The sequence below is a fragment of the Shewanella sp. SM55 genome, assembly GCF_025654025.1.
Classification (GTDB): Bacteria; Pseudomonadota; Gammaproteobacteria; order Enterobacterales; family Shewanellaceae; genus Shewanella; species Shewanella oncorhynchi.
On sequence record NZ_JAKKRS010000001.1, the window covers coordinates 634,385 to 692,055 of the forward strand.

Annotated in this window: 44 protein-coding genes (1 of these 44 cut by a window edge); 21 read left to right on the forward strand and 23 right to left on the reverse strand. The window is 44.7% G+C overall.

All coding sequences use genetic code 11. The features are described from left to right. Nucleotides 1–2,699 carry the 3' portion of an NAD(P)-binding protein gene (locus L5L91_RS02760; protein WP_263235627.1) on the forward strand. 424 nt of this gene lie to the left of the window's left edge, so the window shows 2,699 of its 3,123 coding nt (coding positions 425–3,123); its start codon lies off the left edge, out of view; it ends in the stop codon at nucleotides 2,697–2,699. Nucleotides 2,700–2,741: 42 nt separating this feature from the next. On the opposite strand, the gene L5L91_RS02765 is transcribed toward L5L91_RS02760, so the two are convergent. Then, nucleotides 2,742–2,960 carry a hypothetical protein gene (locus L5L91_RS02765; protein ID WP_263172322.1) on the reverse strand — a complete coding sequence of 73 codons (219 nt, stop codon included), beginning with the start codon at nucleotides 2,958–2,960 and terminating at the stop codon, nucleotides 2,742–2,744. Between the two features lie 182 nt (nucleotides 2,961–3,142). Beyond that, the gene (locus tag L5L91_RS02770) at nucleotides 3,143–4,816 is read right to left on the reverse strand and encodes a diguanylate cyclase (protein WP_263235629.1); all 1,674 of its coding nucleotides are present in this window, start codon (nucleotides 4,814–4,816) and stop codon (nucleotides 3,143–3,145) included. Between the two features lie 245 nt (nucleotides 4,817–5,061). On the opposite strand from L5L91_RS02770, the gene L5L91_RS02775 reads away from it, so the two are divergent. Continuing rightward, nucleotides 5,062–5,913 carry a DMT family transporter gene (locus L5L91_RS02775; RefSeq protein WP_168823280.1) on the forward strand — a complete coding sequence of 284 codons (852 nt, stop codon included), beginning with the start codon at nucleotides 5,062–5,064 and terminating at the stop codon, nucleotides 5,911–5,913. Nucleotides 5,914–5,973: 60 nt separating this feature from the next. On the opposite strand, the gene L5L91_RS02780 is transcribed toward L5L91_RS02775, so the two are convergent. From L5L91_RS02780 to L5L91_RS02790, 3 genes are all read right to left on the reverse strand, one after another. Then, on the reverse strand, nucleotides 5,974–6,513 hold the full coding sequence (locus L5L91_RS02780) for a YfaZ family outer membrane protein (RefSeq protein ID WP_028760670.1): 540 nt from the start codon (nucleotides 6,511–6,513) through the stop codon (nucleotides 5,974–5,976). A gap of 166 nt (nucleotides 6,514–6,679) precedes the next feature. Further along, nucleotides 6,680–7,198 carry a GNAT family N-acetyltransferase gene (locus L5L91_RS02785; protein WP_263235631.1) on the reverse strand — a complete coding sequence of 173 codons (519 nt, stop codon included), beginning with the start codon at nucleotides 7,196–7,198 and terminating at the stop codon, nucleotides 6,680–6,682. A gap of 91 nt (nucleotides 7,199–7,289) precedes the next feature. Continuing rightward, nucleotides 7,290–8,660 carry a magnesium transporter gene (locus L5L91_RS02790; protein ID WP_028760672.1) on the reverse strand — a complete coding sequence of 457 codons (1,371 nt, stop codon included), beginning with the start codon at nucleotides 8,658–8,660 and terminating at the stop codon, nucleotides 7,290–7,292. Between the two features lie 151 nt (nucleotides 8,661–8,811). Here L5L91_RS02790 and L5L91_RS02795 point away from each other — a divergent pair, with 151 nt between their 5' ends. Beyond that, a complete protein-coding gene (locus tag L5L91_RS02795) occupies nucleotides 8,812–9,297 on the forward strand; it encodes a glutathione peroxidase (protein WP_263180919.1) in 486 nt (161 codons plus the stop codon). A gap of 1,016 nt (nucleotides 9,298–10,313) precedes the next feature. Here L5L91_RS02795 and L5L91_RS02800 read toward each other — a convergent pair. The 5 genes from L5L91_RS02800 to L5L91_RS02820 all read right to left on the reverse strand — a co-directional run bounded on the left by L5L91_RS02800 (nucleotide 10,314) and on the right by L5L91_RS02820 (nucleotide 17,472). Beyond that, entirely contained in the window at nucleotides 10,314–12,167 is a 1,854-nt protein-coding gene (locus L5L91_RS02800) for a M1 family metallopeptidase (protein ID WP_263235632.1), read from the reverse strand. Nucleotides 12,168–12,781: 614 nt separating this feature from the next. After that, nucleotides 12,782–13,753 carry a PstS family phosphate ABC transporter substrate-binding protein gene (locus L5L91_RS02805; protein WP_131522972.1) on the reverse strand — a complete coding sequence of 324 codons (972 nt, stop codon included), beginning with the start codon at nucleotides 13,751–13,753 and terminating at the stop codon, nucleotides 12,782–12,784. Nucleotides 13,754–14,248: 495 nt separating this feature from the next. Further along, nucleotides 14,249–15,547 carry a phosphate regulon sensor histidine kinase PhoR gene (phoR, locus tag L5L91_RS02810; protein WP_105249762.1) on the reverse strand — a complete coding sequence of 433 codons (1,299 nt, stop codon included), beginning with the start codon at nucleotides 15,545–15,547 and terminating at the stop codon, nucleotides 14,249–14,251. Between the two features lie 80 nt (nucleotides 15,548–15,627). Then, a complete protein-coding gene (gene phoB, locus L5L91_RS02815) occupies nucleotides 15,628–16,317 on the reverse strand; it encodes a phosphate regulon transcriptional regulator PhoB (protein ID WP_006085167.1) in 690 nt (229 codons plus the stop codon). A 186-nt stretch (nucleotides 16,318–16,503) separates the two neighbouring features. After that, complete coding sequence (locus L5L91_RS02820) at nucleotides 16,504–17,472, reverse strand: porin (protein ID WP_263184744.1); 969 nt, start codon at nucleotides 17,470–17,472, stop codon at nucleotides 16,504–16,506. Nucleotides 17,473–17,763: 291 nt separating this feature from the next. Here L5L91_RS02820 and rdgC point away from each other — a divergent pair, with 291 nt between their 5' ends. Next, nucleotides 17,764–18,678, forward strand: coding sequence for a recombination-associated protein RdgC (gene rdgC / locus L5L91_RS02825; protein WP_113941038.1), 915 nt, complete (start codon nucleotides 17,764–17,766; stop codon nucleotides 18,676–18,678). 171 nt (nucleotides 18,679–18,849) lie between these two features. Here the strand turns inward: rdgC and L5L91_RS02830 are convergent, their stop codons facing one another. Next, the gene (locus tag L5L91_RS02830; RefSeq protein WP_263184745.1) at nucleotides 18,850–20,661 is read right to left on the reverse strand and encodes a M61 family metallopeptidase; all 1,812 of its coding nucleotides are present in this window, start codon (nucleotides 20,659–20,661) and stop codon (nucleotides 18,850–18,852) included. A 134-nt stretch (nucleotides 20,662–20,795) separates the two neighbouring features. Here L5L91_RS02830 and L5L91_RS02835 point away from each other — a divergent pair, with 134 nt between their 5' ends. The 5 genes from L5L91_RS02835 to L5L91_RS02855 all read left to right on the forward strand — a co-directional run bounded on the left by L5L91_RS02835 (nucleotide 20,796) and on the right by L5L91_RS02855 (nucleotide 27,439). Continuing rightward, a complete protein-coding gene (locus tag L5L91_RS02835) occupies nucleotides 20,796–22,958 on the forward strand; it encodes a tetratricopeptide repeat protein (RefSeq protein ID WP_263235634.1) in 2,163 nt (720 codons plus the stop codon). 151 nt (nucleotides 22,959–23,109) lie between these two features. Then, complete coding sequence (locus L5L91_RS02840) at nucleotides 23,110–24,666, forward strand: GGDEF domain-containing protein (protein WP_113941035.1); 1,557 nt, start codon at nucleotides 23,110–23,112, stop codon at nucleotides 24,664–24,666. 56 nt (nucleotides 24,667–24,722) lie between these two features. Then, complete coding sequence (gene ppnN, locus L5L91_RS02845; protein ID WP_028760679.1) at nucleotides 24,723–26,078, forward strand: nucleotide 5'-monophosphate nucleosidase PpnN; 1,356 nt, start codon at nucleotides 24,723–24,725, stop codon at nucleotides 26,076–26,078. A 21-nt stretch (nucleotides 26,079–26,099) separates the two neighbouring features. Next, the gene (gene xni / locus L5L91_RS02850) at nucleotides 26,100–26,906 is read left to right on the forward strand and encodes a flap endonuclease Xni (RefSeq protein WP_263160739.1); all 807 of its coding nucleotides are present in this window, start codon (nucleotides 26,100–26,102) and stop codon (nucleotides 26,904–26,906) included. A gap of 110 nt (nucleotides 26,907–27,016) precedes the next feature. Then, on the forward strand, nucleotides 27,017–27,439 hold the full coding sequence (locus L5L91_RS02855) for a DUF3192 domain-containing protein (RefSeq protein WP_113941033.1): 423 nt from the start codon (nucleotides 27,017–27,019) through the stop codon (nucleotides 27,437–27,439). 99 nt (nucleotides 27,440–27,538) lie between these two features. Here the strand turns inward: L5L91_RS02855 and L5L91_RS02860 are convergent, their stop codons facing one another. Then, nucleotides 27,539–30,373 (reverse strand): prolyl oligopeptidase family serine peptidase, encoded by a 2,835-nt coding sequence (locus L5L91_RS02860; protein WP_263160743.1) that lies wholly within the window; start codon nucleotides 30,371–30,373, stop codon nucleotides 27,539–27,541. A gap of 254 nt (nucleotides 30,374–30,627) precedes the next feature. Here L5L91_RS02860 and L5L91_RS02865 point away from each other — a divergent pair, with 254 nt between their 5' ends. Then, nucleotides 30,628–31,635, forward strand: a complete 1,008-nt coding sequence (locus L5L91_RS02865; RefSeq protein WP_113941031.1) for an isocitrate dehydrogenase — start codon at nucleotides 30,628–30,630, stop codon at nucleotides 31,633–31,635. A 220-nt stretch (nucleotides 31,636–31,855) separates the two neighbouring features. On the opposite strand, the gene rlmM is transcribed toward L5L91_RS02865, so the two are convergent. From rlmM to L5L91_RS02885, 4 genes are all read right to left on the reverse strand, one after another. Then, a complete protein-coding gene (gene rlmM, locus L5L91_RS02870) occupies nucleotides 31,856–32,941 on the reverse strand; it encodes a 23S rRNA (cytidine(2498)-2'-O)-methyltransferase RlmM (protein ID WP_011846285.1) in 1,086 nt (361 codons plus the stop codon). 177 nt (nucleotides 32,942–33,118) lie between these two features. Further along, entirely contained in the window at nucleotides 33,119–33,511 is a 393-nt protein-coding gene (locus L5L91_RS02875; protein WP_011918954.1) for a DUF423 domain-containing protein, read from the reverse strand. A 28-nt stretch (nucleotides 33,512–33,539) separates the two neighbouring features. Beyond that, nucleotides 33,540–34,214, reverse strand: a complete 675-nt coding sequence (locus L5L91_RS02880; protein WP_212600334.1) for an alpha/beta family hydrolase — start codon at nucleotides 34,212–34,214, stop codon at nucleotides 33,540–33,542. Then, nucleotides 34,195–35,106 (reverse strand): transcriptional regulator GcvA, encoded by a 912-nt coding sequence (locus L5L91_RS02885; RefSeq protein WP_105249769.1) that lies wholly within the window; start codon nucleotides 35,104–35,106, stop codon nucleotides 34,195–34,197. The genes L5L91_RS02880 and L5L91_RS02885 overlap by 20 nt, the downstream gene beginning before the upstream one ends. Before the next feature lie 227 nt (nucleotides 35,107–35,333). On the opposite strand from L5L91_RS02885, the gene L5L91_RS02890 reads away from it, so the two are divergent. Next, nucleotides 35,334–35,570, forward strand: a complete 237-nt coding sequence (locus L5L91_RS02890; RefSeq protein WP_028760686.1) for a hypothetical protein — start codon at nucleotides 35,334–35,336, stop codon at nucleotides 35,568–35,570. A gap of 135 nt (nucleotides 35,571–35,705) precedes the next feature. Here L5L91_RS02890 and thiI read toward each other — a convergent pair whose 3' ends face one another. From thiI to pomA, 3 genes are all read right to left on the reverse strand, one after another. After that, entirely contained in the window at nucleotides 35,706–37,160 is a 1,455-nt protein-coding gene (gene thiI, locus L5L91_RS02895; RefSeq protein ID WP_028760687.1) for a tRNA uracil 4-sulfurtransferase ThiI, read from the reverse strand. Nucleotides 37,161–37,610: 450 nt separating this feature from the next. Beyond that, entirely contained in the window at nucleotides 37,611–38,537 is a 927-nt protein-coding gene (locus L5L91_RS02900; protein ID WP_113941028.1) for a flagellar motor protein MotB, read from the reverse strand. Nucleotides 38,538–38,540: 3 nt separating this feature from the next. Then, a complete protein-coding gene (pomA, locus tag L5L91_RS02905; RefSeq protein ID WP_173497062.1) occupies nucleotides 38,541–39,308 on the reverse strand; it encodes a flagellar motor protein PomA in 768 nt (255 codons plus the stop codon). Between the two features lie 314 nt (nucleotides 39,309–39,622). On the opposite strand from pomA, the gene xseB reads away from it, so the two are divergent. The 3 genes from xseB to dxs are packed head-to-tail and all read left to right on the forward strand — an operon-like array spanning nucleotide 39,623 to nucleotide 42,636. Continuing rightward, a complete protein-coding gene (gene xseB / locus L5L91_RS02910) occupies nucleotides 39,623–39,862 on the forward strand; it encodes an exodeoxyribonuclease VII small subunit (RefSeq protein WP_006080884.1) in 240 nt (79 codons plus the stop codon). A 2-nt stretch (nucleotides 39,863–39,864) separates the two neighbouring features. Next, on the forward strand, nucleotides 39,865–40,746 hold the full coding sequence (gene ispA / locus L5L91_RS02915; protein WP_113941026.1) for a (2E,6E)-farnesyl diphosphate synthase: 882 nt from the start codon (nucleotides 39,865–39,867) through the stop codon (nucleotides 40,744–40,746). A 21-nt stretch (nucleotides 40,747–40,767) separates the two neighbouring features. Continuing rightward, nucleotides 40,768–42,636, forward strand: a complete 1,869-nt coding sequence (gene dxs / locus L5L91_RS02920) for a 1-deoxy-D-xylulose-5-phosphate synthase (RefSeq protein WP_105249771.1) — start codon at nucleotides 40,768–40,770, stop codon at nucleotides 42,634–42,636. Between the two features lie 127 nt (nucleotides 42,637–42,763). On the opposite strand, the gene grpE is transcribed toward dxs, so the two are convergent. After that, entirely contained in the window at nucleotides 42,764–43,384 is a 621-nt protein-coding gene (gene grpE / locus L5L91_RS02925) for a nucleotide exchange factor GrpE (protein ID WP_113941025.1), read from the reverse strand. A 100-nt stretch (nucleotides 43,385–43,484) separates the two neighbouring features. Between grpE and nadK the strand changes: the two genes are divergently transcribed. The 7 genes from nadK (at nucleotide 43,485) to L5L91_RS02960 (ending at nucleotide 54,747) form a co-directional block, all read left to right on the forward strand. After that, entirely contained in the window at nucleotides 43,485–44,363 is an 879-nt protein-coding gene (nadK, locus tag L5L91_RS02930) for an NAD(+) kinase (protein ID WP_081729057.1), read from the forward strand. 1,016 nt (nucleotides 44,364–45,379) lie between these two features. Then, nucleotides 45,380–47,023: an L-lactate permease gene (locus L5L91_RS02935; protein ID WP_049821741.1), complete on the forward strand. Its 1,644-nt coding sequence runs from the start codon at nucleotides 45,380–45,382 to the stop codon at nucleotides 47,021–47,023. A gap of 77 nt (nucleotides 47,024–47,100) precedes the next feature. Continuing rightward, on the forward strand, nucleotides 47,101–49,905 hold the full coding sequence (locus tag L5L91_RS02940) for an FAD-binding and (Fe-S)-binding domain-containing protein (RefSeq protein ID WP_219250131.1): 2,805 nt from the start codon (nucleotides 47,101–47,103) through the stop codon (nucleotides 49,903–49,905). A 311-nt stretch (nucleotides 49,906–50,216) separates the two neighbouring features. Then, entirely contained in the window at nucleotides 50,217–50,960 is a 744-nt protein-coding gene (locus L5L91_RS02945) for a (Fe-S)-binding protein (RefSeq protein ID WP_006085148.1), read from the forward strand. A 10-nt stretch (nucleotides 50,961–50,970) separates the two neighbouring features. Continuing rightward, a complete protein-coding gene (locus L5L91_RS02950) occupies nucleotides 50,971–52,365 on the forward strand; it encodes a lactate utilization protein B (protein ID WP_219253105.1) in 1,395 nt (464 codons plus the stop codon). 1 nt (nucleotide 52,366) lies between these two features. Then, nucleotides 52,367–52,936, forward strand: coding sequence for a lactate utilization protein C (locus L5L91_RS02955; RefSeq protein ID WP_219253103.1), 570 nt, complete (start codon nucleotides 52,367–52,369; stop codon nucleotides 52,934–52,936). 632 nt (nucleotides 52,937–53,568) lie between these two features. Next, the gene (locus tag L5L91_RS02960) at nucleotides 53,569–54,747 is read left to right on the forward strand and encodes an AAA family ATPase (protein WP_219253101.1); all 1,179 of its coding nucleotides are present in this window, start codon (nucleotides 53,569–53,571) and stop codon (nucleotides 54,745–54,747) included. 11 nt (nucleotides 54,748–54,758) lie between these two features. Here L5L91_RS02960 and L5L91_RS02965 read toward each other — a convergent pair whose 3' ends face one another. The 3 genes from L5L91_RS02965 to L5L91_RS02975 form a co-directional block, all read right to left on the reverse strand. Further along, nucleotides 54,759–55,109, reverse strand: coding sequence for a hypothetical protein (locus L5L91_RS02965; protein ID WP_254451413.1), 351 nt, complete (start codon nucleotides 55,107–55,109; stop codon nucleotides 54,759–54,761). A 112-nt stretch (nucleotides 55,110–55,221) separates the two neighbouring features. Further along, the gene (locus tag L5L91_RS02970; protein WP_251071031.1) at nucleotides 55,222–55,689 is read right to left on the reverse strand and encodes a DUF6386 family protein; all 468 of its coding nucleotides are present in this window, start codon (nucleotides 55,687–55,689) and stop codon (nucleotides 55,222–55,224) included. 121 nt (nucleotides 55,690–55,810) lie between these two features. After that, entirely contained in the window at nucleotides 55,811–57,322 is a 1,512-nt protein-coding gene (locus L5L91_RS02975; RefSeq protein ID WP_113941018.1) for a hypothetical protein, read from the reverse strand. Between the last annotated feature and the right edge of the window lie 349 nt (nucleotides 57,323–57,671).

The window sequence follows — 57,671 nt, forward strand, 5'->3', positions numbered from 1 at the left end:
GTGAATACACTATGCCAGCGGTTGGCGAGCCTCTGACGCGATTATCCCTTGAGACCAAAAGTTTTTTACATTTCTCACCCGAAACCGAACTTGCCCTGCATCCATTAATTGAAGTGAATTGCGATGCCAAACCCGAGGCACAGCTTTCAACCCTTGAAGCGATAGCTCAAACTTGGCAACTCTTTAAAGAACAAACCGATTTTATTCCAGAACTTGACCAGCTTGGCGAAGAGCAGCTATTTCATCTGTTATTTAAACCCGCTATCGATCAAGTATTTCTAAAACAGTTCCCCGACTCGTCAGGGCAAAAAGCCATTTATCAAGCCATCGTTGCCGCGCCAGCCCAAGTGAATAAAGTGCACAGTGTTGCCCTGCTAAAAAATGATTTTGTCGCGACCATTTTTGATAATGCCAGCTTCCCGTTAAAAGATACGCTCGGGGTCGAGATTGGTGAGCAGCACGTTTTACTCCCTTACCATGTGAACTTCGATTTTGAAGTGCCGCCCGGCGAAGTATTAGTCGATAACTCCGAAATCAAAAAACAGAAAATAGCCATTCTCGGTGGCGGTGTCGCGGCAATGACCGCAGCCTGTTATCTAACCGACAAACCCGGCTGGCAGAATCAATATGAGATTGATGTCTATCAACTCGGCTGGCGTATCGGTGGTAAAGGGGCAAGTGGCCGCAATGCCGCTATGGGGCAACGCATCGAAGAACATGGTTTACACATCTGGTTTGGTTTCTATCAAAACGCGTTTGCCTTAATGCGTAAAGCGTATGAGGAATTGGATAGGCCAGCAAACGCGCCGCTTGCGACTTTTTTTGATGCCTTTAAACCCCATAACTTCATCGTCTTACAGGAAGAAGTTGATGGCCGTTCTGTGAGTTGGCCAATCACTTTCCCAATGCTACCAGGCATCCCAGGTGATGGCACCGAAACCCTCACCTTCTGGAAAGTCGTTAAAGTCGCCTTTGCGTGGATAAAGGAATGGCTCAAAGACATGGATGACCTGCTCGATGCAGATGAAAAAGCCATGGGAACACCTAAAAACTGGCTCGATAGCAGCTGGTTTGAACGTTTAAAAGATAAGTTAGAGGATTCAGTCGAAGATGCCAAAGAATCACTCGACACGCTCAGTGATAAGCTTGAATGCCATTTCAATCAAATGATTGGCCGCGAGTGCGATGAGCATGTACACAGTGAAAGTGACGATGGTCTTGTAGAATCAGCTGTCGATGCCCTGCATCAAAGACTCGTGAAACGTTTTAGCGGACATTTAGATAATAATGACGAACTGCGCCACTTATATATAGCCGCCGATCTGGGGCTCACGATCCTCAAGGGCATGTTTGCCGACGATGTGTTTGAAAAAGGCTTTGACGCCATCAATGGCTATGATTATCGCGAATGGTTAACCAAACACGGCGCCAGCCTTAAGTACACAGTCGACAGTGCGCCAGTGCGCGGTTTTTACGACTTAGTGTTTGCCTATGAGAAAGGCAACTTCGACAAACCTAATGTCGAAGCGGGCACAATTATCCGCGCTATGTTGCGTATTGCCCTGTGCTATCAAGGTGGCGTGATGTGGAAAATGCAGGCGGGCATGGGTGATGTTGTGTTTACACCTTTTTACGAAGTGCTCAAACGCCGCGGAGTCAATTTCCACTACTTCAATCGAGTTGATAATCTCGAATGCCGTAATCAAAGTATTCAAGCGATTGAGATCACTGAGCAAGTAGCTCTGGCGCCGACTGTCACAAACTACGATCCTTTAGTCGATGTGAAAGGTCTCGCTTGCTGGCCGAGTACGCCCAATTATGAGCAGCTTGAGCCTGAGCAATCGGCACTGCTTAAAGCCCATAATATCAATCTTGAACACTTCTGGAGCGATTGGGACAGCGTGTATGAAACTCACTTTGGCAAAGCCCTGCCGAAAAAGCGTTTAGTCAAAGGCGTAGATTTCGACAAAGTGATCTTCGGTCTATCCATAGGTTCTGTGCCCCACGTGGCGAGTGAAGTCATGGCACAAAGCCCAGCCCTCAAGCTTTGCGTTGATAAGGTGCAAACTGTCGCCACTCAAGCCTATCAACTGTGGATGAACCAAGATCTGAATGGGATAGGCTGGCCTAATTACTCTGAAGATAGCGAGGAGCCCGTATTATCGGGCTTCACCGACCCCTTCGATACTTGGGCATCGATGAACCAACTGCTAGACAAAGAAGATTGGCGCGGCTTAGAACCTAAAAATGCCAGTTACTTTTGCTCGGCATTGCCTGTCGAGGCCTATCCACCAAGCTCGGATGTAGATTTCCAACAACAGAAAACCTTAGAAGCTAAAGCGGGTGCTATCCATCAACTCAATACCGAAATCCATAAACTTTGGCAAAATGTCGGTGATAGCTTCCCTTGGGAATGGTTACACGATGAACAAGGCCGTCAAGGAGTTGCCCGCTTCGATAGCCAATATTGGCGCGCAAATGTAGACCCATCCGAGCGTTATGTCTTATCGGTTAAAGACAGCTCGCAGTATCGCATCACGACAGATGGCACAGGGATAGATAACCTGTATATGACGGGCGATTGGATAAAGACAGGCCTTAATGCGGGCTGCGTCGAAGCGGCGACGATGGCGGGAATGCACACATCAAAAGCGATATCAGGTCATCCTGCGGTGATTAAGGGCGAAAAAGACTTCTAAGCTCGTCCTTAAATCTAGCTAAGTCGCAAACTTGGACACTGCTCAGTCCAAGCAAAATGAAGCTAATAAATCTAAGATAAATACATAAACGGCGCAGATAAATTCTGCGCCATTTATGTTTTCTAATGTTCTAATAATACCAATCGTATTAAATATCAGTTCATTCAGCGGGAGTTCAACGCGCTTTAGACAAGGCGAAGGCTTGAAGGCATAGTGGTGCTCTGTCGAAAGCCTTAAACGCAGTATAAAGGGCGTTGCCATGTAGTAAACATCAGCAGCCCTTGGGGAGCCTCACAGGTATCCCACTCCCGTGTTGTATTGACTTAAAAGGGAATAACCATTTCTGCGTCAATGCGCCTTGGATTGAGATGCCTGTGAGGCTCTGAACTGATTAGCTATTTAATGTGATTGGTATAAAACGATTATTTTAACTTTTTCAATAGCTAGCTTAAATGTAGCCTCACATCGACACCGCGAGTATCTGCATACTCTTGACGACGCTTATCCATACGCGATTGATATAAGTGAGTGTCAGCAGAACGCAACCACTCATGGGGATCTGCGACCTCAGTGTTTAACGACATCCCAAAACTACACTGACAATCTTTAAAACCATGGCTTGCTAATTCTTCACCTAAGCCACTCAAAGCACTCTGTAATAACTGGATACCAGCAGAAGGCGTCACAATCACAAACTCGTCACCACTAATACGATAAACCTTCATGTGCGCTAAGTCTGTTGCTTGCAATAACTGCACTATCAACAGCAATAATCTATCGCCTTCTTGATGGCCGAGTGTTTCATTGACACTTTTCAGACTATCGATATTCAATAGTGCTAACGCCATCGGTTGCACGACTTTATCGGCAAATCCTAATTGTGAGTTCATATATTCGTCAAAGGCATAACGATTACCGACTCGCGTTAATCCATCTAAACGTGCCTTTTCCCATGCAATCGCTAACTCTTCAATATGCGCCTTACGTTCCTCAGCAAGTAATTTCAGCTTATTCGCTAACGCTAAGGACAGTAATAACGCATCAGCCGTACCGCCCATCAGAGTCGCAAGCTCTGCATGTTCAATGAAATCGGGAGTGAGCCCCATATTTCCGGGTAAAATAATCACCGCAGGCAACAGCAAGCAAGTAAAGGCAAGAATAAAATAACGCGCAGGAGCAAAGCCTTTCATCAAACACACATTACCGCAGGTAATTGCTAAAGCAATCCATAGCATGATCAGTACAGAGGCAATAATTGCCGTATAGGACAACAACCAAATACTGGTCGGCAGAGCCACAATACAGGCAAACATTAAATACTGACTAAGACGCCACAGCCGCGGTGAGTAACTAGGCAACTGCAGGAAGTGCTTGTAAAACATGATATTAAAAATGGGCAAACTGATGAAAAACAGATGATGCAACTCAAGGTAATGAAAATTAAATAAGTGTGCGGGCAAATGGAAAGTCAGTGCCCAGCCACCAAAATAAGCAAATACGTAAAGGCCATAGTAGAGAAAGGCTTTATCAAGAATAGAGATATAAATCAAAATATTATATAAGGCGATAAACAATAAGCCGCCTAAACATAGCAGCACTGCCATTGCGAGACGGTCAGACATAAGTTGATGATCCGCCACACTTTGCAAAGCTATCTCAGGGGGAGATGAGTAATAACGACTACTCAGCTTCACCACCAGCCAATAATCCGTGCCCATATTCAAGGTGACCTTACGGCCATAATCGAATAAAAACTGGTATGGAGCACTGTAGCCACTGTGGGCATGTTGTACGCTGCCGTCACTGCCGAGTATCCAATAATCTACGGATTCAATAATCGAATTACTTGCATCCACTACCCAGTTTGATTGACGTTGATTGACCATCACAGGTGTAATCATCCAATAATCGCCACCGGTTAAGCTGACCGAACTAGCTTCGTCGAGTTGTCCCATCCAATGGGGCACGGTTTCAAACCGATCAGGAGGCTGTTGATCCGCTTTAGCATGGAACAAATACGGGGAGTCCAACGCAATTTCAGCGCTTAATACAGAGGGACTTAATGTCCACAATAAAAGTAAAAAACACCCAAATAGAGTTTGTTTAAGTTTGTTCATCGGCTTATTTAGTTAAAGGGCCATAGATCATTTTTACAGCTATGAAGAAAATGCTAATGCTGTCAATCTTAGTCGATAGTTGGATTTGTAGATTAACTTTATGGCTACATTTAGTTTTTTACAATCAGTTAGGCTAAATTAGTCGGATATACCATGCCTTATGATGCTATTTTAGTCTCAAAGTCCAAACTGCGGCATGAAATTCAAGATACACCTTAATACTGACTTATTTTTGCTGGGATCCTATGCAGCCTCTATTGATGATTTTAGCCGCACAACTACTGATTGCCAGCGGTAACCTATTGGTTAAGTTGCTTGAAACCAATGTGCCTGTTTTTCAACTGGTGCTCTACAGGCAATTATTTGCCACTCTGCTTGTACTGCCTTTTGTGTGGCACTTACAGGGTAATCTTAAACTGAGTCCTTTTTACAAAGTGCATCTCGCCCGCGCACTATTGATTGGACTGGGCAACGCCATTTTTATGCTTGCTATTCTGCATCTTCCGCTCGCAACAGTAACAGCAGTGATTTATACCTCACCCTTGTTACTGCTAGTACTATCGGCCATTTTTTTAAATGAACGTATTGGTTATCGACGCACGGTCGCAGGTCTTATCGGCTTTAGCGGCATTTTGCTTATCAGCCAACCAACAGAATTTAACCTGTACATAGGTTTAGCCTTTTTCGGTGCCATGACATCAGCGTTGAATAGTTTGATTTTAAAGGCCTATTCGACCCATGAACATCCTTTTTCCATGCTCTTTTGGTCTAATGCCTTTGCGATGATATTTCTGATACCTGCGACCTTATACGAAGGCGCCGAATTTAGTTTACCAGTGGCGCAAGTGGGGCTGACTTTGGGACTATTTTACATTGCCATGACCTATCTCATCATCCATGCCTATCGACGTGCCGATGCGAGCCAAATGGCACCAGTAGAATATACAGGATTGATTTTTGCAGCCTTGTTAGGCTGGTGGATACTCGATGAAGAACTCAGCCTAGTGATTTTAATCGGGATTGGATTGGTCATTTTCTCATCCATATTACCAAGCTACAGTGAGCTAAAGGCGAAATGGAAAAGCCGGCGAAGTTAACCTCGGCCGGCTCTTTACATCGACTGCTAAGTTAACGCAGCGAGATCAAAACGATTTGTTTTAGAAACGGAATTTACCGCCAATATACACACCATCTTCGAAAGTAAAATTGCGGGCATCATCATATTCGAAGGCAATCTTGCGGTAACCAACATAAAGTGCCATGTTTGGCGTTATACGGTATTGCACTTTTGAGTCTAATTCATAATGACCATCAACATTGCCAAATGACAATACAGACGGTGCATAGTAAGCCGCGGCGTGCAGTGAAATATTGGGTCCCATTGATAGTGCATAACGACCGCCAACAGAAACGGCACTGCCATTGGGTGAATAGTCAGACCAAAGCTGGCTTAACTGAGCACCGACCTCAAAGTGATGCACACCCGCATCATGGGTCATGTGCATTGCACCTTGAGCGATATGGCCGCCTTCATCCGCATAGATATAACCCAAAACTGCGTTAGTATCTTTGTTCAATTGCAGTTCTAACTCAGTTGAAACCACATCGTTGTTCAACCCAAGATTAAATTCTGACGCATTCACTTGCAGCGCTGCTGCACTCAATAATAAGACACTTGCTACTCTGAACTTAGCCATAAAAAAACACCTCAATAATGACTGTGGGTAATAGCCGCGGATCATACCGAATAAATAAAGAAAATCAGCCTATTTGCGTATAATGAGGGATTATTTGCGAGTAATATACAAATGTAAAACAAGATGAAAACACATTAAGATCTAAGTCTTTTCACTTACAACACAATTAGACCGCCGGGGTACGATCGTCAACTAAAGACTGCATTATCGCTTCAGCATCGACATTAACGCTTAAAGCTAAGTAATACCAACCCACAGTATTTCCCGTGCCACGGATACTCAAATAATTACGCCAAAACTGAAAACCAGCCTTCAATAAATTAGCTTGACTCGACGTGTTCTCGGCGCGAATAGTGGCGTATAAAATCAAGATCCCCAAAGCCTTAGCCACTTCGATACGTTTTTGCGTTAAACCTTGTGCTATGCCTTGACGCCGATAATGGGGCGACACCACCAGATAACCCAGTTCACCGACAGTGCCTTTATCGACAGTGCCTTTACCAGCTTTTATCGCAGCACAACCCACTATCTCACCCTCGATAGTTTTCGCTAAGATCACCGCACGGGAATGGAAAAAGACCTGATGATCCAACGGATGAGCATTATCATCACGCCCATCAATTAATTGTGCCGCCAGCGCTAATTCTTCCGGCTTTTCACCTATAACAAACTGAATGTTATTCATATCCAGATTAAACCGTTAATGTTCCCAACATACGCTGAATGCACACCAAATTGCCGTGCATTCATCTTCCAAACTCACCCAAGAGCCCACGCTACAGATATAACAACGTCGCCATACCTAAGAAAGTAAAGAACCCCACCACATCGGTCACAGTCGTTAAGATCACTGAACCCGATAACGCCGCATCTTGATTAAACTTCTGCAACACCATAGGCACTATCACCCCAGCAATAGCGGCAACGGCCATATTAATCAATATCGCACAGCCAATCACTATACCTATCGTCGCTTCACCGAACCACCAGCCAGAGACTAAACCTATCACTATCGCCCACAAAAATCCGTTAACTATGCCAATGCCGAGTTCGTTTTTCATTAGCGAAAACAAGTTACCCGCCGAAATCTGTCCCATGGCCATGCCGCGGATCATTAGCGTTAGAGATTGGCTCCCCGCGATGCCGCCCATAGAAGCAACAATCGGCATCAACACAGCTAATGCAACCACTTGCGATAGGACATTTTCAAATAAACCAATGGTCGCTGAGGCAAGGAAAGCCGTCAGTAAATTGATCCCAAGCCATACAGCACGGCGCTGAGCACCTTTCATAATCGGGGCGAACAAGTCGTCGGATTCATCCATACCCGCTGTTGCCATCAACTGCGCCTCATAATGCTCACGCACTAATGCCGTTGCGGTTCTTAGCGTCACACGACCGATTAACTCTCCGGACTCATCAATCACAGGCAATTCAATTTCGCGGCTGTGCTCTATCGCTTCGGCCGCTTCCAAAAGACTCGTATCGGCGGATAACGCACGGCAGTCCTCAGACAAAAGTGAAATCAATAACTCATCGGGATTATGTTTAAAAATATCATAACGACGAACAGTACCTTGATACTTATCCAGATCATCAACGATAAACAAATTGTCGTTACAATCGAGCTCTATACGGCGAAAGAAGCGCTGCGCTTGAGCAACTGTCGCCTTATCACTGAGCACCAACATTTGATGATCGGTATAACGGCCGATTTCATTCTCAGAGTATTGATCATAAAGTTCGAATCGTTGTCGCTGACGCTCTCCCATCTGAGCCAAGGCACGATCGGTAAAACTTTCAGGAAGATAATCACTCCACTCAATTAAATCTTCTGGGCTTAATTGCGCAAATAACAGATCCACTTCATTGTCAGGCATCCGCTTCAGGATCCCCATACGTGGATCGGCACGCATTAGGCTCAGCACAGTCACTCTGTCAGCAAATTCAACTTGCTGCCAACGCTCATAACGCTCATCCAAGGGCAAGGACTCAAGCGCTAAGGCTATGGTTCCAGGTTCTGAGTCATTCAGAATTTCACTAAACACTTCAGCCTGTTCTTCGCCTTCAACTTCAGTGAGTTGTTGAACTACTTGCCCCACATCAGCTTGCATGTTTGTTTCGTATTCTGCGTCATTTTCTATCACACAGATGCCCTTTTCTTTAGCCACAAAATTGCTGTAACTATATTGATAATTAAGTAAATTAGCAAACCCACAAAATAAATTGCGCGCAATTATATTGCTGAAAATTATTTTAAGGTTTATGCTGTTTGGCTAAGATCCTACGGAGGTGAACATGACTACGAATATATACAGCCAATCAGCAACAGACATTCAAGGCAACGCGGTAAGTTTAGAGCAGTATCGAGGCAAAGTACTCTTAATCGTCAACACCGCCAGTGAATGTGGATTTACACCGCAATACAAAGGATTAGAAACGCTATATCAAAAATACAAAGATCAAGGATTAGTGATTTTGGGCTTTCCTTGCAATCAATTTGGCGCCCAAGAAAAAGCCGATGAACAAGGCATTCAAGCCTTTTGCGAATTGAATTTTGGCGTGACGTTTCCGCTATTTTCTAAAATAGAAGTGAATGGCGAACATACCCATCCACTTTATCAATACCTTAAGAAAGCCGCTCCCGGCGTATTAGGCACTCAAGGTATCAAATGGAATTTCACTAAATTTTTAGTTAATCGCCAAGGCGAAGCAATCGAAAGATTTGCATCAACGACCAAACCCGAAGCATTAGAAAGTAAAATTGCTGCTTTGCTAAAATAATTTAATCACTATCTATTTGAAATCTTGCAGTTTATAAAAATTTAGATTTATTTTAAATTTTTTATGGAACTTTAACCGTACAAGGCCCCTCAAATGTATTGAACAGTGAATGTCTTTTTCATGTTCATCATCTCCCTGGGGCTTCTAGCGCAGTCCCCTTGACCTAGGAATAGGTCATTAGGCAACCATTAGGTTGCCTTTTTTTATCCCTTTATTTATATGTAAAATAAATGTAACAACTAAGTATGGGCACTCAATATCTCTCAAAAACTTTTTTTGTCTTTTTTCTGATATCGGTGAACTTAATTAAAAATGGCGACTCTGAGTATAGGTAAGGATTAACGGATAAGATTAAATGCACCTTGAGAATGAAATATGTAAAGTCGCAGTTTCATGCACTCAAATGACACAGTTTCTGTTTTATCGCATTGAGTCGAATTGGTTGGTCGTTCATCATCATCTCCCTTTTGGGACACAATAGAAAACACGCTAGCGCACTGAATTCTATTTGTATCCCGCACTGATTTCCTTGTGGCAACCTTAGGTTGCCATTTTTTTTGCTCAAATTTCAACAAGCGCTAACGCTAGCTCATAGATTAATAAATCTGGCACGCATTTAATTTTTTATCCCCATGATTTTAATGTAAAACAAATGTAACACTTAAGTGCGAGTACTCAGTATTCCCCAGAAAAATGTCCCAGAAAATCTTTTTGAAACTTTTTGAGATTTTTTTCTGATATCAGTGAACTTAATTAAAAATGGCGACTCTGAGTATAGGTAAGGATTAACGGATAAGATTAAATGCACCTTGAGAATGAAATATGTGAAGTCGCAGTTTCATGCACTCAAATGACACAGTTTCTGTTTTATCGCATTGAGTCGAATTGGTTGGTCGTTCATCATCATCTCCCTTTTGGGACACAATAGAAAACACGCTAGCGCATTGAATTCTATTTGTATCCCACACTGATTTCTTTGTGGCAACCCATAGGTTGCCATTTTTTTACCTAAATTTCTATAAGCTGAGTGATTTGTCCAATTGAACTTGAATCGAAGGATGGTAGCCTGCACGCGCCTTTGTATAGATGTCTTTTAATTCAGAGTGATATCCCGCAATTTGTAACTCAGCATAGAGTGGCCGCACAAATTTACCGCGTCCAATACGCACTAAATAGGCACTTAATGCCGGCAACACAGGATCATAATGATTACGAATCGCGACTCGAAACCAATCACAGGCAATTTCTGCATTAGTCGATTGGGTTAATTGGAAGGTTTCATCCAGATCCATCAATTGAACTTGACTAACAACTTCAGGTAATTGGGTCAGAAAATATTGCCAATGGTGCACTCGCCAATCTTTAACGCTTAACCGACCCGCTGCTGTTCCCTGTAGAAAACACGCCAGCGCATCATCGACTTTATCTAAACTCATAGATGTTGGTCCGCAATAGCCCTTAGGTAAGCCTTCACCATAAATCCACGTTAATAGTTCAGCTTCAGTGATTTTATCTGCGTGTAATTGCAATAAAGTTTGTTTTGCGTACTCGACAAACACTTCGGTGGTAATGGCTTTAAACGCAAAATGATTCACATAAGTGAGTAAAAATTTATCAAACTCTACTCGCCCTAGCCTACGCTCTAAATCATGGACAAACATCGAAGCCTTATCATAAGTAAAACGATTAAAGGCAAGATTAGGATCGTCCTGCTGCACATTAGCGGGTAAAGTTTGCTTACCCGTAGGCAAAAACGCTATTTCTTCTTTTAAGCGACCAAACTCTATTACCCATTCTAATTCTGCCTGTTCTTTGCCGTAGACAGCCTCGACAATACGGTTAGTAAAATAGGTCGTGAAACCTTCGTTTAACCAGAGATCACGCCAAGTCGCATTACTGACCAGATTACCCGTCCAAGAATGCGCTAACTCATGGGCAACGGTTGACACTAAGCTTTTATCACCAGCAATGAGTGTGGGCGTTAAAAAGGCTAAACGCGGATTTTCCATTCCACCGAATGGGAAACTCGGCGGCAAGATAATCATGTCATAGCGGCCCCATACGTAAGGACCTAACAATGACTCGGCAACGTCGAGCATGTGCTCAGTATCTTCAAACTCTTTTGTGGCGGCCACTAACATGCTCGGCTCGGTATACACGCCGCATCTTGGACCTATCGCTTGAAAGGCAATATCACCCACAGCCAAGGCCATTAAATGGGTCGGAATAGGCTGTTCCATCTCAAAGTGAAACACACCATTAAGTGGCGTATCGGGATGATTCATCGCGCTCATAACGGCGCGCATGCCTTTGGGCACTTGCACCTTAGCATCAAAAGTGATCCGCGCCTTAGGCGTATCTTGTAATGGGATCCAACTGCGGGCATTGATCGGTTGCGATTGACTAAAGAGGTAAGGTAACTGTTTACCCGCGGTTTGCTCAGGCGCTTGCCACTGTAATCCTTGGGCGGACGGCGAGGTTTGATAGTGAATACAAACCTGCTTGCATGGAGATTCTGGTAACGTGATACACAATTTTTGCCCGAGTATGGGGTCAGCTTCATTAAGCACAAAGTCGAGCGGTTCTTCATCCATTTCTGTTAATGCATTCACCCCCTCTGTAGCATTAAAACAAGTCACAGCGAGTATGGTTAGATCTCGACTATCAAGCCAAAGCTCTGTTACATCACACTCAAGAAAATCCAAGGACAGCGTCGCTTTAGCGAAAAGACGCTGCGCGTCAAAATCCACCATGACATCCAAAGAGACATGGGTCACTTGCACTTGTTCGGTATTCGCAAAAGAATGGTAATCTCGGGTTAAATCCCAAGGGGCTACATCAGCTAATGTACTCTTAGTTGGTTGCAACACTGTCGCCTCGATATTCAAGTTTTGAGCGGTATGTTCTAAATAGTGAGTTATGAGTTACCTTGCGGTGGTGACGGGCTTGATAACTTATCACTAATCATTAGAAGGTATTATCGACTGCAAATTTACTCAGAGGCAAATCGTAACTGAGCTCTAGAGCTCCTTAGGAACAAGTTTTTTTGTAACAGTTCATCTTTAGGTGTAGATACCGAGTTTGCAATAGGCTATCTCTAGCTTGCTGGATTTATCGGTAGTCACAGTAGAAGCAGCTAAAATTGAGACGTGCAAACTTGGCAAAAATCGAGTCAGCCTCTTTTTATAAAAACAAAATGCAAAATTATTTAAAATATTTCGCACTTTCCCTGAACTAATTTGATGATGCTGAGTCAGATATTATGAACCGAATCTTTGTAATGAGTTTCTTCGTTCATCATCATTCTCCTTTAGATGGTTTCTAGCGCGACCGTCCCAAGATTCCGAATTGGAATTTACAGCAACCTACTTAGGTTGCTTTTTTTATGTCTTTAATTTGGTATAAACCCGACATCATTACACATTTAAAACCACAAAAACAAAAAGGACCTCCTGGGAGGTCCTTGATTAACAAGCCATTTGACTTACAAACGAATACCTACTTGCTCTAAATCTTTAGCAACTACGCTATTAGGCACTGGCACATAGCCATCTTTCTCTACCACTTGCTGACCTTGCTTAGACAATACATAACGCAGGAATTCTTTTTCCATTGGTGCTAAGTCTTTGTTTGGTTGCTTGTTCACGTAAACGTATAAGTAACGTGATAGTGGGTAAGTACCATTAGCCGCGTTTTCAGCTGTAGCTTCGATAAACTCATTGCCTTTCTTAGCGATGGCAACAGCTTTAACACCTGCAGTTTTGTAACCGATACCTGAGTAGCCAATCGCATTCAGAGATTGAGAAACAGATTGCACAACAGAAGCTGAACCAGGTTGCTCGTTTACGTTAGCTTTAAAGTCACCTTTACAAAGCGCGTGCTCTTTAAAGTAACCGTAAGTGCCCGATACTGAGTTGCGACCGTAAAGTTGAACGTCTTTGGCAGACCAGTTACCGTCTAAGCCTAAATCGCCCCAACGTTGGATGTCACTGCTACCACATTTGTGAGTTGAAGAAAAAATGCCATCAACTTGCTCAACGTTTAAACCTTTGATTGGGTTATCTTTATGTACGAATACGGCTAAAGCATCGATAGCTACACGAATCGCAGTTGGCTTATAACCAAAATGCTTTTCGAACGCTTCAACTTCATTAGGCTTCATCTTACGGCTCATAGGACCGAACTGTGAAGTGCCTTCAGTCAACGCTGGTGGCGCAGTAGAAGAACCCGCCGCTTGGATCTGAATGTTGACGTTAGGGTACATTTGTTTAAATTCTTCTGCCCAAAGTGTCATCATGTTGGCTAAGGTATCTGACCCTACAGATGATAAGTTGCCAGATACACCGCTCGCTTTTTCATAAGTAGGCAGAGATGGATCAATCGATGCCATCGCAGTGGCAGAGAATACACCAGCGGCTGTTAGAGTAATCGCGCCGACAAGCTTTTTCAGTTTCATTATGTGCTCCAGTAGTAAGCTAACTAATTTGTAACTTAAGTTTCTTCAGACGCAGCCAGTATCAATCGCTACAATGACAATTCTATGTCCGTGATATGACACTTAAATGACAATGCACTATTTATCGCTTTTTTCTGTCATTAATACCAATCACATTAAATATCTAATCAGTTCAGAGCCTCACAGGCATTTCAATCCAAGGCGCATTGACGCAGAAATAGTCATTCATGCAACACCGGAGTGGGATGCCTGTGTGGCTCCCGAAGGGCGGGTGATGTTAACGGCATGGCAACGCGCTTTATACTGCGTTAAAGGCTTTCGACAGAGCACCACTATGCCTTCAAGCCTTCGCCTTGTCTAAAGCGTGTTGAATCCCCGCTGAATGAACAGATATTTAATACGATTGGTATAATAAAGACTCAATAAACCTAGAAATAAAAACAGGCCCTAATGGCCTGTTTTTATTATTTATTGTAAATATTTCACTCACACATACTATTTCTTACGTTCGATAAGATGCAAAGGGATAATAAAGCTAAAAGTACTGCCTTTACCGACTTCACTGCTGATTTTAAGCTTACTGTGATGGTGGTTAAGCGCATGTTTTACTATCGCTAAACCTAAACCACTACCACCAGTTTGCCTTGAGCGCGCACTGTCTACCCGATAAAAGCGTTCCGTTAATCGACCAATATGCTGAGCCGCAATACCTTCACCCGTATCCGTTACGCTAAAGATGGCACCCGTAGCCACACTGCACCACTGCACTGTAATTTTCCCGCCAGGTTCTGTGTAACGAATCGCATTAGAAATCAAGTTAGAACAGGCACTTCTCAGCTGCAATTCATTGCCGTGAGAATCAAGTCCAGGCTCACAATAGAAACTCAATTCATACTTATCTTGTGCCAGCGCCTTAGCTTCCTCCTTGAGCACCTCCATCAACTGCGTCATATTCACAGTGTTTTCGAGGTTAATATCCGCCGCATCTTCAATTCGCGATAACATCAATAGCTGTTCGACCATAGATTGCATTCGTCGTGTCTGCTGCTGCATCAATGCTAACGGCTTGACGTTCATCGAATCAGGCTCAGCCATGCTTTGCATCATTTCGAGGTAACCCTGTAGCACAGTGAGCGGCGTTTTTAATTCATGCGACACATTCGCGACAAACTCTTTTCGCATTCCCTCAAGCTGACGTATACGAGTGATATCCCGCGCAATTAACAGTAACTGCCTGTCACCGTAAGCCATTATACGGATTTCAAGCAAACGCCTATCCGATACCGGCGAAGGTAACTCCAGCGGCTCTTTGTATTGTGCGGATTTAATGTAAGCAGAAAAATCAGGATGACGGATTAAATTATCGATTCGTTGACCATTATCCTGTGGCCACACAAAACCGAGAATGAGTTGCGCTAACTTGTTGCACCATAAAATATTATGCTCTGAATCAAGCACGACAGCGGCATCGGGTAACGCCTCAGCACCTTGACGAAATCGTGCCAGCAGTGCGGCCAGTTGACCGACACGTCGACGATTCTTCCCTTGAAGGCGATAAATACCGTTAAATACACCTTCCCAGCTCCCACTGCCCTGCGGCGGCGTAAGTTTCCTATCCCGCCATAACCAAAAGTTAAGCCGTGATAATTGTCGGTAATGCCAGCAAACTAACCCTAGCGTGCCGATAAAGAGTATCCAGAGAAGTTTCCCTACCAATAAACCTATTAGCGCGCAAAGCAGTAGATATAAACCTAAGCGCGTAAACAACCGATACCCTGAATAAGAGTCAGACATAAATAAACCCAAACATCAGGCTAAATAAGAGGAGCACAAGATAGCGTAAAAGCTAACTTGTGCCTAACAGTTATTCAGCACTAAATGCGTGTAGAGAAACGATAACCAGCGCCACGAACCGTTTGGATCAAGCGGTCATGACCAGACTCTTCAACGGCTTTACGAAGGCGTCTGATATGCACGTCAACGGTTCTGTCTTCAACATACACATTGGTGCCCCACACATTATCGAGCAGCTGTTCACGGCTGTAAACACGCTCAGGATGGGTCATGAAAAAGTGTAATAAACGAAATTCGGTTGGGCCCATATCTAATACAGTTTCACCCACACTCACCCTGTGACTCACAGGATCGAGCATTAAGCCCTGTACATCAATGGTTTCTTCTAAACGAGTCGGTGCACTACGACGCAATACGGCTTTAATACGTGCGACCAGCTCTTTAGGGGAAAAAGGTTTAGTGATGTAATCATCGGCGCCAACTTCGAGGCCTTTGACTTTATCTTCCTCTTCACCGCGGGCGGTTAACATAATGATCGGAATTTGGCGCGTAAACTCATCTTGCTTTAAGCGTTTCGCCAATTGAATACCACTTCCGCCAGGAAACATCCAATCCAATAAAATCAGATCGGGGTAAGGCTCCTTTAGCAGCGCAATGGCCGAATCAAAATCTTCCGCCGCAGAGGTTGTAAACCCATGCTGTTCCATTACAAAAGTCAGCATCTCGCGGATGGCCAACTCGTCTTCTACTATCAATATCCTTGCAGTCATAAGTGATTTTCTGTCAGTGAATGTCAACACGGCTATTATTAGTCATTTTTATTACAGATTTATGAATAAGTGCGCCGCTTGAGCCATATAGTAGTAATATTTGTCATAATAAGTTTATATAACTGTTTGTTTATAGCAATAAAAAAGGAGGCTATATGCCTCCTTAATTGAGCTTTAATGCTAGATTTAGAATTTGTGTTCTAAGCCAACACCAATGTATTTGTCATCATCTGTAGACGCTTCTAACGAACGGTTCGTGTAGAAAGCGAATAGTTTAGTTGGCTTACCTAAGCTGTAGTCTGCACCTACCGACCATGAATCACCAAGTTCTTCCATATCTTGGAACTGAGCTTTTAAAGTAACAGCATCGATATCATAGGCAGCGCTTAATAGATAGCCGTTAGCACTTTCTGCAGTGACTTCAACTGGCATCGACGTTGCAGAATCAAATTTATAGGTTTGCTCTTGTTGCTGGTACATACCACCCAGTTTAATACTGGCTAACTTAGCTTGTAAGCTGGCACGAACAATCTCATATCCAGACACATCTGAGTCATAGGCAAGAGATGCATAAACTGGCGTTTTCTTCAGTTTCGCATCACCATACATGGCCGCTAAGCTAAAACCATCTTGAGCAAATTGACCTTTTACATCATTTCCTTCGGCAATATAGGTAACACCGAATACAAAATCACCAAAGGAAGGCGTAAGGTAAGTCGCCGTTTGAGCAGCGCGAACTTCACCCTTGAACAGCTTACCTAAGTCACCTGAAAGGTCGTTAAACTGATCAACATCACCTTGAGAAATTTTCAACAAGGTATCATTACGACCCACAGAGAACGAACCAAATGCGCCTTTCAAACCAACAAATTGGTTACGTGCAGTAAAGTTATCGCTTGATGCTGCACCTGTATCAACTTGATATTCCACTGTGTAGAAAGCTTCCAGCGAGCTAGACAGTGCAAAATCACCCTTCACACCAAAACGAGAAGCATTACTTTGAATAGTTGTTGTAGCATCACCTTTCTCATCATTTGATTGAGCAGTGACATTCAACTTACCATAAACAGTCAGTGGCTCAGCGGCATTAGCTGAAGCCAGAGTTGCAGAAGCTAGCGCAGAAGCAAGTAGAGTTTTACAAAAAACGTTCATCATTTAATCCTTTCGACGTTATGTTCGTCTTGGTTATTGGTTTGGAACGACCGAAAGTTTGCAATGAATGTGTTTCAATTTTATTTCAATTGTGACCATTAACGTTGGCGTGCAAAAAAGCTGACGCGAAGCCAGGCATAAAACCCAGTAAAAATGCAGGCTGCAGCTAAGCTAATTATTATGTTACAGTTTAATGAATTCTGATCTTCCGTTAAAAATCAGCTATTGAACACAGGTTTACCCCGTCCAAACTATGCCGTAAACTGCCACTTTAATTTTCAATGAGCGCCTCTTATGTGGTTTAAAAATCTTACTCTTTATCGTTTCAATAAACCTTTTGCCGTCGAAACCGAAGCGCTAGAAACTGCGTTGGCCGATTTCACTTTCTCCCCCTGCTCAAGCCAAGATGTCAGTAAATTTGGTTTCTCAAATGCGTTAGGCAAAAAAGGCAGTTCTTTGGTCCATAGCGCTGACAATCGCCATCTGATCTGCGTGACTAAAGAAGAGAAAATTCTGCCAGGCCAAGTCATCAAAGAAGCCTTAGAAGAAAAAGTGGCTCTCATTGAAGATGAAGAAAATCGTAAACTGGCGAAAAAAGAAAAAGATGCGCTAAAAGATGAAATCATCACTAGCCTACTGCCACGCGCTTTTTCGCGTCGAAGCCAAACCCACGCCTTGATTTTGCCTGAGCTAGAAATGATCCTCGTTGATAGTTCAAGTGCCACTAAGGCCGAAGAATTATTAGCGTTATTACGTAAAGCTCTCGGCAGTTTACCTGTGATCCCACTGAGCTTTAAAGCGCCAGTCGAATCCAATTTAACTGAATGGTTAAAACTTGGCAGCGCGCCATTACCCTTTGAAATGCAAGACGAAGCCGAGCTCAAATCTGAAGCTGATGAAGGCGGAATTGTGCGCTTTAAGCAGCAGGATTTGAAAGAAGACGAAGTGTTAGCTCACTTAGCAACAGGTAAGCAAGTACACAAGTTAGCGCTGCATTTCGGCCAATCGATTGCACTATTATTGCAATCAGATGCCAGCGTGAAGCGCCTTAAATTCTCTGAAGAATTTAGAGCAGGGAACGATGAAGTAGGCACTGACGATCCTATGGCTCGTTTAGATGCAGACTTTGCCCTAATGGGCAGCGAGTTAGTCGCCTTGATGCATGCACTCGTGGCCGCCCTTGGTGGACTCGAAGACGCACAAGTTTAAGCAAAACTCGTTAAGCAGACGAGATCTGCAACTCGCTTGTTAGACTGAGCCGTACAAGATAAGAAAAGGCGCCCCCATCAAAATAATGGTTGCGCCTTTTTTATGACGATTTTACTTTAGGTGGCTTTAAGACAAAGGCATTTAGATGCTAAATATGAAGCCCTAACCACATTAAGCTTTAGTCGCTAACTCGCCTTTATTGTCAAACGGCCAATCAATACCTAACCAAGTCTTGAAGAAAGCTTTTTGCTGTTTAGTCGCTTTTGCATCCCCCTTGAGCACTAGCTTACCGCTTTGTTGCTCGCCAAGGGTGAGCTGTACTTGCTTGATTTTATCGTTGCTAAATAATGTCACCTCTACACTATCGCCAACCTTAAAGTCTTTGATGCGCTTATAGAAACCCGCAGCAGTCACCTTGAGACCATTAATCGCTAATACTTCATCCCCCGCAACTATGCCCGCTTGCCAAGCAGGACCATTACGCAACACTTGGTCTAACACTAAAGAGCCATGGGTACTGCTAAAGGTCATTCCCGCAAATGCCTCAGCTTTTGAATCTTTACCATAGGACAGATTTAACCCTGCCTGTGATAATAATTCTGGGAAATCTAAACTCATGGGACTATTCACATTGGCTTGCCACCAAGACGCATAATCTTTGCCGGATAAGTCTTTAAGAATGTACTGAACATCACTAACACCATAGCCTTTTGGTACGCGATGATCTTGATATAAACGACGGTGCACATCGCGATATGAATACTTAAGCTCGGAGTCTTGCAGCAATGAAAAATCTAAGGCTAAAGAGGTTAAGTAGCCCTCTGAGTAAATATTTACACTGTGGTTAATGGCATAATCGCCACCGATACTGCTCCACTCCCCTGCACTCGCCTCTGCCACAGATTGAGTTTCACGACCCGGATTGAGTTGGTTTTTCTCGACGCGCTTGGCTAAATCTTCGAGGAACTCTTTAACTGTTATCACTCCAGCCCGCAACAGCAACTGATCTTGAAAATAACTGGTAGAACCTTCAGCCATCCACAGTAATTCCGTCATGTTTTCATGTTGATAATCGTAGGGAACTAATCCCTCGGGGCGATAAGCCTTCACGTTCCAGGTATGGATAAACTCATGGGATGCCGTGCTAATAAAGCGCAGGTAGTCCTTGCGTTCACGGAAACTAAAGCGCGGCAGCTGAATGACAGTAGAATTTAAATGCTCTGTCGCGCCACTGGCACCACTCGTTGCATGCACCATATAAACGTAACGATCAAAAGGATAATCATCCCAAATCACCTTAGCTTGACCGCTTAAGGCTTTAAGATCTTTTACTATTTTATCCGTGTCATAGTTACCTTCACCCCAAAACACCAATTCATAGTTTTTACCATTAGCACTAAATTGTTTATGGGTACTCACACCAGTTTCAATCGGGGAGTCGATCAACACATCATAATTAGGGGCAATAAAGGAATGAGCGGCCTTACCCGATGACATCCCAGAGTAACTTTGCCAATTTTTAGGTACTTTTAATTCTACGGATATTGGTTCAGAGCGAAATTGCGGACTGTACATGAACACACCGCTAGCATCTAAATAGGCATGGCTCGCGTCAATATGGCGCACCCTTTGGCCTAATTCATTAGCATACAATTGATAACTGACGGTAACACGGGTTGGCTGCGTGAGCGCCACTTGCCATTCACCGCTCGCGGTGCGCTTCCATTGCAGTTCATGACCTTGACTATCTTTAGCACTAAATAAGCGCACACCATCGGCCAAAGGCAATACTTGATATTTGCCCGTCCGCCACACAGGGAGATTCACCGTAAAATCGTTCGTCTTCACTTCAGGAAAAGTGACACTCACTTGGGCAATATGGTGTTCGGGTTTAATAAGGTCGATTTGGTATTTCACATCGGCCAATACTTGACCCGAAAATAATGCGCTCAATATCAAGATTGATAGTCTGTTGGGTTTCACTCTTGCTTCCTTCTGTTATTATGCTTCTTATGATTTTTCCAAGTATAACAAGTCGATGTAGCATCCTCATTAGGCGCTAACAAAAGCTAACAAAATAAGTTCCTTGACTAAAGGAATGAGGAATCACAGTTCAAATGCAAAAACTCACGGTTATTTTATTTACTCTGTTGCTGTCACTGCCTTTTACAGTCCAAAGCCGAGATCTCGAAGCGGATGAGGTTGAGTTAAGAGAATCACCGCAGCAAATGTATGATGCGCTCAACAAAACAATTTCCTTTCCCCTCGCTTTTCAAAACCGTGACCAATTTGAGCGCGCAGCCCAAGAGCAAGGCTACAATCCACTCGAATTTGAACAGATTTTGTATTTACTGGCCCGCCTCAATATGGAGCCAAACGTTAAAACCAAGGTCGATTTTCAAAACGCAAAAAGCTTGATTGAACTCCTATCGACTGCGGCGCAATCGCCCTACGAACTTGCAATGGTCGCCATGTTAAATGGCCGTTACCTTGGCCGTACGGAACAGAAATATCAAGAAGCGATAGGTCTTTATAATGAAGCGCTCACCCGCATCAACGACAGCTATGACATCGAAGCATTAATTCTTAAACACAATATTCATGAACATCTAGGTGGCTTACATTTATTGATCCGCCAGGAAGTGCCTGCACTGATGCACTTCCACACATACCGCGACATTGCCTATAAACTCAGAAACGATTACTTAATCGCGGCGGCTGAAGCGAGGCTTGGCTTTTATTACAATTTTAATCAGCAGCTTACAAAATCACTACAGCATTATAGTGAAGCGATTCGGATCTCCAATCGTTCTAATTACCCTTCAATGAAAACCAATCTGCAATTGCAACTTTCTAAGGTATACCGTGACTTAAAGCAGTGGGATGAAGCGCTTAAAAACGCTCATGAAGCCGCGGCTGGCTTTAAAAAGATGGGCAATGACACTTATCTTTCAAGTTGTATGACAGTGATCGCTATGGTCTATGGCGAACAAGGGGATTGGCATAAAGCGATTGATTACTACCTAAATGCCCAGCAATTAGATGCAAAACGCGGTAACTACATCGCACAGGGGCTTAATTTCCATAATTTAGGACAAGCCTACTCAAATATTAAAGACAATGTTAACGCCCTAAAATATTTACTGATGGCCAATCAAATATTCAAAGAAAAACAAAGCCATCACTATCAAGTTTATAACGAACTCTTAATTGGTGAAATCGCCCAAACCAACCAAGATTGGCCGCTGATGATGGCCCATGCCGATATCGCATTAGCACTCGCGGTCGATTTAAAACTGGTCGATGAACAAAAATCCGCACTCACCCTTATCGCCTCGGCGGCGCAAAAATTAGGTGAATTATCAAAAACCATCGATGCCCAAGCCCGTATCATTGAGCTAGGTAAAAAGCCAGCTGAGACAGATAAAGACTCCCCAGTGTCGGCCTCTGCCCTTGCAGAGCAACAACTTAAACTTGAGCTCAACATGCTACAGGGAAAACTCGTTGAGACAGTGAAAGAAAGCAACAACACTCACACGCTACTGCTCATTTGCAGCCTTATTGCCGGACTCTTGCTGCTCGTGATTATTTTCATGCTACAAAATCGTCGCAAAATAACAGCTAAAAACGCGGCATTAACTCAATTAACGCTACAGGAACCCTTCACTCACAATTTAGGATATGCCGCATTATTAGCACATTTAAGCCATAATCAAAGTCAGGAATCCACAACGGCACTCGCGATTATCGCCTTCCCCACCCAACTTACGGCGGATCTGGACTATGGCCAATATTTTAGTGATGCAGTAACAGCGCAAATTGCCAATCATCTAACGGATGCACTCGCAGCATCTGTTTATGTGGTACGCCAAGGGGTATTTGCGGTTCGTTTCACGCAACCTATTGAGCCGACACAAATACTCAGCCAAGTACGCCTGAAACTCGATCAACAGCAAATCACACATCATTTCCGTCTTGGCTTTGCACATTTGCCACTTTTAGCAAAATCAGAAATTAAAATGGCAGCGAAATTAAAATTTGAAACAGTGCAGATGGCGCTTGCCTGTGCCCGTAGTTTAGATGGCAATAACGACTATTATGTCGCTCTCAGAGCCCTCGACTTTGTTCCTTTGAGCTTATTTGCAAACCCGTTATTTTTGCACCTTGAAAAAGGCATTGAGCGTGGATTAATCAGATTAGAGACCAACGGCAATAAAGAGGATATTCGCTGGCCTTGCTGGGAAAATAACCAAGATAGGCAATTATTGGAAAATATTTGATCAATATCGGTAATTAATCACAGAGTCACAGGCAAATCGCATTTGCACTCTACGCCCAGTGTTATAACATTAGTATCATATGAGTTAACAGCTAATCTGGACATAGGATTGTCATGTTTTTTAGCCTTGCAGAGTTAGGACAATACTCAGGATGAAGGATTCAAGCGCTACAGTTTCACAACTTGCCTTGCTGCAACAGAAACTCCATTCGGCCAAACTTGCCCTTGATGAAGTTAATGAAGATAGAAATGCAAAGTTACAGACATTACTCCAATTTATTGGTCACTTAAGCCTCGCCTGTAAAGGGCAAAATCTTGAGCTGGATAATAAACTCGCCAAACTTCGCCATAACTTAAATACGTTTGAGCGAGTCGATGAGGCATTGCCAGAATTAGTTGATGTCGAGCGCCTGCTAAAAGGCCAATATCACCATGTGATGGTACAACTCGAAGAGAGTCGTACTGGTTTGTCACAGGTGATCCGTCAGATCCAACGCGTTAACTCTGCACCTGAAAAGCTCAAAAAAGAAGTCAATTACTTCAAGCAAGATCTGGCAAAACCTTTTCATACTGTGTGGGAATATATACCTAAAGTTAAGCAAATCATTGGCTTCTACGAAACCATATTACAGCTACAATTTAGCGAATCTGAAAAACTTGATGTCTTACCAAAACACAGGCAACTAGCCCATGAGCTGGCACAGATGATTTCGGAAATCGAGTTCCGTAAAGATCAACGTGACCAAGTATTAGTGATCAAAGAAGTACTCTCTTCTGAGATTGAAGTTGATAGCTTGCTCGAAGCCTACCAAACCATTTTAGCATTATTGCTTGATAACATCGCCCGCGAGAAATCGGCATCCCAAGAGTTTTTGTTTGCACTCAATGATGCCTTAACCGCGGTGCGTGAGGTGGTGAGCGAATCTTACAATCACAATCAACGTAGCTTCCAATTAAAAACCCAGCTAAATCGTGAGATTAACACCCGCGTCGACAACGCCGGTGAAATCATTATCGATGTGGAAGACGTCGTTGACCTTAAAGCTCAACTAACAGAGCAACTTAACTCTATCCGCTCGGCATTAGCCCGTAAAGAAGCCCTAGAGCAAAGAGAGCAAGCTCTGCTGCGCAAGTCGATGGAGACAATGCGCAAAGAGCTTAATGAGTTAAGTAGTGAGGCTAACACCTACAAAGAGCGTTTGTTTGAACAACAAAAACTCAACTTACTCGACAGCTTAACTCAATTGCCTAACCGTGCTGCATTAGAAGAGCGCATGGAGCTAGAATACCGTAACTATCAACGGCATAAGTCCCCGTTGTGGGTTGCCGTTGCCGATATCGATCACTTCAAAACCATCAACGACAGTTTTGGCCACAGCACAGGTGATAAAACCTTACAAGTTATAGCAATGGCATTGAAAAACTCCCTGCGAGATACAGAATTTGTAGCCCGCTATGGCGGCGAAGAATTTGTACTGCTATTACCTGATGTGGCCCCTGCTGATATCGCTCAACTTTTAAACAGAGTGCGCGAGAAAGTAAAAAATATTCCATTTAAATTTAAAAATCAGAGAATTACAGTTACAGTATCTATAGGGGCTGCGCAAGTTATGGGAAGTGAACTCATACATGAGACCTTTGAACGCGCCGATGCAGCACTCTACAAAGCGAAACACGAAAGCAGAGACAGGGTTGTGATTGACGTATAATTAAGCCCCACTATACGCCTCCTCTAATCACTCCTGTCATGACGAAGGAGTGGTAAATGATAGTAAAAGTCAGCCCAAAAGGCAGCATGGATCAGCTTTCGCAACTTGAAGTTGATCGACTCAAAAATAGTGCCAAAAGTGCCCTATACCAACTGTACCGCAACTGCTCCTTAGCAGTGCTTGCCGCGGGTTTAAAAACCGACAACTCTAAAGCCCTATTCGAGCAATACCATGATTTCGACATCAACGTTTTACAACGGGAGCGTGGGGTAAAATTAGAACTGATCAATCCCCCCGAACAAGCCTTTGTCGATGGTCAAATTATCACGGGAATTCAAGAGCATCTGTTCTCAGTCTTACGCGATATCCTTTATATCAGTGATAGATATGACTCACTAAAACACATTAATCTGACCAATGCCCACCATATCACCAATGTGGTGTTTGATATTCTGCGTAATGCACGGGCGATAGCACCGATGAAAGACCCTAATGTGGTCGTCTGTTGGGGCGGACACAGTATTAATGCCATCGAATACCAGTACACACGTGAGGTAGGTTATCAACTTGGCCTGAGGGAATTAGATATTTGTACAGGCTGTGGTCCTGGTGCGATGGAAGGTCCGATGAAAGGTGCGGCGATAGGTCATGCCAAACAACGGATTAAAAATGCACGATATATTGGTTTAACTGAACCAAGTATTATTGCCGCCGAGCCACCGAATCAAATAGTCAATGAACTGGTGATCTTACCCGATATTGAAAAGCGCCTCGAAGCTTTCGTGCGCTTAGGCCACGGCATTATTATCTTCCCTGGCGGTGCTGGCACGGCTGAAGAATTGCTCTATATATTGGGTATTTTACTTAACGAAGAAAACCAACAAACGCCTTTCCCCCTGATACTCACAGGCCCAACGGAGAGCGCAGATTACTTCATTAAGATTGATGAGTTTATTGCCTCAACCTTAGGACCCGAAGCTCAGAAAAAGTACCAAATTATCATTGATAATCCCACTGAAGTGGCACGCATCATGAAGCAAGGAATGGAGCAAGTAAAAGCCTATCGCCGCTCAACGGGTGATGCTTACCAATATCAGTGGGCACTGAAGATTGAGTCTGAGTTTCAGTTACCTTTTATCCCAAGCCACGAAGTAATGGCAAACTTAGATCTACACTTCCAAACCAATAAAGCCGAACTTGCCGCCAACCTCCGTAAAGCGTTTTCAGGTATAGTGGCGGGTAACGTCAAGTCGGAAACAATCAAGCACATAGAGCGTGATGGACCCTTCCAATTAAAAGGCGATCCTAAGCTCATGGATATGATGGATAAACTCTTAAGTGCATTTGTACAGCAACAAAGAATGAAGCTTCCAGGAAGCGCCTATATTCCTTGCTATCAAATAGTGAAATAGAGAGCGAAGCAACAACACCCCATGAACAAGTTTTTAATCATCGATGGTCTCAACTTGGTTCGCCGCATCTATGCGGCGATCCCCGATGAATCCGATATGCAAAGCCTCACAGAGCGCGTCAGTTTGGCGTGCACTAAACTGCTGCGTGTGCATCGCCCAACCCATGTAGCTATCGTGTGGGATGGGGATGAAGTCTCATGGCGTAAACAGCTTTACCCCGATTATAAGAAAGGCCGTAAACCTATGCCGGAGCCGCTGGCAAAAGGCCTTGCTGCGCTGCAAGATCACTTAACCATGATGAACATTAGCTCTATTTATGCGGCGGCTGAAGCTGATGATGTGATTGCCACTCTAGCGATAAAAACCGCCAAAGCGCAGGGTGAAGCCATTATAGTGTCCACCGACAAAGGTTTTAGTCAGCTTAATCATCGCCAAATCAGCCAGTGGGATCACTTTAATCAGCAGTACTTAGATATCGCTGCATTGGAACAAAAACTCGGTGTCGAACGCAGTCAATTTCTCGACTTGATGGCATTAGCGGGCGACAGCGGTAATAAAATTCCTGGTATTGCGGGCATAGGCCCTAAGTCGGCTGCCGAATTATTGAAAACCTTTAGAAGCTTACCAACCTTGTTTTCATCGCTATCTAACTTAGGCGCTAAACAAGCCAAAAAACTTGCCGAAGGTAAGGAGATGGCAAGACTCAGCTATAAGCTCGCACAGTTACAAACAGACCTGCCACTCAATATTAATTTAAAAGATTTTCGCGTGATGAACTCCTTGCCTGATAATAACTGCCTGCCTGAAAACCCAATCAATCCAGCCTAAACATCTGTTAATATAAAGTTGCAATTAACGCATTTACCTTAGAACAACAAAAGCGTATTTTATGGACGTAATAACGTGACTCATTTAATGAGGTAAAGGAATAACTGTAAATGAAATCAAAAGTTTCGGTAATCATCGGTAGCATTTTCGCCGCCTACGTCGCCTTTGTCGCTGTAGTGGTACTCGTTTATGAACCTACGCCAGATGACATGAGTTGGGAGGACAGACAATCCTATAACAGCCAAAAAATGAACGAGTTAGCGCTAGGGCAAAATATCGTTTCAGTAAAACAGTTACTAGGTAAAGCTGACTTTTCAGAGGCCAAAGCCGTAAAAGAAACCAAGCTACAGGTGCTCTTTTATCGCACTCACCATGAAAAATCAGACGGTGTGACCACGAAAGAGGAATGTACCCCACTGATTTTTAAAAATGATCAATTGATTGCTTGGGGCCAAGATACCTATAAGCAATATCTCGATGCAGATACTGACACAGCCCTCAGCTCTGCCCAAGAGACATTAACCAGTAAATAAATACGACTGACAGTTAAATAAAAACGCCACCGAATCGGTGGCGTTTTTATTTTAACAATCAACGAATTGACTCAGTTGTAAAACAACTAAGCCAATTGCCTATTCATCATCGGCCTTATACTCGACATAGGCTTCACCTTTGCTGAGCCATTCTGGCGCAGGTTTTCCCTTCAGATAATGGTCGAAATATTGCATCATGCGAATGCTGTAATCGAGCTTGTTCGGGTACTTTTTCAAGTGATGCGGCTCATCCTCGTATTGCAAGAACACCACCTCTTTACCCGCACGGCGCATGGCTAAGTACATTTCAACACCTTGTTCCCAAGGCACTGCATCGTCCTTATCACCAAACATGATCATCAAAGGCGTTTGAATACGGTCAGCATAAAATACTGGCGAGTTTTCAATGTACTTTTGCGGCGCGGCAAACAAACTTGCGCCAATACGACTCTGTCCGGTTTCATATTGGAACTGACGCGCAATACCTGTGCCGTGGCGAATACCGCTATAGGCACTGGTCATGTTCGATACTGGAGCACCTGCAACCGCCGCCTTAAACATCTTAGTTTGAGTAATGGCAAACGCCGTTTGATAGCCACTCCAAGAATGACCTTGCAAACCAATAGCATCGGGATCAGCAATGCCTATCTCAATCAGCTTTTGCACGCCAGACGTGAGCGCTTGTACTGAACTCGCCCCTGGGTAACCAATTTCAAAGCGAATGTCCGGTAGGAACACCGCATAGCCATTATTGATGTACCAAGCAAAGTTAGGTCTGTGGTTAATGTTCATCTGCGGGAAGGCATGCAGTCTATCCGTCATAAAGCGATAGTAATAAACCAGTACAGGATAGCGCTTACCCGCTTGATAATTCGTCGGCTTGATCAGCACGCCATCTAACGGTTTACCATCGCCATTTGTCCAGTGAACTAACTCGGATTGGCTCCAGTTAAAGGCTTGACGCTGCTTATCTAAATCGGTTTGCTTAACTGCATTTTGCGGTGCGCTATAGCTGGCCGTATACAAGTCAGGGAATAAGTCAAAACGTTCCTTAGAAAACACGATAGTATCGGCGTCTTTACTGCGTCCCAATACTGTCAGCTTATACTCACCTTGCATCAACGTCTTCACGCCTGCTTCACCCAAGGTGGCTTGATAAAAACCATCGGCCTTGGTTTTATCACTATAACCGTGGAGTAAAACCGTAGCGTTATAGGCAAGCTCTGTCGGCTCATCGGGATTATCGACTAAGCCCTCAAGCCGATATTGAATTTTCTGAGTGCGCCCTTTACCTGCGGTTAAGGCAAAACCCGCCTTAGATTCGGTATTAAACTGCCAAACATCGTATTTGTCGTAAACCAAGAAACCCGCATCATTTTTAAGCCAAGGACCAAAACCATATCCTGGAGCGCTGGATGGATAATCGTGGTCTTCATCGGCAAAACTGACCTTTAGGGATTTTGTGAGATTAGTACGACGATCCTGAGCAATATCATAGAGATACACATTACCTTGCTGATAATAAGCCACATACTTGCCATTTCCCGACAGCGTAGGCTCGGCATCACTCGGCTGTTGTGTCAAAAATGGCACTTTACTGCCAGTATTAATATCGACCAGATAATAATCTTGGTAGAACCCTGCCCAAGTTGCCATCTTGCGATAGGGCAAATCTGAACTGGCCAACATAAAACGTTTATGTTGTGAAATCGTCACATCTGGAACAGTTTTATCGCCAAGCTGCACCACGTTATTTGAGCCTAAATGCAATACCGCAAGGTAAGTGCGTTTTTGCTCATCCTCATATTGCTTGATTTCATTAGGCTTAATACGAGGATCATCCCCATGCCACACCTTAAGCCCACGCTGTCCGGTGACAATATTTGTATCGAACAGGTCTTTTTCTTCGGTGATCTTCTGCAAACTGAGCAGCTGACTCACCTCAGGTACGCGGCCAAAGAACAGCCGTTCGCTATCCAATGAGAAGCTTAAACTTGTGTAGCGATTAAGTTTCCACTCGGGTGACTCAGGGGGGGTACTGATTTTGCCAGACTGCAAATCGACCAGCGATAACTGATAGCTGCGGCCATAAGGTAACTCGCTGTCTTTGCCCTGCGTAAATGCAAGCCAACGACCATTTTTAGCCAGCGCTAACGCACCAATCTGTTGGCTAAGCGAATCAAAGGCAACGGTTTTTTTGTGAGTGTTTAAATCGACTAACTGCAATTGATGTTGCTTATTGGTGATATCGTTCACTGCCAGCGCGAGTCTACGGCTTGCCTTATCAAAAACATAGTCAGTAACCTGCTCGACATCAATTCGCTTTGTTTGGTCTTCTAAACTGAGCAACGTAAAACGTCGACCTTGGTCAAACTTATCGACCTTTGGCTTATCAATATTCGCAGGGCTTTGTGTGCCTGCTTCAGCGAGTTTTTCGGTCGTTTTAGGCTCAGCCTCTTTTTTGGACTCTTCATCAGCCTCAAACCAAATCGCCAGATGCTTACCGTCATCACTGAACACAAATTCCTTCACACGCTCGAAGCGAGTTTGCGTGCCAGTTTGAGTATCGAGCAACACCATGTCGGACTTAAGTTTTTTCTTCGCCTTGGCATCACTCGTCTCACGCGTAAGCAAACTCGGTTTAACCACCACAGCCACATAACGACCATCATGGTTCACCAAGGGAGCTGACCCCCCCGAGATTTGATAGCTTTGCTGCGACAGGACATTTTTCACAATGACGTGACTATCCCCGCGATCGGGCGCAGACTCGACCGCGATGACTTGCCCCTTGTCTGCAATAACCGGCTTTTCAAGGGATTCAAAATGCATAATGTCTGTTAGGGTGAGCGGTTTAGTGCTGGTTTCAGCCTGCACTGCTGGCAATATTCCAAGGGATAACAAAACCAGAGATGTGATAGGGATTAACTTCAATGTCTTCCTCTTTTATATATTTGTTAGACTAAAGTAGACTTTTTTAACCATTGGCTCTCCATCATGGTGAGAACCCAGTATTTTTACAAGTTATACCACATAAAAAATCGTGATATTGCTCACTATTTCCTGTGAAGTTTGACCAAAGATGGTTAAAATAATAGGCAGAAAAAATACCAAATTCATAGTCCTGCTATCCAGTTAGCACTGGGGCAGACAATTGCAGTAACGACGAACCGTGGAAGGACTTCTCCATGTCAAAAAGAACGATAACCGTAATTCCAGGTGATGGAATTGGCCCAAGTATTATTGATTCAGCCTTAAAAATTCTTGATAAAGCGGGCTGTGATTTTGAATATGAATTTGCCGATGCCGGCCTGACTGCACTTGAAAAGCAAGGCGAGTTACTGCCAGCACGCACTTTAGAACTCATCGAAAAAAACCGTATCACGCTGAAAGGGCCGCTGACGACTCCCGTTGGTGAAGGCTTTACTTCTATCAACGTAACCTTGCGTAAGAAATTCGGTCTGTATGCTAACGTACGCCCAGTACTGTCTTTCAAAGGTACCCAAGCCCGTTACGAAAATATCGATATCATCACAGTACGTGAAAACACCGAAGGCATGTATTCTGGCCATGGTCAAAAAGTGTCTGAAGATGGTTTAACGGCAGAAGCGACCAGTATCGTCACTCGCCAAGGTGCTGAGCAAATCGCCACTTTCGCCTACGAACTAGCTCGCAAAGAAAACCGTAAGAAAGTCACTATCGTGCACAAAGCTAACATCATGAAGTCAACGTCAGGCCTGTTCCTGAAAGTGGCCCGCGAAGTGAGCCTACGTTACCCAGACATCAAGACAGAAGAAATGATCGTCGATGCAACGTGCATGAAGTTAGTGATGAACCCAGAAAACTTCGATGTGATCGTGACGACTAACCTGTTCGGTGACATTTTATCGGATCTGTGTGCCGGTTTAGTAGGTGGTTTAGGTATGGCACCTGGCGCAAACATTGGCCGTGATGCTGCAATTTTCGAAGCCGTTCACGGTAGTGCGCCTGATATCGCTGGCAAAAACCTCGCAAACCCAACCTCAGTAATTTTAGCGTCTATCCAAATGCTGGAATACTTAGGTATGGCTGACAAAGCTGAGCAAATCCGTAAAGCGGTATCTGCAGTGATCGAAGAAGGCGACCGTACGACTCGCGATTTAGGCGGCACTCACGGCACGACTGACTTCACGCAAGCGGTGCTTGAGCGTCTGTGATCTCAATGCTAAGCGCGTTTAAGACGAGCCTATAACGCGCTTGTTCAAGCAAAAGCTTAAAAGAAGCAAGCGCTTGAAACTCAAATGAGTAAACACAAAAAAGCCCCAAAGTTTCCTTTGGGGCTTTTTGTTATCTAGCTTTTAAACCTGCGTGGCTTTAAACCCGCATGACTATTACCATTCTAGCGACAACAAGATCACCGCAGGGTTAGCGCAGCAATTAATTCCACGCGGTATTAGGACGTAGCCATAAATGCACTGTCACTTCATCACGGTCGTGATAAAGATGCTTACACTGCACTTTAAAATCCGTCACACCATTCTCTTTAAGAATCGTCTGCATGGTCTCAAGAATGGCTGTCACTTCTTTATAGCGGCTCTTCATCGGTAATTTAAGGTTAAAAATCGCTTCCTTAAACCAACCGTTAATCGCCCAAGCTTCAATCAGTTCGGCAACACGCGCAGGTTTCTCAACCATGTCGCACACCAGCCAATAGATATTTTTACGTTGCGGTTCGAAACGGAAACCGTCTTCACGGTAATGTTTCACTTGGCCCGTTTCCATCAGTTTTTCATCCATAGGGCCATTATCAACTGCCGACACAAACATGCCGCGACGCACCAGTTGATAAGTCCAGCCACCAGGGCAAGCGCCCAAATCCACTGAGTTCATGCCACTGCGAATACGCTCTTCTTGCTCTTCCTTAGGCACGAATTGGCCAAAGGCTTCGTCGAGTTTCAGACTAGAACGACTCGGTGCATCCGCCGCCATTTTAAGGCGTGGAATGCCCATAAAATGTGGCGAACTGTTATTGCTATAGGAATAACCCACATAGGCACGGCCGGGGCCAATAAAACACACGTGGATAATCGGACGTTTGGGATTTTCCTGCGCGAGCAAGCTACCCGATTTTTTCAAATGCTGGCGTAAAGGCACAGTGAACTTACGGCAAAAAGCCGAGAGCTCTTTCGCTTCGTTAGTGTCAGGTGTTTCAACCCGCACTTCACCCGCTTTGCTGACGTCACTGAGCGCCGCAACGATTGGGCTTATTCTGTCATTTTCAGGCAAGTCGACTAACAAGTCGCTAGCAGCAAACATCTGGCGAGCGAAAATGAGCGAATCTAAAGGTAATTGTTTGACTAACGTATCAGCAGCGTCGTCTTCAAAACATTGGTATACAACATAAGCGTCGTTATTGTTGGCCTTAACAAAGCCACCCACATTGAGCTCACCGGCTCGCTGTTGGATTTCTGCAGCGCATTCTTTTTCAAAGCCTGCGCGGCAAAATAAAAATAGGTTTTTCATGGGGATCCCTGAGAAATCCAAGCCAAAGCATTGGCTGACTATCGATTTGGGCGCCAGTATACCAATTTCAATCCACAAATGCCCTATTTGCCTACTGCTGAACCTTGAATTGCGATTAGAGAAATAAAAAAGGCTTAGGTGCACCCTAAGCCTGTTAACTCACATAAGCATCAATGATTAAGACTCATGGCCGTCGATAACTTTGTGACGCCATACCGCGGCGGCAAATAATAACCAACCGAGTAAGAAACAACCACCACCCATAGGCGTAATAGGACCTAACCACTTAGTCCCAAACAAAGCCAGTCCATATAGTGAGCCCGAAAATAGTACTATGCCTGCGACAAAGAGATATGCCGACCAGTCCAGTAAACGCGAGGTTAACCATTGGCCCGAGAATGCAACCATGATGAGGGCAAAGGTATGGTAGAAATGATATTGCACACCTAAGTTAAAGACTTCAATTAAGTTTGGTGGCGCGACCGCTTTTAAACCATGGGCACCAAAAGCCCCTAAAGCGACGGCTAAGAATCCGCTCACGGCGGCGAGTAACAATAAACCTTTACGCATTTAACGCTCCTGCTGGAATGGGATTAACTCATTCAACATTTATTCGCTCAACATCAAGCTCACGAATAAAATCACTTGATAAATCAATAGCACGTGCAAGGTTAGTGGCTTCACTGGTGCCTGACGACTTTCTTGGGACAAAACTATGATCGCCGTCGGTTATCCAAACCAATCCTATCTCAGCTTTCAAGGGCCAGCTTGGGATCTGCGCTTTGCCACCAAACTTATCCCGCTCCCCCTGTACGACTAATACTGGGACTTGGCATTCATTCAAAGGTTCCAATCTAGGCTCGCCGCCTTTGAGTGGCACAAAAGGATAACCTAAACAAATCACCCTATCGATGCGCGCCGCTAATGCAGGATCACAGGCTAATAGGGCCGCCATACGACCGCCCATGGATTTCCCCATTAACACCACACGTTCAACTTGTGGTTGTGAGTGGGCGATATCGAGCATATGTGTAAAACACGCAAGCAATTTAGGCGCACGGTCCGGTGGACGCCGTTTGCCATCGACTGCATTCGCCTGCATATAAGGAAAATTAAAGCGCATCACTCGGAAGCCCTGAGCAACGAATCCCGCCGACATGGCCTGCATAAAATCAGAATCCATGTTAGCACCCGCACCGTGGGCCAATAAAATCAAAGTACTCGCAGGCTCCCCTTCTAATACATAAATCGGCTTATCCGGGCAACAACTCACTGCGAGACTCCTCGGCAAACATGTCTAACATCCATTCACGAAACGCCACCACTTTACCTAACTCAGCATGGTTTTGTTGGCAAACTAAGTAATAAGCATCTTTACTGACCAAGACTTCTTGGAATGGGCACACAAGCCGCCCAGCTTTAATATCGGGGCGTGCCAGCACGCTGTAACCCAGGGCAACCCCTTGACCGTGGGCTGCCGCCTGCAATACCAAAGACGAATGACTGAAAATAGGTCCTTGATTCACATTAATATCGGTAATGCCACATTGCCTAAACCACGCCTGCCAATCGTGACGATTCATATCATGTAATAACGTGTGATACTTTAAATCGCTCGGTTTTGAGAGTGGTTTAGGACCGTTGAGCAACATGGGCGAACATACGGGAATAAGCACTTCGTTTCTGAGCTTATCTGCACGTAGCCCGGGCCAATTACCTAAGCCATAATAAATAGCCACATCCACATCATCGGTTAATGAACTCGCTTCGGTATCAACGGCCTTAATTCGCACATCGATATCGGGATTTTTCTCACTGAATTTAGCCAAGCGTGGCACTAGCCATTGAATCGCAAAACTGGGTGACATACTGACCGTCAGCGAACCAATCGCACTGCGGGCGAGTAATCTGTCGGTAGCATCGGCAAGCTGAATAAAGATATCTTTGATGTCGAGAAAATAGCTTTGCCCTTCTTCGGTTAATAGCAAAGAACGGTTCTTTCGACGAAATAATTTTAATCCGAGGAAATCTTCTAATGCCTTTATTTGATGGCTCACCGCAGCCTGTGTAACAAACAATTCTTCCGCTGCCCGCGTAAAGCTCAAATGCCGCGCGGCTGCCTCAAAAGCTTTAACCGCATTAAGCGGTGGTAATCGTCTCGACATAGTGATCTCAGTCTCGTTTTTTAATTAGTTTTTCTAATCCGTATTGTTACATTTAATCGTTTGTAAAGGCCAGCATTTTTGGTTAAATTTTGCGCCAATGAAACAGCTTATCAACGAAACACCAATAGCGATGAAACATCCATAGCTATGAAATACCTAAGTTAGACAATCTCAAAGTTGATGATGGGAATGTCTGACAGCGTTAATTTGTCAGCCCGGAGGCGACTATGTTCAATTTAAAATCGGCATTTGCGTTAATATTAGTCTCAGCACTCAGCTTTAATGCCAGTGCAAATGTACTCGTTGACGAAATCGTCATCGACACAAGCGACTTGCAAGCCAATATCACTGCAGATTTAACCGCTGCAATGAATAAAATGCACCAAGAAGTGCTACAAGAAGCCACTCTGTTGATTGCCACTGACGATGTCGCATCTCATCAGCAAGTCGTTAAAGCCGAATAACCTAAACGACATTGAAATTCAGGTCACGATCAGTAAGAGCAAAGAAAAAGCCGCATTAATATGCGGCTTTTTTGTACTTGAATAGCAAATCAATCCCACTGACGATATACGGCAATGGGCAGGTTTTCGCCCGACTTATGGACGATACACTTTCACGTTCGTGTAACCTTGCTCGATTAAATACAATGCCTGCAATTTACTCATCACCCCACGCTCACAATAGAGCAAATAAGTCTTTTGCTTATCGAGATCGGCAAACTGAGTCGCTAACTTGAAGAATGGGATGCGCTTTATCTCAATACCTTCAATTTGCAGCGGTTTGCTTTCCTCTTCTTCAGGGGCACGAATATCAATGACCACTTGGTTGGTATCGATACTGGCAACTGTTTCTGTCTCAGTAATCCGAGTATCCATTTGTTCTGCGATCTCCCTGATATCGATAGTGACAGATTGGGCGATGATCTGATCAATCAAATCCTCAGAGAACTTTTTCTCTTCCGCTTCAACCTTAGCTAATACCGCTTTTACCGTCGGCTTTTGCGAAATTACGCCGCAATATTCAGGCATTGATTTAGCAAAATCTTCGGTGCCGATTTTACGGCTCTCGTTGATAATGTCTTGCTTATCCATGGCGATTAAGGGACGTAGAATCAATAACTCAGTACAACGGTCGATGACGTTTAAGTTGGTCAGGGTCTGGCTAGACACTTGGCCTAAACTTTCACCGGTAACTAAGGCTTGAATGCCCATACGCTCGGCTATACGCGCCGCGGTACGCATCATCATGCGTTTCAATACAACGCCCATTTGACCGTTATCGATACGCTCTAAAATCTCAGCAACCACAGGCTCAAAAGGCACAGAGATAAACTTCACTTTGTGGGATTCACCGTAGGTTTTCCACAAATGGTAAGCCACTTGTTTTACACCAATTTCGTGCTGTGCGCCGCCCAGATTGAAGAAGCAGTAATGGGTACGAGCGCCTTTTTTGATAAATTGATAGCTAGATACGCCAGAGTCAAAACCACCCGAAATCAAGGACAATACATCTTCCTGTGTTGCCATCGGAAAACCGCCTAGACCTTCAATACGCTTAGTCACCATATAAAGATTATCGCGCTCAATCTCTAAATTAACGGTAATGTCCGGATTCTTTAAACGCACGCCCAGCGCATCAGTAAACTGGTTTAAGCCACCACCGACATAACGTTCAACTTCAATAGAATTAAAATCATGATCGCCAGTACGCTTTACTCGCACGCAGAAGGTTTTACCCGCGAGTTGGTCACGGTAAACAGGCAAGACTTGCTGATAAATATCATCAACAGATTCAAAGCTGTACTCATCCACTTGCACTACGTGTGCAATGCCAGGAATACACGCCAGACGCTCACCGAAAGCTTGGGCCAATTCAGGCTTATCCTTTGGTACCATCACCATAATGCGGTCCCATTGACGCTGCACTTTTGCATCTTCGTCAACTTTTTTAAGCACATTACGGATGTTAGTTTCGAGCATTTTGGTGAAGCGCATGCGTACAGGCTTGCTCTTCATCATGATTTCTGGATACAGCTTTACAATAAACTTCATGGGATTTCCGCGGGCAATTTTAAAACAGCAAAATTGGTTAAAAGAATAATCGGGGGATTATATACCCAAGCAACCTAAAAAGGCGAGTTTCAGCGCACATAGCCAACAGCGACACAGGCCAAATTTGTGGCGTATTCATCGCGTATTAATGACTAAATCACGGCAGCTAATTAGGCTGAAATAATGTCACTAAAGCCTATTCGAATGGTGTGAATTTCCCTGCTTAAAATAAGTGATTTGAGATAAATTATTAACAATAAGTCGTTGAGGGATGGTCAAGGAAACTTAGGGATTACACACTCAATGTGATTAACGTAAAGCCCAAATGGATTTAAATCAACCACAGTGATTTGATGCATAACACGTTAACTAAAAGGGAAAAGTCCACATTAGCTCAATAAAAAAGCCGCAAGATTATTGCGGCTTTAAATTGGGAGAGTATCTAAACACTTAAGGCGAATTACCGATCTGAATTTCTTCAGACTCCTTAGCTTTACCTTGCTCAATAGCAATTTCAACCCTGCGGTTACGGGCACGATTTTCCGGAGAATCGTTAGGCACAATCGGATTGTTAGACGCCATACCAACCACTTTCATTCGATTAGAATCAAAGCCGCTGACCTGTACTAACTCATGGGCCACTGCCACGGCACGTTTGCTGGATAAATCCCAATTAGAACTATAGAGCTCATCGCTTATTTGCATATCATCCGTGTAACCTGACACTGTGATGACACCTGGCACATCTTTTAACAATTCGCCGACTGAGCGTACCACAGGTTTAAATCGAGGCTGCAGGAAACCTGAGCCAGAAGCAAATGACCCCTTCTCACGTATACGAATAATAATCTGCTGACCTAATGACTCAATTTCAATCGCTCCATCGGTAATCTCTTTATTGAGCTCCTGCGCCATCTTCTTCACTTGCTGATTGATCTTTTCTTGCGCCGCTGCCGCTTCCGCTTTAACCGCATCGGCCACTTCTTGCGCCGTAGCACTCGCTTCGCCACCCCGCTGAGAACCATTTTGCTGCTGCACGCCGCCCGCACTATCGTCTTCACCCGCTTGGAAATCCAATACAGGTTCAGTCATTTCATTCGTTTGCTGGTTAATGATTTCAATCGGAGTCGGATCGGGGCGTCCTGGTCTAAATTCTAAGGCAATGACAGAAGTCCCTTTCGGGATATCTTTAACTTCCACCTTATTTTGCACACCAAAGGCATACTTCATTGAGCCCGCGATCTGCTTAAACTTCATCACGTCCATTTCAGAAAATGACAATAACAATACGAAGAAACACATCAACAGCGACATCAAGTCGGCAAATGTTGCCAACCAGAGCGGTGCTCCGGGCGGTGGACAATTGCACTTAGCCATGGGCTACTCTCCGTCCGTTGTATCGATTTTACGATTTTTTTCAGCAAGATAGTTTTTCAAAAAGCCTTCAATCACCCGCGGGTTTTGTCCATCTTGAATCGCCAATACCGCATCCATAATAAGATTACGGTTAAGCATTTCCTCCCCCATCCTAAGCGTTAGCTTATCCGCGATAGGAAGACAAACCATGTTAGCAACCATAGCGCCGTATAATGTGGTTAACAACGCAACCGCCATCGAAGGACCAATAGATTTAGGATCCGCCATATTTGATAACATGGCCACGAGACCAACGAGTGTACCTATCATCCCCATCGCTGGCCCAACATCGCCAAAGGCTCTAAATATGCCAATCCCCGTACGATGACGTTCTTCCGTTAGAGCGATGTCCTTCTCTAGAGCTGCACGCACTACTTCACCATCATGACCATCGACTAACATATCGACAGCCTTTTGCATAAAAGTATTGCTAATTTGCGCCTCTTCTAATGCCAAAAACCCCCCTTTACGGGCAGCATCTGCCATAGTCACTGACTGTTCAATCAAGTCTTCTGGTTTATCAATCTTAAATACAAAAGCTTTCAAAGCAATTTTAACGGCGCTTAAAAACTGTTTAAGAGTGAACTTCATCATTACCACGAAGAAGGACCCACCGAACACAATCAGGATCGAGGGCACATCAACGAAAATCATCAAGCCGCCACTGGTCACCATAGCGCCGAGAATAAAACCAAAGGCTCCCACAATTCCGATTATTGTTGCTAAATCCACAACGGCTCCTCAATTTTCGTAATAAACGACATAATACTTACTCTGGGTAAGCAAGAACACTCAGTTATTCTACCGAATAAGATAATCCCACCGACACACATACGAGCCTTGTTTATCCAGTTAAAAATTACCATACAAATGATGATACTATTGTCAGTTATCGGACACACACTAAGCAAGTTTAGCGACAATTTATATTTTCTGGAAAAATTTCAGTAACAAAGCGTGCTATTGAGCAAATATCTTTAGTCTGAATTTGACCCTTACGCCGCCCTGATATACCTTGTGTCCGCTAAATCAAAGGAAACCTGAACGTGGCGAAGAAACCCGAAAATCTTAGTTTTGAAGAATCCCTTGGCGAACTTGAACGCATCGTTGCCGATCTAGAACAAGGCGATATCTCCCTCGATGACGCGTTAAAACAATTTGAACGTGGCATCAATCTCGTTCGAAATAGCCAAGCAAAACTCGAACAAGCCCAACAAAAAGTGGCCATTTTACTGAAACAAGACGAAAATGCGCCCCTATCCCCCTATGCCGTTGAGGGCGAATAAGCGTGTTAGTCAGTACCATTCAAGAATATCAACAACGAGTTGATGATCAATTAAAACAGCGTTTTAGTACGCTTGAAGATACCGCTCCCCAATTAAAAGCCGCTATGACTTACGGTGCCTTATTGGGAGGGAAGCGCATTCGACCGTTCCTCGTATACAGTGTAGGACGCATGTTTGGGGTCGAACTCGAAAAGTTAGATGCTTGCGCCGCAGCCATTGAATGTATCCATGCTTATTCATTAATCCACGACGATTTACCCGCCATGGACGATGACGAGCTGCGCCGTGGCCAGCCGACAGTGCATATCGCCTTTGATGAAGCGACGGCCATTTTAGCGGGGGATGCTCTGCAAACCTTAGCCTTTGAAATTGTCACCGAAGCCGTAGCAGGGATCAGCAGCGAACAACATATTGCTATGGTAAGAGTATTAGCCAAAGCCTCAGGTTATCGTGGTATGTGTGGAGGCCAAGCGATAGACTTAGCCTCGACCGATAAACATATTGATCTTAAAGCGTTAACTCAGCTACATAATATGAAAACTGGCGCCCTTATCAGCTGCGCCGTTGAGTTAGCTTTGATCGCCGCAAACGCGCCAAAAGATCAGTATGCTGCTATGATGGATTTTGCTCGTGCGGTCGGACTCGCCTTCCAAGTACAAGACGATATCCTTGACATCGTAGCCACCACCGAAGAGCTAGGTAAACCGCAAGGCTCTGATACTGAATCGAATAAGAGTACGTTTCCACAACTACTTGGACTACAAGGTGCACAAGACACCGCCAAACAACTGATCCAAGAGGCACTATCAGCGCTGGCTAAATTGCCATACAATAGCCAGTTAATTGCAGACTTCGCCCGCTATATCATTGAGCGAAGAATATAATAAGAGTCGAAGTATCTCGCTATGAGTTTGGACATTTCTCAGTTTCCCGTGTTGGCGCAGGCCAACACCCCCAATGAGCTCCGCCAGCTTCCTCAGGCACTTTTACCACAAGTAGCCGATGAACTGCGCGAGTTCCTTCTTAAGTCTGTTGGCATGTCCAGCGGACATTTTGCCTCTGGGCTCGGCACAGTAGAACTCACTGTGGCACTGCACTATGTCTACAATACCCCCTTTGATCGACTGATCTGGGACGTAGGCCATCAAGCCTACCCCCATAAAATTCTCACGGGTCGACGTGACAAAATGCACACCATTCGGCAAAAAGATGGCTTACATCCTTTCCCATGGCGTGAAGAAAGTGAATACGACACTTTCAGCGTTGGCCATTCAGGCACGTCGATTAGCGCCGCACTGGCGATGGCGATAGCTGCAGAAAAAGAACAAGCAGGTCGTAAAGTTGTCGCTGTCATCGGCGATGGCGCTATGACCGGCGGCATGGTGTTTGAAGCCATGAACCACGCGGGCGACTTGCACAATGACATGCTCGTGGTACTGAACGACAACGAAATGTCGATTTCAGAAAATGTCGGCGCCCTCAACAATCATTTAGCACAACTGATGTCAGGCCGTTTCTACACCACACTGCGCGAAGGCGGCAAAAAAGTGTTGAAAGGTATGCCAGTCATCAAAGAAATGGCCAAGCGCACTGAGGAACACCTCAAAGGTATGGTCGTTCCTGGCACTCTATTTGAAGAGTTAGGTTTCAACTACATAGGTCCTATCGACGGCCACGATGTAGACGCTCTGGTCGAGACCATGCGCAATATGCGTAATCTGAAAGGTCCACAGGTGCTGCACATCATGACCAAAAAAGGTCGTGGTTATGAACCTGCTGAAAAAGATCCTATTGGTTGGCATGCTGTGCCTAAGTTTGACCCATCACTCTTTAAAAAGCCGGCCACCAAACCCGGTTTACCGACCTTTTCTCAAGTCTTCGGTAAATGGTTGTGCGACATTGCCGAACAAGATGAGAAAGTGTTAGCGATTACTCCTGCGATGCGTGAGGGTTCTGGCATGGTGGAGTTTTCCCAGCGCTTCCCGAAACAATATTTCGATGCAGCGATTGCCGAGCAGCATGCAGTCACCTTAGCGGCGGGTTTTGCCTGCGAAGGTTTCAAGCCTGTAGTCGCGATTTACTCGACTTTCCTGCAACGCGCCTATGATCAGCTTATTCACGATGTCGCACTACAACAATTGCCCGTGTTATTTGCCATTGACCGTGGCGGTATCGTCGGTGCCGATGGTCCCACCCACCAAGGTGCATTCGATTTAAGTTTTATGCGTTGTATCCCTAATATGGTGATCATGGCGCCGTCCGATGAAAACGAATGTCGTCAAATGCTCTACACTGGCTATTGCTATGATGCGGGCCCAAGTGCGGTGCGTTACCCAAGGGGTAGTGCCACGGGAGCGATGCAAGTCGAGTCCATGACTGCGTTGCCAATTGGTAAAGGTGTCATTAAGCGCATCGGTAAGCGTATTGCCATACTTAACTTTGGTACCTTGCTCGCATCGGCATTAACCGCTGCCGAAAGCTTAGATGCGACGGTTGTCGATATGCGCTTTGTGAAACCACTTGATGTTGATCTGGTAAAAGAAATGGCACTAACCCATGAAGTGTTAGTCACTGTGGAGGAAAATGCCATTATAGGCGGTGCGGGTGCCGGAGTGCTTGAACAGCTTCAAAAGCTAAAAATGCCTAAAGCCGTACTCCAAATTGGTTTGCCAGACGAGTTCATTAAACATGGCTCGCCAGAGGAAGTCATCCACGATTTGCAACTGGATGCCGAAGGCATACTGGCGCAAATCAATGCTTATCTAGCGCAATAGGCTGAACTTGCTTATCTCGTTAAGACGCTAAATGTTATCAATAAAAAATTCCGCCCATAAAAAAAGGACTGCAATTGCAGTCCTTTTTTGTTGCTGTCTGTTATAACAGCGGCTGATCCAATAAAGCTTAAGCTTCGATATCTATCGTCGCAGTTTCTTGGTTTGGGCCACCCTGTGACACCATCACCATCGCAGGGCGCAGCAAGCGACTGTTCAGCTCATAACCCTTTTGCATCACCAACATCACAGTGTTCGCAGGGAACTCGGCGCTTGGCTGCATGCCAATCGCTTGATGTTGATCAGGGTTAAATGACTGACCTTGTGGATCAATTTGCTTAACACCAAATTTAGCCACCGCAGTGAGTAAGCTTTTTTGAGTTAACTCAACACCTTGATAAATCGCTTTAGTCGCTTCATCTTCTGGGTTTGTCCCCATTAGCGCGCGCTCCATGTTATCAAGCACAGGCAAAAGTTCATTGGCGAACTTTTCCAAGGCAAACTTGTTCGCCTTTTCCACATCCATTGCCGCACGACGACGAATGTTATCGACCTCGGCTGCGGCGCGGATGACTGAATCCTTCTGCTCTTCAACTTTCGCCAAAGCTTCAGCGAGTAACTGTTCCAGCTCTTCAATACGGAAATTGGCCTGGGTAAGCTCATCGATCAGACTTGCTTCTGCGGTAGATACTTCAGACTCTACACCCTCTTGGATCAGATCCTGTTCTGCTTTAATCGATTCGTTGCTCATTTTCACTCCAGCTAAAAATGCTTTGTTTCTGAAATACTCTGGGCATATTATGGGGATCAATTTTGACGTTTCAAGGCCTAAGGCCAGATCTAGCATAAATATGACCACAAAGTTTCATACTATCGGCCTTATCGGCAAACCTCACCACCAAGGGACCAACCAAACCTTAAAGCGTCTACATTATTGGCTGACAATGCAGGGCTTTGAAGTCTTAGTGGAAGAGCGTGTTGCTACCGAATTAGGACCCAATATCATAGCGGTCGATTTACTAGAAATTGGCGCGCGTTGCGACTTAGCCATAGTCGTCGGTGGTGACGGTAACATGCTCGGCGCGGCAAGGGTATTAGCCCGCTTCGATTTAGGCGTGATTGGGGTTAACCGCGGCAATTTAGGCTTTTTAACCGATCTGCCGCCCGATGCCTTCGAAGAGGCGCTCGCCAAGGTACTCGATGGAGAGTTCGATACCGAGCATAGATTCTTACTCGAAGCCGAAGTCTATCGCCACGGTATGCTCAAGGCGAGCAACACCGCCGTCAACGAAGCCGTACTCCATCCGGGTAAAATTGCCCACATGATTGAGTTTGAGGTCTATATTGACGATCAGTTCATGTACAGCCAACGTGCCGACGGCATGATAGTGTCAACGCCTACCGGTTCAACGGCCTACGCCCTCTCCGCTGGCGGCGCTATTCTGACGCCTAATTTACAGGCCCTAATCTTAGTACCTATGTTCCCGCACACTCTGTCGTGTCGCCCGATTGTTGTCGATGCGTGCAGCACCATAAAAATGGTTGTGTCACCTGAAAATGGCGAAAACCTCGAAGTCAGCTGTGATGGCCACGTGCATTTAGCCGTGTTACCCGGCGATGAAATCATAGTGCGCCGCAGCTCTGAACGTTTACGGCTTATTCATCCTAAAGGACACAACTATTTCCACGTGCTGCGGACCAAATTAGGCTGGGGCAGCAAGTTGTTTTAAGTCTGTATCTGTTGGCTAAATCACCAATAAAAGAGACATATCACGTCTCTTTTTTATTTTGTAAATTTAACCTAGAAGGTTGCGATTAAAGCCTTATCTTTTCCCCTGCACAGTCTTTGGTGAACTTTTTAGCACTTCTCACAAACAACTAATATTCGCATTAATGGCGTTTGAGCATTAATGACACTAACCAGTCTGATAAAAGTTCAAACAGTATTTTTTAGTTTTGTTACTTAAAATTTCTGCTTCAATTTCACCCTGTTCTCTCAATTTCCCCTCTTAACCCATTAGAAGCGGTCACTTTTTATTTCAACTTTTCTGTTATTCGCTCAATATACTTGAATATTTGGGCTGGCTGTTCGCTCAAATAAACTGAAACTAAATTAAACAATGGTTATTAAATTTCATATTAAAGTAAAATTCATTAAGTGATATCCATCACAATAAAATCCCACCATTTTAAAACGTGCTCTAGATCACTATAAAAAACCATTCCAAAATGGACATATTAGGCAAACATTACAATAGCTTGATGAAAATAGAAGTAAATGAGTTAATCTAGCCACAACAATCTATGCGACCTTAATCACACCTTAAAAATGACTGAAAAAACCAATAACAGACTATTAATGAAATAAATGGATCAGTTAATTGCAATAATGACGATGAATATGAGTGATAGCTCTACTTTTAATAACCAGAAAAACAACAAATTTAATTTAATATAACCAAAGTAGATATACACCCAACAGTCTAAGTGATCATTGTCACATATAAGAAAATCCCCCGAGAGAAGCACCCCGCAGCACTGTAAATTAGCATTTCATATAACAGCCAAGATGATCTAGATCATATTAGTCAAGCTCACAATAGCGTCTAGTACACAACACAGAATGTCGAGACCGTAAGTACTTGCAGTATTAACTGCTGATTTATTGGTCTGGGAAGTCGACATGAAGGCAGATGAAAAATCCTAATATCAATAATAAGACAGACCACTTTATGAAGAGGCAAGCATGACAATACTTCAACTCCTCGCTAGCTTGACGCCAGTGCTCAGTGTAATGCTATTTCTAGTGTTACTCAGAATGCCTGCATCTAAGGCTATGCCTATCTCCATGATAATCACAGCGCTCGCCGCCGTGTTTATTTGGCAAATGGATACCACATTACTGGCGGCATCGGTCCTCGAAGGACTGCTCTCAGCCATCACACCGTTAACCATCATTTTTGGTGCCGTATTCCTACTCAATACCCTGAAATACTCAGGTGCCATGGACACTATCCGTGCTGGGTTTACTAACATCAGTGCCGATGCCCGTGTACAAGTCATCATCATCTGTTGGTTATTCGGTGCCTTTATTGAAGGTAGTGCTGGTTTTGGTACTCCCGCAGCCATTGGCGCACCACTACTGGTATTGCTTGGTGTACCACCCGTTGCCGCAGCTGTCGTGGCTTTGATTGCTGACTCGGCCTGTGTATCCTTCGGTGCGATTGGTCTACCCGTACTTTTTGGGATGGAACAGGGTCTGATCCAAGGTGGCGTGAGCATGGCGGCGGAGCAATTTGCTGCCCATGGCGGTAACTATGCTGGTTATGCGCGATATATCGTCATGCATATGATCACTATCGACTTAATCACAGGTTCATTAATTCCTCTCGTAATGGTGACCATGCTAACAGGATTCTTTGGTCGCAATAAATCCTTTAAGGAAGGCTTAGCAATTTGGAAATTTGCGATTTTCTCAGGTCTTGCCTTTACCGTCCCCGCATGGATCATCAACTACCTTGCAGGCCCAGAATTCCCTTCGGTTATCGGTTCATTGATCGGTATGGCCTTAGTGATCCCGGTTGCGCGTAAAGGCTACTTACTGCCTAAAACGCCATGGAATGATTTCGCAGAGAATGACAGTCAAGAAAGCGGAAAAGTCGAAACAACGGCTAAGTTTTCCCAAATTGCCGCTTGGACACCTTACATCATCATGGCTGCGCTTTTGGTACTGTCGCGTACAGTGGCACCGTTAAAAGCATGGTTATCAAGCTTTAACATCAGCTGGACAGGCCTAATGGGCACTGAGCTAAAAGCCAGCTTCGCCACCCTATATGCCCCTGGCGCCTTCTTTGTTGCCGTGTGTATTCTAGGTTTCTTCCTGTTCAAAATGAAAAGCCCTGCGATTCAGCAAACGGTCGGTGTTTCATGTAAGTCCATGTTGCCAACCATTATTTCATTAGGCGCATCAGTGCCTATGGTAAAAATCTTCTTAAACTCAGGCGCGAATGGTGCAGGTCTTGCCTCAATGCCTGTCGCTTTAGCGGATATGTTGGCAGGTTCCATGGGCGCAGTGTGGGCTTGGATGGCGCCTATCGTGGGGATTTTTGGTGCCTTCTTATCGGGTTCCGCCACGTTCTCAAACATGATGTTCTCCAGCCTACAATACAGCGTTGCCGACAATATTGGCATGAACCACACACTGGTATTGGCACTACAAGGTATCGGTGCAAACGCCGGTAACATGATGTGCGTAATGAACGTGGTTGCCGCTGCAACGGTAGTGGGTATGGCAGGTAGAGAATCAGAAATTATCCGTAAAACAATGCCTGTTGCCATTGGTTATGCCTTACTGGCGGGCACAATAGCTACCCTGTGGGGTGGATTCTAAGCCGTTTTATTTTATTGAATGCCCGAAGTCACTCCCAGTGACTTCGGCTTTAATCTATTAATAAAGAGAGTGATGCTATGTCGATTAACTATAAACTGGTCATCGATGATCTAAGAACGCAATTAGGTGATCATCCCGTGACGGATGATCCCGTTCGCCGTTTTGCCTGGTCCACCGATGCAAGCTACTTCAGGATAGTCCCAGAAGTGGTTGTCCATGCAGAAACCCTAGAACAGGTAAAGCTCACATTAGCCGTTGCCCGTAAGCATGATGCACCCGTCACGTTTAGGGCCGCTGGAACCAGTTTATCTGGCCAAGCTATCGGTGAAGGTATTTTGTTGATCCTTGGCCATGATGGTTTTAGAAAGATTGAAGTCAGTAGCGATGCCAAACAGATCACCTTAGGTGCTGCTGTCATTGGTTCCGACGCTAACGCCGTACTCGCGCCGCTTAACCGCAAAATTGGTCCCGATCCCGCCACCATAGGCTCTGCCAAAATTGGTGGTATTGTGGCAAACAATGCTTCGGGAATGTGCTGTGGTACTGCGCAAAACAGTTACCAAACTATCGCTTCCGCGAAACTTCTTTTTGCAGATGGTACTGAACTCGATACAGGCTGTGAAAAATCAAAAGCTGCCTTTGTTAAATCCCATGGAAAAATACTGGATGCGCTGACAGAACTGTCGCACATGACTCGTCATAACACAGTGTTAGCGGACAGAATTCGTAAAAAGTATTCCATTAAAAATACCACCGGCTACGGCATCAATTCGTTACTCGATTTTACCGACCCATTTGACATCATCAACCACTTAATGGTGGGGATGGAAGGCACCTTAGCTTTTATTAATGAAGTCACTTATCACACAGTGAACGAAGCTAAATTTAAAGCCTCAGCTATGGCCGTATTCCATAATATGGAAGATGCCGCACGAGCCATACCACTGATAAACGGTGAAAGCGTTTCTGCTGCTGAACTCCTTGATTGGCCATCAATCAAAGCAGTAACGGGCAAGCCTGGTATGCCAGATTGGTTATCAGAATTACCGGCCCTATCCGCTATTCTACTGATAGAATCCCGTGCTGATGACGACAAAACCTTAGAAAATTATACTCAAGATGTCACCGCGAAACTCGCCGGTTTTGACTTTATCCGCCCAATGGAATTTAGTACTAATCCAGCGGTTTATGACAAATACTGGGCAATGCGCAAAGGCTTGTTCCCGATTGTAGGTGGTGAGCGTCCAAAGGGAACCTCAGTTATCATCGAAGACGTGGCCTTTGAACTAGAGCATCTTGCTGCTGCGGCGCACGATATCACTGAGCTTTTCCATAAACATGGTTACCCTGAAGGCTGTATTTATGGCCATGCTCTTGCGGGGAACTTCCACTTTATCATTACCCCCACCTTCTCGACTCAAGCTGATATCGATCGTTTCCATGCCTTTATGGATGATATTGCCGACATGGTGATTAACAAGTACGACGGTTCAATGAAAGCCGAGCATGGTACTGGCCGTGCTGTCGCGCCGTTCGTCGAAAAAGAATGGGGACAAGATGCTTACACTTTGATGAAGAGCATCAAACAAGTATTTGATCCACAGGGTATTCTAAACCCAGGCGTTATTCTTAACGACGATAGCAATGTCCACGTTAAAAACATCAAGCCCTGCCCTGTGGTCGATGATTTTGTTGATAAGTGTATCGAATGTGGTTTCTGTGAAAAAACCTGCCCAACATCGGCACTCAACTTCTCACCTCGTCAACGTATTGCGACTCTGCGTGAAATCGAACGTTTAGAACAATCCGGTGATAAAGCCGCCGCAGCAGAAATGCGCGCCGCCGCTAAATACGATGTAGTTGATACCTGTGCCGCCTGCCAGCTTTGTACTATTGCTTGCCCAGTGGATAACAGCATGGGCCAACTGGTGCGTAAACTGCGCACGCCGTACATCAGCACTACTGAACAAAAAGTCTTAGATTTCCAAGCCAAACACTTTGGCGCAGTTAACCAGGTTATCAGTTCAGGTTTTGACATGCTTGGCGTGATCCACAAGATCACTGGCGACAACATTACCAGTGCCCTAATGAAAACCGGCCGTTTGATTTCAAAAGAAGTGCCTTATTGGAACCCAGATTTCCCGAAAGGCGGCAAATTGCCAAAACCATCCCCCGCTAAAGTTGGCCAAGAAACAGTGATTTACTTCCCAGCCTGTGGCGGCAGAACCTTTGGTCCGACGCCAAAAGATCCCGATAACCGCACTTTGCCAGAGGTGGTTGTCACGCTGCTGGAACGTGCTGGCTATAACGTCATCACGCCAGAAAAAACCCGCGATTTATGTTGCGGCCAGATGTGGGAATCTAAGGGCGACTTTAAAAACGCCGATGCCAAACGCCAAGAACTTATCGATGCCGTGAGCAAGATGACTAATGGTGGCAAGCTGCCAGTGATCGTCGATGCCTTGTCTTGCACCTACCGCACTTTGTCAGGTAATCCAAAAGTACAAATTATCGACTTAGTTGAGTTTATGCACGACAAGCTACTGACTAAGCTCAACATCAGCAAAAAAGTCAATGTGGCACTGCACTTAGGTTGTAGCGCACGCAAGATGAAACTTGAACCTAAGATGCAAGCAATCGCTGATGCCTGCTCTGCGCAAGTGTTAAAACCTGCGGGAATTGACTGCTGCGGTTACGCGGGTGAAAAAGGCTTGTATAAGCCTGAAATCAACGCCAGCGCACTGCGTAATATCAAAAAGCTCATTCCTGTCGAGATTAAGGAAGGCTATTACGCCAACCGTATGTGCGAGGTCGGTTTGACCCAACACAGCGGCATTTCCTACCGCCACTTAGCTTATCTGCTCGAAGAGTGCAGCCGCTAATCTGGTATGACAGTAGTAAACAACGGGGCTATTTTTAGCCCCGTTTGTTTATATAAGCGAACTATTCTCATTTATTTGTCATTAAGTATTTTTTGAGAATTTCAAACCTGAATAAATACATTTTAAAATCAATGTAATCATCAAGTTAAAATATTCTCATTTTTGAAAAAATCTACAAGCTCATTTACTAAATTAGGGCTACTTATTCCGCTAAGATAGGCCTATATTTGATCAACTACCTTAGCATTTGTGTGGACTTTGGGGTCGCACAGCAAGGCAATGTCGTTCACTAACAAGAAAGAGAAAACACAATGAAAATCGCCCTTTTCATCCCGTGTCTAGTCAATCAAATGATGCCAGAGGTCGCGATCGCCACCTTGGAATTATTAGAGAAACTCGGGCACCAAGTGATTCTACCCGCGGGTCAAACATGCTGTGGCCAGCCGATGACAAACTCGGGTTGCTTCGATGCAGCACGCAGTACCACCCTTAAATTGCTCAACGCCTTTAAAGGAGTGGAATGCGACGCTATTGTTTGCCCTGCCGCCTCTTGTTTAGTGGCCGCCAAAGAAAACTTCCACGAGTTTGATAGCAGCCCAGAAGCACAAGCTGTGATCAACAAACTCTATGAACTCACAGAGTTTTTACACGATATCGCGCCGATCCCAGCCTTTACCAAGCCCTTCGCGCACAAGGTAAGCTTGCAACTGAGTTGCCATGGCATTCGCATGTTAAGCCTTGCCACCCCAAGTGAGCAAATGGGGCCAAGATTCAACAAAGTCGAAGCTGTATTGGCCAATATTGCCGGCATAGACATAGTGTATCCAGACCGCCGTGACGAATGCTGCGGCTTTGGTGGCACCTTCGCCGTCGATGAAGGCGCAGTGTCAGCCAAAATGGGCAAAGACAAGGCCCAAGCCCACGCCGCAACGGGTGCTGAGTATGTGGTGGGTTTTGATCCTTCATGCCTGTTGCACCTCGATGGCATGATCCGCAGACAGCAATTGCCGATTGAAATTCGCCACATAGCGCAAGTGCTAAACGCCGCGCTCTAGGAGACTCACCATGGCTTACAATCATAATCACGGAGCTAATGGCTCCCAAGTCCATGCCCATAAAGCCGATATTTTTTGCCGCGACGAAACCCGTGTCGACTGGCATTCAAAAGCGCTATGGATGCTCAGAGAAAAACGCGACCGCGCCGCGGGTAGCATCCCAGAATGGGAACAACTGCGTCAGCTTGGCTCAGAAATTAAGCTCCACACGCTAACCCATCTTGCTCAATATCTTGAAACCTTTGAACAAAACTGTATCGCCAACGGCATACAAGTCCATTGGGCCAAAGATGGCGCAGAGCATAATCGTATCGTGCATGACATTTTATCCCGCCATCAAGTCAAAAAGTTGGTGAAGTCTAAGTCTATGCTGACCGAAGAATGTCACCTCAATCCGTACTTAGAACAACGTGGCATTGAGGTCATAGATACCGACTTAGGTGAGCGGATTATTCAGCTCGCTAAAATGCCGCCATCACACATAGTCGTGCCCGCGATCCATATGAAGAAAGAAGAAGTCGGCGAACTCTTCCATGAAAAACTCGGCACTAAAGCGGGGGGATCCGATCCCTTGTATTTAACCCGCGCCGCCCGTGCCCACCTGCGTGAACAGTTCCTTAGCGCCGATGCCGCGATGACAGGCGTGAACATGGCGATTGCCGATAAAGGCGCCGTGGTGGTCTGCACGAACGAAGGCAACGCCGACATGGGTGCTAACCTGCCTAAGTTGCAGTTGCATTCAATGGGGATCGATAAAGTGGTGCCCGATATCGATAGCGCAGCCGTCTTGCTACGCACACTGGCACGCAACGCCACAGGCCAACCTGTCACGACTTATAGCGCCTTTTACCGTGGCCCACAGCCCGAAGGTGAGATGCACATTATTATCGTCGACAATGGCCGCACTGAGATGCTCAAGGATAAAATCCTCGCAGAATCATTGAAATGTATTCGTTGTGGTGGTTGCCTCAATACCTGTCCTGTGTATCGTCGCTCCGGCGGTTACAGCTACAACTACACCATTCCTGGCCCAATTGGTATCGCAGTGGGCGCTAAGATTGATGACACTAACTCGATTGCCTGGGCCTGTACCTTGTGTGGCAGCTGTACCTATATCTGCCCGACGAAGGTGCCGCTCGATAAGATTATTTTCCACCACAGACGCCTTAAGGCTGAAGCCGGAAAACTCCCCTATGGCAAAAACAGTTACATGCCATTAGTGGGTAAATTTATGGCAAGCGAAACCATGCTGAACTGCTCTATGAGTGTGGCGAGAACTGCGCTGCGCATTCTACCGGGTAGTCTGTTAAAACCCTTTAGCGGTGCATGGGGTAAATACCGTGAACTGCCCGTTGCCCCGAACTCCAGCTTCGAAGCTTGGTTTAAGAAACACAGGAGCCTATAAGATGTCTAGTAAACTTGAAATTATCAATGCGCTCAAACTGTCGGCCTTAACAAATCATCCTATGCCAAGCATAGATGTGACGCCAAGAGTCGAAAATCTCGTCGGCCAGTTCGAGACCAACCTCAATACTGTCGCGGGTACGCTGCATAAAGAAGGTGGCATCAAAGCCCTGCAAGCCAAAGTCGATGAACTTATCGCCCAAGGGTTACAGGTCATCTCCCTTGTAGAGGGTGTCACGGCAAACCGTGAAATGCCACCCACTGCCCACGAGCTCAAAAACATAGATTATGCAGTGATCCCTGGTGACATTGGCGTTGCCGAAAACGGTGCCATTTGGGTTAACAATAAAAATCTAGGCCACAGAGTGACACCTTTTATCTGTGAAAACCTGATCTTAGCCCTGCCAACGAATAAGATTGTGCCGACCCTACATCAGGCAGCTAAAGAAATCACGTTAGCATCAGGTGAGTTCGGGGTGTTTATCGCGGGTCCATCAAAAACCGCCGATATCGAACAAGCCCTCGTCGTCGGCGCCCACGGTGCCTGCAGCTTAAACGTGTATTTGCTCTAATGCCTCAAGATTTAATGTAACCAAGAAAATTCAAGGGTTATGGAATCATCGAAACACAAAAGCCGCCTCCATTAGCGGCTTTCTTATTGAGATTTCGCTGAATGATATTTGAGTTGTAGGCTGATAAACCACTAACACTGCTTACCAATTAACGTTTATTGACGAGCAGTTTACAGGCTTGCCATGGCATTCACTCGCCGACTCGGTGAATAGAAACCTAGGGCTTTAAGCTTATGAACGAGAGCCATGGTCGTTCTCATGCATCCCTGCATTGCACGACATTCAGGCGTCCTGCCTATCAGATAGCGAACTGGCAGTTAAACACGGATGTTGTTCAAGTCAATCCGTGGATGCAGGGCCGCCCCATCCTACTCTTTGATGAACGGCGCCATCTCTGATATTTATCTGTGTACGTTAGTGACGCTTAAATATAAACCCAACATTAAGATATTGATTTAAAATGTGATATTACTACGTTATAAGGCAATCGTTAGTGATAGGCAGGGGATCTTTATCAAGTCGCTTTAACACGTGCGATAGCGCACATACTGAGGATACCTTGGTAGTATCCTCGACTCGGTTGATAGTATTCTCGATTATGTCCATGAGGCATTTATAGTAAAGGTGAGTAAATGAACGAGGTATTACTACAAATAAAGGCGCTCACCAATGGTGATCCTTTATTGACGGCTGTCATTGTTGGAGTATTAACATTAACGTTAATTGGACTCGTAGGCTATATGCTAAAAGATGTCCCCGCGAAGCTGTTAAGTTGGCTCAGTAGTCTGCTGTTTGTGCGGCTCACTATAGACGATAGCCATCAGGCGCGCACAGAGGTATTCAATAAACTGTCCTTTTTGATCAGTAATACTACCATTCCGTTTTTTTCACGCTCTATCTCTGAGGCTGTGTACTATGACTATAGTGTGAGTTACGACGGGCGTGTCAGTGTTAAGTCTATCGGCTACGGTATGCACCTGTTTAAATACGGTGGTTGTTTCATGTTGGCTACCCGCTCTAAGGTCGATAGTACGATGGCATACGATACTATTACTGTAAGTGCACCATGGTGGGCAAAAGATAAACTATATAGTTTTTTAGAAGATACTCGTGGAGACATCTCTACAGAGCCAAAAGTTAATATTTTCGAAGAAACCGAATGGTGTCGCTATGGCACATTGAAATCATCGGGTTTTAGTGAATTAGTGCTAGATGAAGGGTTTAAGCAGAAGTTGATGGGAGAAGTTGATAACTTCGCAAGTAGAGGGAAATCGGTTGTAAGTAAGCTAACCATACTGTTACATGGCAAAACGGGTACAGGTAAGACGGGTATAGCGAGAGCCTTAGCTGTTGAGTATCATCGCGATCTTTACATATTGAATCTATCGACTGTAAATGATGCCACTATTCATAAGGCGATTAGAAAGGTACCACCCGGAGCTATGTTGTTAATAGAGGACTGTGACTGTGTAAAGGCTACGGTATCACGTACTGCTGAAAGCAATGTAGATAACCCACCACTCACTTTAGGTGGCGTTCTAAACGCGTTAGACGGAATCATTCCTCTTGATGACTGCCTTGTAATAATGACCACAAATCATCCTGATAATCTTGACCCAGCGTTGATACGTAAAGGTCGTGTAGATGTCAGTATTGAAGTACCACTTATCAGTGCAAAACAAGTTAATGAAGACTACTTTGAGCGTTTTGGCGCAGTTCTTAATAGAACTGAGCCATTGTTAGGTTGTGAAGTCTATGAACTCCATCGCAGAGCGAGCTTAAGATATGGTGTGTGTTGTAAGCCAGTGTAGATGCTCTGGATTCAACAAACCATGAGGTCATGATAGCCATGAATAACAATAAACTGATCGTCTTCAATTAGTGGTAACTGGCCGAGTTGCTGTAATCTGATTTTTAATTCAGCAAGCAGAAATACATTGTCATCCGCCAAACCGGCGGGAAAAACGGTTTTCGCAATTCTAATCGCGTTAATGGATTTATAGCGAATACACCTTTGCACAAAAAGACAATCAGTAGCCATGATCTCGGATAACACTTGATTTGAGGCTTCATAATCGAGAGGAAAGTCCTCTTCACCGACCAACTGTAGTTGCAAATACACAGGACGAGAAGCTAACAGCGTCATACATTCGCGCCATTTAGTATTATTCATCATAGAACTCATAATGTTAAATTGCTTTTTTACCCCTGATGATTAACAAGTTACCTTTGGTGTTTAACAGCCCGTATAGGGATTAAAAATGGTAGCGAATAAAGTAAGCCGCTTAAAGTAATGGGCTAGACGTAAACTCGTTTAGTACATCTTCTGAGGTTGACTCATATTCAACCACCAGTTTATGGGGTGTAAGCCGATACACTCTCACCTCAATATTCCCTCGCACAGCATAAATTAAAGCGCCGCCATAGGTTGTTTCAGGCCCAAGATCTCCTGCTGGAACTTGCTCGGCGGCGCCAATATACAGGCACCCTGACAATACTGTTAAGTTTGCAGAGAGATAATTCGAATTGAGCCCAGCCTCACCTAGCTTGCGGAAAATTTCAACCTCATAACAACCATCGGCACCAAGTCCTACGAATAGCACATGACCTTGATTGATTTCCAAAATTTCGTCACTCGGCACAGACCACCAATCAGCCGTATCTTCACAGCGATGAGTTAATGCCGCGGGATCAAATATCGCCATTGTGGCAGTATCTGTGTCAAACCGAGTTGTTGTATAGGGTTTACTCATCATCCTTGCCCACTAACAGAAATGATTCTGACTACCTGTTTTATCCTTGATAACTCCAAACCTAAAATAGAAAAATCGCCATAATTTTAGGCCGTTACTACCACTTACTTACAACAATCCTTTACATAAAGGCTTTAGTGAACGCTTCCTTCGACTGGCGAATGTAGTTACGGGCGCTTTTGGCGTGCTGCTCCCACACGGCGCGATCGCTAGGATCGGTAAAGGGGTTTTGCTCGGCGGCAATTGAGCGCTCAAATTTGTCGTAGAAGGTCAGCATGGCCGAAGTGATCTGATTAAAACGTTCCTTGAACTCTTGAAATTCATCAATCTTCTCAGTGGTTTTAATCATGTACTGCACTAACTCTGCATTGCTGTTCGAAGCCAATAGCGCCTCAGCTTTAGCACTGATATTGGCACTCGCCTCAGCAATCACCAGCGCGCGTGCCTGCTCGTCTTTACTCATCACTCGGCTGTAATTTTCAGGTGTGCGGGCAATACTGGCATGCTGTAAGTAACTGCGCAGATGCTTGTCGAGATCCTTACGGAAATTATCTAAGTTCTTCTGCATACTAACTAAATCATTATCGAGTGCAGTGACTTGTTGCAGTTCTTTTTCGATTTCAGACATAAACCGTTCGGCCTGCTGATAAATTTTCAGGCCATTTTCTTCAGCAAACTTTTTATCACTACGGCTTAAGTCACTGTTGTCATAATTAGAGCGATCAAAAGTCGCTGCTAAGAATGACTTAAAGGGTTCGGCAAAGGCGGAATACGCACCGGCACTGACCACGTTTAAGGTGGCAGTAGCCAAGTCACCAAAGGGTTTCACCATAGAGCCTAAACGCGCCTGTTGGAGAGGCGATGCCACACGTTTAGCGTCAGTTAAAACCGACCTAAAGGTGTTATATCCCATAGGGTTAGACATTTTATTGCGCTCAGACGTCGCCAACACAAAGGTGATACTTGAATAAATAGCATTCGAGTACTCGAGGTATTGTCTTTGGCTCTCGAGCTGGGCGGCATAATTTTTACCTAAAGTACGAAATGACTCAGACTGCACTTCGTAATTCTTATCAGCTTTCAGCTTATCTAAAATCCCGCCGATAATTTTCTGCTCATTTTTTTGCAGGGCCATATCAAGGCGAATTTTACCTAAGCTCAAATCGTCCAAACTGATAGGGCCATTAATAGCCTCAATATCAAGACGGATATATTGGCGACTCGGATCATCAATAGACACTCGGTGTGCTAAATATTCGTTAGCCCCAGGGGTGATATCGATTAAAGCAACATGCTGCCACTGGGCATCGAGCTTTAATACCGGAGAGGTCAATACATTGATTCGATATTGGGTTTGAGTATTCTGGGTTTTGACCCAAAACTCTAATAGACCCGCTTCAGAAATAGGGTACTTACTGACGATACTGCTATTGCCTTCGACGCAAAGCAGCGCACTTTCACCTGTGTGAGGTTCAGCGCCTTCAAATTGACAACCCATGATCCACGACCAAGGTTGAGATAAACGATTGCCTTCGAAGTCGCTGGCAAACACTAACTCATTCTCTTTGGCACTGGCATTAACTGTCGTTAACACGCCAAGCAACAGCATAGAAATGACTGCAGTGGTGCGCATAAGGGCCTCATAAAACATAAATTACTAAAATCAACGAGCGAGTCATTCGGCTCAATACCCAGTCATATCAACGATCAATCGACCCAAAAGCCTAAGCGAACTCAGTCTATTAATTGAGGACTATAGCCTCGACTTAAGAGCACGCTTGGATAAGTCATTTTTGATTGCAGATTAAACCAGCGAAATGTACCAGAGGCCATCATCCCACGCTAGCCCTAAGTCATGTTTAACGACGAAAGATATGTGGGCAATTACAATCGGGGCCATTAATCGCCCCAATTGTAAAATTTACGTAAAACTAAACACTTATGCCCCAGCTACAGGTTACTTGCCTCGCCCCTTGTCTTGT

Excerpts from the sequence above, each read along its gene's own strand:
- L5L91_RS02935 (WP_049821741.1), top strand. The coding sequence starts at position 45,380 with ATGACAATACTTCAACTCCTCGCTAGCTTGACGCCAGTGCTCAGTGTA.
- L5L91_RS02885 (WP_105249769.1), bottom strand. The coding sequence starts at position 35,106 with ATGTCGAGACGATTACCACCGCTTAATGCGGTTAAAGCTTTTGAGGCA.
- L5L91_RS02955 (WP_219253103.1), top strand. The coding sequence starts at position 52,367 with ATGTCTAGTAAACTTGAAATTATCAATGCGCTCAAACTGTCGGCCTTA.
- L5L91_RS02945 (WP_006085148.1), top strand. The coding sequence starts at position 50,217 with ATGAAAATCGCCCTTTTCATCCCGTGTCTAGTCAATCAAATGATGCCA.
- dxs (WP_105249771.1), top strand. The coding sequence starts at position 40,768 with ATGAGTTTGGACATTTCTCAGTTTCCCGTGTTGGCGCAGGCCAACACC.
- L5L91_RS02960 (WP_219253101.1), top strand. The coding sequence starts at position 53,569 with ATGAACGAGGTATTACTACAAATAAAGGCGCTCACCAATGGTGATCCT.
- rdgC (WP_113941038.1), top strand. The coding sequence starts at position 17,764 with ATGTGGTTTAAAAATCTTACTCTTTATCGTTTCAATAAACCTTTTGCC.
- rlmM (WP_011846285.1), bottom strand. The coding sequence starts at position 32,941 with ATGAAAAACCTATTTTTATTTTGCCGCGCAGGCTTTGAAAAAGAATGC.
- L5L91_RS02785 (WP_263235631.1), bottom strand. The coding sequence starts at position 7,198 with ATGAATAACATTCAGTTTGTTATAGGTGAAAAGCCGGAAGAATTAGCG.
- L5L91_RS02950 (WP_219253105.1), top strand. The coding sequence starts at position 50,971 with ATGGCTTACAATCATAATCACGGAGCTAATGGCTCCCAAGTCCATGCC.
- L5L91_RS02865 (WP_113941031.1), top strand. The coding sequence starts at position 30,628 with ATGTCAAAAAGAACGATAACCGTAATTCCAGGTGATGGAATTGGCCCA.
- L5L91_RS02765 (WP_263172322.1), bottom strand. The coding sequence starts at position 2,960 with ATGGCAACGCCCTTTATACTGCGTTTAAGGCTTTCGACAGAGCACCAC.
- phoB (WP_006085167.1), bottom strand. The coding sequence starts at position 16,317 with ATGACTGCAAGGATATTGATAGTAGAAGACGAGTTGGCCATCCGCGAG.
- phoR (WP_105249762.1), bottom strand. The coding sequence starts at position 15,547 with ATGTCTGACTCTTATTCAGGGTATCGGTTGTTTACGCGCTTAGGTTTA.
- xni (WP_263160739.1), top strand. The coding sequence starts at position 26,100 with ATGAACAAGTTTTTAATCATCGATGGTCTCAACTTGGTTCGCCGCATC.
- L5L91_RS02775 (WP_168823280.1), top strand. The coding sequence starts at position 5,062 with ATGCAGCCTCTATTGATGATTTTAGCCGCACAACTACTGATTGCCAGC.
- thiI (WP_028760687.1), bottom strand. The coding sequence starts at position 37,160 with ATGAAGTTTATTGTAAAGCTGTATCCAGAAATCATGATGAAGAGCAAG.
- L5L91_RS02890 (WP_028760686.1), top strand. The coding sequence starts at position 35,334 with ATGTTCAATTTAAAATCGGCATTTGCGTTAATATTAGTCTCAGCACTC.
- L5L91_RS02855 (WP_113941033.1), top strand. The coding sequence starts at position 27,017 with ATGAAATCAAAAGTTTCGGTAATCATCGGTAGCATTTTCGCCGCCTAC.
- grpE (WP_113941025.1), bottom strand. The coding sequence starts at position 43,384 with ATGAGCAACGAATCGATTAAAGCAGAACAGGATCTGATCCAAGAGGGT.
- L5L91_RS02795 (WP_263180919.1), top strand. The coding sequence starts at position 8,812 with ATGACTACGAATATATACAGCCAATCAGCAACAGACATTCAAGGCAAC.
- L5L91_RS02780 (WP_028760670.1), bottom strand. The coding sequence starts at position 6,513 with ATGGCTAAGTTCAGAGTAGCAAGTGTCTTATTATTGAGTGCAGCAGCG.
- L5L91_RS02965 (WP_254451413.1), bottom strand. The coding sequence starts at position 55,109 with ATGAATAATACTAAATGGCGCGAATGTATGACGCTGTTAGCTTCTCGT.
- L5L91_RS02805 (WP_131522972.1), bottom strand. The coding sequence starts at position 13,753 with ATGAAACTGAAAAAGCTTGTCGGCGCGATTACTCTAACAGCCGCTGGT.
- L5L91_RS02835 (WP_263235634.1), top strand. The coding sequence starts at position 20,796 with ATGCAAAAACTCACGGTTATTTTATTTACTCTGTTGCTGTCACTGCCT.
- L5L91_RS02970 (WP_251071031.1), bottom strand. The coding sequence starts at position 55,689 with ATGAGTAAACCCTATACAACAACTCGGTTTGACACAGATACTGCCACA.
- L5L91_RS02975 (WP_113941018.1), bottom strand. The coding sequence starts at position 57,322 with ATGCGCACCACTGCAGTCATTTCTATGCTGTTGCTTGGCGTGTTAACG.
- L5L91_RS02875 (WP_011918954.1), bottom strand. The coding sequence starts at position 33,511 with ATGCGTAAAGGTTTATTGTTACTCGCCGCCGTGAGCGGATTCTTAGCC.
- ppnN (WP_028760679.1), top strand. The coding sequence starts at position 24,723 with ATGATAGTAAAAGTCAGCCCAAAAGGCAGCATGGATCAGCTTTCGCAA.
- L5L91_RS02940 (WP_219250131.1), top strand. The coding sequence starts at position 47,101 with ATGTCGATTAACTATAAACTGGTCATCGATGATCTAAGAACGCAATTA.
- L5L91_RS02770 (WP_263235629.1), bottom strand. The coding sequence starts at position 4,816 with ATGAACAAACTTAAACAAACTCTATTTGGGTGTTTTTTACTTTTATTG.
- nadK (WP_081729057.1), top strand. The coding sequence starts at position 43,485 with ATGACCACAAAGTTTCATACTATCGGCCTTATCGGCAAACCTCACCAC.
- L5L91_RS02900 (WP_113941028.1), bottom strand. The coding sequence starts at position 38,537 with ATGGCTAAGTGCAATTGTCCACCGCCCGGAGCACCGCTCTGGTTGGCA.
- L5L91_RS02840 (WP_113941035.1), top strand. The coding sequence starts at position 23,110 with ATGAAGGATTCAAGCGCTACAGTTTCACAACTTGCCTTGCTGCAACAG.
- L5L91_RS02820 (WP_263184744.1), bottom strand. The coding sequence starts at position 17,472 with ATGATGAACGTTTTTTGTAAAACTCTACTTGCTTCTGCGCTAGCTTCT.